This is a genomic window from Pseudomonas sp. P4_C4 (assembly GCF_056402055.1).
Genome location: NZ_JBFUID010000026.1, coordinates 1 through 56,256, shown reverse-complemented (window position 1 = coordinate 56,256; position 56,256 = coordinate 1). Strand labels below are relative to the sequence as shown.

Genomic DNA, 56,256 nt, shown 5'->3' with positions numbered 1-56,256 from the left:
CCCACCGGGCTCGCCGGAAGAAGACGGCGACCGCTACATCGAAATCTGGAACAACGTGTTCATGCAGTTCAACCGCACCGCCGATGGCGTGTTGCACCCGCTGCCAGCGCCGTCGGTCGACACCGGCATGGGCCTGGAGCGGATCAGTGCCGTGCTGCAGCACGTTCACTCGAACTATGAAATCGACCTGTTTCAGAGCTTGCTGACCGCTTCGGCCAAGGCCATTGGTTGCACCAATGACGCCCAGGCTTCGCTGAAAGTGGTGGCTGACCACATCCGTTCCTGCGGTTTCCTGATCGCCGACGGCGTGCTGCCGTCCAACGAAGGCCGCGGTTACGTGCTGCGCCGGATCATCCGTCGCGCCTGCCGTCACGGTAACAAATTGGGCGCCAAGGGCAGCTTCTTCTACCAGATCGTCGCAGCCCTGGTTGCCGAGATGGGCGAAGCTTTCCCGGAACTGAAATCCCAGCAGGCGCACATCGAACGCGTGCTGAAGGCCGAAGAAGAGCAATTCGCCAAGACCCTGGAGCAGGGCCTGAAGATCCTCGAGCAGGATCTGGCTGACCTCAAAGGCGACGTGGTGCCGGGCGACGTGGTGTTCAAACTCTACGACACCTACGGTTTCCCGATGGACCTGACCGGCGACATCGCTCGCGAGCGCAGCCTGACCATCGACGAAGAAGGTTTCGAGCGTGAAATGGAAGCCCAGCGCGTTCGTGCCCGTTCCGCCAGCTCCTTCGGCATGGACTACAACAGCCTGGTCAAGGTTGACGTGGCCACCGAGTTCACCGGTTACATCGCTCACAGCGGTTCCGCCAAAATCGTTGCGCTGTATAAAGATGGCCAGTCGGTCGACGTATTGAGCGAAGGCGATGAGGGCGTGATCGTTCTCGACAAGACGCCGTTCTACGCCGAGTCCGGTGGCCAGATCGGTGATTGCGGTTACCTGCAGGCGGGCAGCGCGCGTTTCGACGTGCGTGACACCACCAAGACCGGCGGTGCATTCCTGCACCACGGTATCCTGGATTCGGGTAGCCTGATCGTCGGTGCGCCGGTCGAGACCCACGTTGACGCCGAGGTGCGTCACGCCACGTCGTTGAACCACTCAGCGACTCACTTGCTGCACGCTGCATTGCGCCAGGTGCTGGGCGATCACGTTCAACAGAAAGGCTCGTTGGTCGACAGTCAGCGCCTGCGCTTCGACTTCAGTCACTTCGAAGCCATCAAGCCTGAGCAGATCAAGGCGCTGGAAGACATCGTCAACGCCGAGATTCGCAAGAACTCTGCCGTTGAAACCGAAGAGACCGATATCGAAACCGCCAAGCAAAAAGGCGCCATGGCGCTGTTCGGCGAGAAATACGGCGACAACGTGCGTGTACTGAGCATGGGCGATTTCTCCGTCGAGCTGTGCGGCGGTATCCACGCCAGCCGTACCGGCGACATCGGCCTGCTGAAAATCATCAGCGAAGGCGGTGTGGCATCGGGTGTGCGTCGTATCGAAGCCGTTACCGGTGCGCAAGCGCTGGCTTACTTGAACGCGGCGGAAGAACAACTCAAGGAAGCGGCCAGCCTGGTCAAGGGCAGCCGCGACAACCTGATCGACAAGCTGTCGGCTGTGCTGGAGCGCAACCGTCTGCTGGAGAAGCAACTCGAGCAGTTGCAGGCCAAGGCTGCCAGTGCCGCGGGCGACGATCTGTCGGCCCAGGCGCTGGACGTCAAGGACGTGAAAGTGCTGGCCGTGCGTCTGGACGGTCAGGATGGCAAGGCGCTGCTGGCGCTGGTCGATCAACTGAAAAACAAACTCGGCCGCGCAGTGATCCTGCTCGGCAGTGTCCATGAGGAAAAGGTCGTTCTGGTTGCAGGCGTAACCAAAGACCTGACTGGCCAACTCAAAGCCGGTGATTTGATGAAGCAAGCCGCTGCGGCAGTGGGCGGGAAGGGCGGTGGTCGTCCAGACATGGCGCAAGGCGGCGGTACCGACGCTGGCGCACTGGATGCGGCACTGGCCCTGACCGTTCCGTTTGTAGAGCAGGGTCTATAAGGCAGTACTTGCGGCCCGCAGTCTAGTGGTGGGCGGCAATACTGTTCGAGTGATTATTTGGGCGCCCTTCATGGGCAGAGGCGGCTTTGAAATGGCTTTGATCGTACAGAAATTTGGAGGCACCTCGGTCGGCACCGTCGAGAGAATCGAGCAGGTCGCCGACAAGGTTAAGAAATTCCGCGATGCCGGCGATGACCTGGTGGTTGTGCTGTCTGCAATGAGCGGCGAAACCAACCGTCTGATCGATCTGGCCAAGCAAATCAGTGGCGACGGCCAACCGGTTCCGCGCGAGCTGGACGTGATCGTTTCCACCGGTGAGCAGGTGACGATTGCCCTGTTGGCCATGGCGCTGATCAAGCGCGGCGTGCCGGCGGTGTCGTACACCGGCAACCAGGTGCGGATTCTGACGGATAGCGCACACAATAAAGCGCGTATCCTGCAGATCGATGACCAGAAGATTCGCGGTGACCTGAAGGCGGGTCGTGTGGTGGTTGTCGCCGGTTTCCAGGGCGTCGACGAGCACGGCAACATCACCACCCTCGGTCGTGGCGGTTCCGACACCACCGGCGTGGCGCTGGCGGCAGCCCTGAAGGCTGACGAATGCCAGATCTACACCGACGTCGACGGTGTCTACACCACCGACCCGCGTGTGGTGTCCGTGGCTCAGCGCCTGGACAAGATCACCTTCGAAGAGATGCTGGAAATGGCCAGCCTCGGTTCCAAGGTGTTGCAGATCCGCGCGGTCGAGTTCGCCGGCAAGTACAACGTTCCGCTGCGCGTACTGCACAGCTTCAAGGAGGGTCCGGGCACCCTCATTACTATTGATGAAGAGGAAACCATGGAACAGCCGATCATTTCCGGTATCGCTTTCAACCGCGATGAAGCCAAGCTGACCATCCGTGGCGTGCCAGACATCCCGGGCGTTGCCTTCAAGATTCTCGGCCCGATCAGTGCCGCGAACATTGAAGTCGACATGATCGTGCAGAACGTCGCGCACGATAACACCACCGACTTCACCTTCACCGTGCACCGTAACGACTACCAGGCGGCGCAGGCCGTGCTGGAAAAAACCGCTGGCGAGCTGGGTGCCCGTGAAGTCGTGGGCGACACCAAGATCGCCAAGGTGTCGATCGTCGGCGTTGGCATGCGTTCTCACGCAGGCGTGGCCAGCCGCATGTTCGAATCCCTGGCCAAGGAAAGCATCAACATCCAGATGATCTCGACCTCGGAAATCAAAGTTTCCGTAGTGATTGAAGAGAAGTACCTGGAACTGGCTGTGCGCGCTCTGCACACGGCTTTCGAACTGGACGCACCGGCCCGCCAGGGCGAGTGATGCGTTTGCCAAAAGGCGCGGTCTGACCGCGCCTTTTGTTTTTTTGAATGGCGTGACCCCCGAGCCTGTTCTTTTGCTCGCGCTAGTCAATACTCAGGCATGTAGGGCTGCGACCGCTCCGGTTGTGGGTCGAGTGCCTTTTTTTTGCAGACTGTTGTCCCTGAAATGTAATGCGTGAGGAGAAAGGTATGCTGATTCTGACTCGTCGGTGCGCAGAAAGCCTGATTATCGGTGATGGCGAAATCACCGTGACCGTGCTCGGCGTCAAAGGAAATCAAGTGCGCATCGGTGTTAATGCCCCCAAAGAGGTGGCTGTTCACCGGGAGGAAATTTACCTGCGTATCAAGAAAGAGAAGGACGAAGAACCAAGCCATTAATTTTTATCGTTTTTTATGTTTGCAAACGGGGAAGAAGCTGGTTAATATACGCCCCGTGTTGCGGAGAGCTGGCCGAGTGGCCGAAGGCGCTCCCCTGCTAAGGGAGTACACCTCAAAAGGGTGTCGGGGGTTCGAATCCCCCGTTCTCCGCCATTATTTGCGTAGTACGTTGTAATCTGGCTTTTTCGGTAAGTTGTTGAAATTACTAAAAAAAGTGTTTGACATAGAGATTAGACGGCCTATAATGCGCGGCAACAAATGCACTCGTAGCTCAGCTGGATAGAGTACTCGGCTACGAACCGAGCGGTCACAGGTTCGAATCCTGTCGAGTGCACCATTTAAGAGTTAGTTGCAGTAATGCAAGTAACTTGGTTTCAACCAGTTGTGGTCTGGTCTAAAAACACAAATTGCACTCGTAGCTCAGCTGGATAGAGTACTCGGCTACGAACCGAGCGGTCACAGGTTCGAATCCTGTCGAGTGCACCATACAACAGAAAGCCCGCATTTAATGCGGGCTTTTTGCCGTCCGGGATTTGGCTTTTCCTTTCGTGCATCCCCTCTCGTCGAACTCCACCTGTGCACTGCGACCTCGCAGGGTGTCGTAACGGTAGCTCGTAGCTGAATTGCGAATACTGATCTTGTCCGGCTTGCCGAGGGCGCTTTCGACGTCTTGCTGGCTCATGCCGGCGACCACTCGCTGATTGATGATTGCTTCACGGCGCTCCCTGGCACTGATCAGGTTTCCGCACTTGTCCTGCGCCTGACCGACCACGGTCGGGTCTTTCCTTTGGATTTTCATTCCTGATGTTTCACGGGGTTCGGCTGGTGGCATAAGCGCCATCGTGCTGCCGGGTGTAAAGGCACGTACGTCCTGAAGTGAAACGCTTTCTCCCGTGGCACAACCCAGTGTGGTGAAGGTAATGCGCCCATTGGCCGCCTCGCAGCGCTGAACGGTGGTGGCGAGCGCCAGGGGTAGGGGGCTGAGCAGGCCGAGCAGTAATAAGAATTGTGCAACTGATGGCATCAGGCATCCTCCATGACGTTCCTTTTCAAGGGTAGCGGCTACAATTTTCGAGGGGGGTGTGTTTTCTTTTCGGAATGCGTCGTCGCATTTTTGTGGATCAGGACGATGCTCAGGTTTGTTGTGCAAGCGCTTGTTTCAGCCAAGATTTTTTAACGTTTAAAGCCGTCAGGCGGTGTATCATTGCGCCCGTCAGCCCCGCCGGGGCTTGTGGAATACCTCCATGGACTTACCCAGTAGTTACTCAGTACCCCGTTTTACCAATCATGAATTGACTGATTGATCCTTCCGGCGTGCCCCGCTGCTGGGAGTGGAGTTCGCCTATGTCCGATGTTGAAGTAAAGAAAACGCAGGAAAGCTTGCAGGATCGCCTGGCTCAGGTGGTTGAGTTGCTGCAGCGCCAGCGAGTGGTAGAAGACCTGACTCACCGCCAGGAAGGCCCGCATCATGACCGGGTCGAGAACCTGGTCCACCGGCAGAACCTTGTCGAGTTGCAACGCAAGCTCGATGACCTGCACTCCGCCGACGTCGCCTATATCCTTGAAGCCTTGCCGCTGGACGATCGTCTGACGCTCTGGCAACTGGTCAAGGCCGATCGCGACGGCGACATCCTTCTTGAAGTATCCGATTCGGTCCGTGAATCGCTGATCGCCGACATGGACGATCACGAGCTCCTGGCGGCCGCCAAGGACATGGATGCCGACGAACTCGCTGACCTGGCCTCCGAGCTGCCGCGAGACGTCGTCCATGAGCTCATGGAGACCCTCGACCAGCAACAACGCGAGCGTGTGCGTTCGGCTCTGTCCTACGACGAGGAGCAGGTCGGTGCGCTGATGGACTTCGAGATGGTGACCATCCGCGAGGATGTCAGCCTCGAAGTGGTCTTGCGTTATCTGCGCCGTCTCAAGGAGTTGCCGGGCCATACCGACAAGCTGTTCGTGGTCGACTACGGCGGCGTCCTCAAGGGCGTGTTGCCGATCAAGCGTTTGCTGGTCAACGATCCGGACAAACAGGTTTCCGAGGTGATGGCCAGCGATCCGGTGAGCTTCCACCCGGACGAAGACGCCTACGATGCGGCCCAGGCCTTCGAGCGTTACGACTTGATCTCCGCGCCTGTGGTCGACAAGAACGGCAAGCTGATCGGCCGTCTGACCATCGATGAAATGGTCGACCTGATCCGTGAAGAGAGCGAAAGCGAAGTTCTCAACATGGCGGGTCTGCGTGAAGAAGAAGACATTTTTGCGTCGGTCTGGAAGTCCCTGCGTAACCGTTGGGCCTGGCTGGCGATCAACCTGATTACCGCGTTCGTGGCTTCTCGGGTCATCGGTTTGTTTGAAGGTTCGATCGAGAAGCTCGTGGCGCTTGCGGCTTTGATGCCGATCGTGGCGGGGATCGGTGGTAACTCGGGTAACCAGACCATCACCATGATTGTTCGGGCCATGGCGCTGGACCAGGTGAGCACCGGCAATACCTCGCGCCTGATGCGCAAGGAATTGGCCGTCGCGTTGATCAACGGCGTGATCTGGGGCGGGGTGATTGGTGTGGTTGCCTACCTGCTCTATGGCAGTTGGTCATTGGGCGTGGTGATGACCGCCGCGATGACGCTCAACCTGTTGCTGGCGGCGTTGATGGGGGTCTTGATTCCGATGACCCTGGCGAAGATGGGGCGTGATCCTGCAATGGGTGCCAGTGTGATGATTACTGCCGTGACCGACAGCGGCGGCTTTTTCATCTTCCTGGGGCTTGCGACAATCTTCCTGCTCTAAAGTCCGTTTCACTAAAACCCGCCGTCAGGCGGGTTTTTTGTGCCCGGATTTCAGGCAAAAAAAAGCCAGCGATCAGGCTGGCTTGAGCTTTCTGGCTGAATCAGGACGCGTCGGCGGCCATTTCAGCGTCATGAGCGATCAGCGAAACCAGGGCGTTCTGCTGTCGGTGGGAAAGTTGGCGGAAGCGCTGCAGCAGCTCGCGTTCGTGCAAGGAAAGCTCTGGGCTGTCCAGGCGCATGCTCAGCTCTTCTCCCAGTGCACCTTCCTGAATAAGACTTTGCTCGAGGCGCGCAATGATTTCGGAGTTCATGCTGCGATGATGATTGCGAGCCACCTCGGCAATGCGTTCACGCATTCCGTCTGGCAGACGTACGACGAACTTGTCAGCCGTACGGCTGGAATAAATTGCCTGTTTCAATGGGCGCATATATTTAACCGGTTAGTTCAGGGGAGCGGTTTCGGGATTGGCCGCAGGATGTCTGGTAGGACAAGCGCTCTGACCAAATGTTCAACCTGAATTGATAGAGGCGCGCATCATGCCCCAAACAAGCCAGATCCTTGGCGTCAATTCTGTGACAAATATTGAACTGTATAAAGGCTTTATGCCAGCACCAATTATCAGAAATGCTGACTGGTTTGAAAAGTTCGACCGGTTCGTATCGCTTAACACATTCTCCACCCGACGAAAGGTTTCTGACGGGCAGCAAAAGCGGACTCGATCCCTGTTCCTTGCCTTTTACAGAATAGTGGCAAATGGCCGATTTACTAGGGAGAGTCGTATGGAGGGGGGGGAATTCAGGATGGATGGCAGGCCTTTGCGCCGGATCTGCCATACCTGGATTAACGCAGGACCGGATCAAACTTGATCTTGCGTCCGGCAATCAGTGCGAGCACGAACAGAGCGCTGAATACACCACAGACAATCAGGGAGAGGGTGACGACCATGTCCTGGGTCAATGACAGATGAAAAATGCCGCTCAACAAGGCGAGGATGAAGAAACTCGCGGCTGGTTTGGACATGCTGTGCTCCTGGTGAGGGTCATTCAAAATACCAGGCGTTCGGCAGACGGAGCCGGTACCAGGATGGTTTCCTGGCTGACCTCCTGACTGACAAAGCCGTGCTGGCCGCTCATTACGGCCAACTGTGGCGCTTTCTGCGGTTGAAGGTAATGTGGCATTCGCTGGGCAACCTGCGTAGCACCGCTCTCGTGGGTAAAATGAAAACCCGGCAAACCGTCAGAGCGATTGAACTCGAGAGTAAAAGGGCGCTGTTCATGAGGCGGCCTCCGTTGATCTGTGAGAACAGTTGAAGTAGCTCGCATGCCAGAGTCTATCGACAATTAAATTCTTTAAAAACAATGGATTAAGATATTTTTGCGAAAGCCGGGTCTTGCATTTTGCAATGATGGCTTTTTGCAGTAATGCAATTTGTACGGTAAACAAGTCCGCGCCTGGCCGAGGCGTCTGCCTACACTTAAAAAGCCCAACGGACGACATGACAAAAGCCGGCCCGGCCGTTAACATGCACGCCGTCCATCGCGCTGCGTTTTCGTCGCGGCCGAATTGTGTCCCAGTAGCTCAATTGGATAGAGCATCCCCCTCCTAAGGGGAAGGTTGGCAGTTCGAACCTGCCCTGGGACACCATCATTTATCAGCACTTTGCTGTCCAGAAAAGCCCCGCCGGAAGATTGATTCCGGCGGGGCTTTTTTGTGCGCGATGTCTCGTTCTCAGTAACGCCTTCACCTATTCAGGGTGAGCGTTGGGGAAGGTTCTCAAGGGAACGCTGTTGCTGGCCGATAACCCGGGCTGTCAGGGACTTGTTCGTCTCTTCCGGTCGGCATGGGGGCTCATTGTCTATGCGAAGGTGTTTGATAGCCTAGTGCCACCCGTTATCATCTGCGCGCCAAAACAAGGGCTGCGAAGTTGAGTCCGTCCGTGTATTTGCCTTTGGGTTCTTCTTCTTAAATTGCCTGGAAATCTTCGATGCTGTCGTATCACCAAAAGCGTTTTCTGATCGTCGATGATTTCTCGGACTTCCGCAGTTCGGTCAGGTCGATGCTGCGCGAACTGGGCGTCAAGGAAGTGGACACTGCCGATACCGGCGAGCAGGCGCTGAAAATGTGCTCGCAGAAGCAATACGACTTCATCCTGCAGGACTTTCACCTGGGTGACGGCAAGAAAAACGGCCAACAGGTGCTCGAAGACCTGATGGAAGAAAAGCTGATCAGCCATGAAGCGGTGTTCGTCATGGTCACCGCCGAAACCAGCCAGGCCATGGTGCTCAGTGCGCTGGAGCACGAGCCCGATGCCTACCTGACCAAGCCGTTCAACCGTTCCAGCCTGGCCCAGCGCCTGGAGCGCCTGGAGCAGCGCAAGACCCTGCTCAAGCCGATCCTGCAGGCCCTTGATCGCGGCAAGCCGATGGAAGTGCTCAACGCCTGCATCGCCCTGTGCAAGCAAGACATCCGCTATTCGCCACTGTGCCTGCGCTATCGCGCCGATGCCCTGCGCGACCTCAATCAGAACGAAGCGCTGGAGCGCCTGTACGACGGCATCATCGCCGACCGCCCATTGCCATGGGCGTTTGCCGGGTTGGGCAAGTTGCTGTTCAAGCGCGGTCAGGTCGCGCAGGCCAAAGGCATTTACGAAAAAGCCCTGAAAGTCTTCCCGATGATGCCGTCGCTGTATGACGGCATGGCGGACGTGCTGGTCGCCGAGGGCGATACCAAGGGTGCACAGCGTGTTCTGGAGGAAGCGATTCGCCTGTCGCCGCTGGCGGTTCGCCGCCAGGCGTTGCTGGGCAAGCTGGCGATGACCAACGAGGATTTCGACACGGCGGCCAAGGCCTATCGCCAGGCTGTGAGCCAGGGTGCGCAGTCACGGTTCAAGGATGCCGAAAGCAATCTTGGCCTGGCCCACGCCTTGATCAGCAAGGGCAGCGAAAGGGGCCTGGACACGCGGACCCGTCTGGAAATCAACACCACGTTGAGCGCCGTGGCCAAGGAAAACCCTTCCGATCCGGGCCTGCAAATCCGCGCGCGCCTGATGAAGGCCACCAGCCTGTTGCTCAACGATGCCGAGACGGCTGACAAGCTCACCGAGCAAGCCTTGTTGCGTCTGGATGGCATGGAGCAATTCATGAGCGCCGAAGCGGCGTTGCTGGTGGCCAAGCAGCTGAAGATACTCGGGCAGACCGAGGCCGGTACCGCGATGCTGAAAAACTGCGTGGAAATCTACGGCGACGATCCTGTGGTCATGAAGGACATCGCCAAGCAGACCGACGACCCGAGCATCCTCAACTCCGGCAACGCCGCCGCTGAACTCAACCGTCAGGGCGTGCGCGTGTACAAGACCGGCAATCTGGTGGAGGCGCGAGCGGTGTTCCGCAAAGCCCTGGCGATGCAGCCGAAGAACATCAGTATCGCCCTGAACCTGGTGCAGTCGTTGTTGCACGGCACCGATACCGGCGTTCCTTCAGCGGAGCTGGAAGAATGCCGGACCTGCCTGAAAATGGTCGGCCTGATGCCCGACTCCGACGCGCGCTATCCGCGTTACCAGAAGCTGAAAAGCAAGGCGTTTGGTCAATGATCGACAATGAGCAGGCACTGGATTTCTCCACGGTGATCGCCTCTACCGTTCACGACATGAAGAACTCGCTGGCCATGCTGATGCAGGCCCACAGCCACTGGCTGGCGCGATTGCCGCAGGCGGCGCAACAGACGCCTGAGCAGGGCGTGATCGACTTCGAGTTCGCCCACCTCAACGGCATGCTGGTGCAGTTGCTGGGGCTGTACAAGCTCGGCGTCAACCAGATGCCGTTGCAGCCGGCCTACCATGAACTGGACGACTTCATCGAAGCGCAACTGGCTTGCCATCAGGAAGTGTTCGCCAGCCGCGGCATCATGGCCACCTATGAAGTGGACCCGCTGAGCCCGTTGGGTTTCTTCGACCGTGAGTTGATCGCGTCGGTATTGGCCAACTGCATCAACAATGCCATCCGCTTTGCACGGCATGCCGTTTTGATCAGCGTCAGCGACGAAGCCGGGCAACTGGTGTTGACCATCAATGACGATGGCCAGGGGTATCCGGCGCAGATGATCGAGCACCAGGCCGATTACGTGCAGGGCATCAATCAAAGCACCGGAAGCACCGGGCTTGGCCTGTACTTTGCCGGACGAATTGCCGCGCTGCATCAACGCAACGGCGTGGGTGGGCGTACCGAAATCAGCAATGGCGGGCCGTTGGGCGGTGGGGTGTTCCGCCTTTACCTGCCCTGACCGGCAGCATATTTATTAACGCTGCTTGAAATTCCGAACACGTGGAGCCTATTTTGTACGGTCGCCGTTCGCGGCCCGCACAATAACAAGGATAGCGTCATGACGACCGTTGGCCTGAGTTCACTCGCGCAGCGATTGACGGGTATTGATCAAGTTGAATGTGTCACGCCGGATTTGAATGGCGTTCCACGGGGCAAGGTGATGACCGCCGAGGGTTTTCTCGACGGTCGACGATTGCAGATGGCGCGGGGCGTGCTGTTGCAATGCATCATGGGCGGATATCCGCCAGCGCGGTTTTACGGCAGCGATGATGGCGACCTGGCGCTGATCCCGGACCCAGCACAAATCCACCGCTTGCCCTGGAGCCATCCACCGCGGGGCTTCGCCATTTGCGACGCGAATGAACTGGGCACCACCACCAGCTCCTGCCTGTCGACCCGTGGTCAGCTCAAGGCCGTGATTGCCCGTTACGCGGCCCGCGGCCTGGCGCCCGTGGTGGCGACCGAGCTTGAGTTCTTCGTTTTTGCGCCTAACACCGACCCGACTCAGTCGTTCCAGCCACCGCTGGGGCTGGATGGTCGTCGCGAGGATGGTCAGTCGGCGTTCAGCGTCAGCTCCAACAATGGGCTGCGCCCCTTCTTCAATGAAGTCTACGAATGTATGGCTGCGTTGGGGCTGCCCCGCGATACGTTCATGCACGAAATGGGCGTCAGCCAGTTCGAGATCAATCTGCTGCATGGCGATCCATTGCTGCTGGCCGACCAGACGTTGCTGTTCAAGCACTTGCTCAAGGAAGTTGCCCTCAAGCACGGCCTGAGCGTGGTGTGCATGGCCAAGCCGCTGGCGCATACGCCGGGCAGTTCGATGCATATTCACCAGAGTGTCGTCGAGATCGATTCGGGGCGAAACGTGTTCAGTGACAAGGCGGGGCGGGAGACGGCAACCTTCCGTCACTTCATTGCCGGACAGCAAGTGTGCATGGCCGACTTCACTGCGTTGTTTGCGCCGAACGTGAACTCCTATCAGCGCTTGTGCCACCCTTACGCCTCACCGAATAATGCCTGCTGGTCCTATGACAACCGGGCAGCCGGCTTGCGCATACCGGCCAGTTTGCCGGTGGCCCGCCGGGTCGAGAACCGCTTGCCGGGCGCTGATGCCAATCCGTATCTGGCGATTGCCGCAAGCCTGGCGGCGGGGTTGCATGGCATCGAGAACGCGTTAGAGCCGAGCGCGCCGATCCAGGGTGAGTTCGAAGTGCCAGACAATCTTTCGTTGCCCTGTACCTTGCATGCGGCACTGGAGCGTCTGAAACGTAGCCAGTTGGCCAAGGAACTGTTCGGCGTGGAATTCATCGAAGGCTACATCGCTTCGAAGACCCTGGAGCTGAGCAGTTTCCATAATGAAATTACTCCCTGGGAACGGCGTGTTTTAGCAGCCCAGGCCTGACGATCCGTCGACATCCGGCTATCGTTTAGCGATAGTCGATTATCACTGCAAGGAGCCGCTCGGAACGCCGATGCGCCAAATCTGGAAATCCTTTCGAGCACTGTATTTCGCCTCGCTGATGATGTTGATCGGTTCAGGCCTGTTGAGTACTTACCTGGGCCTGCGCCTGGCGGCCGACCATGTCGACAGCCTGTGGGTCGGTGCGTTGATGGCCGCCAACTACTTCGGCCTGGTGCTGGGGGGCAAGATCGGTCACCGGTTGATTGCCCGGGTCGGGCATATCCGGGCCTACTCGGCCTGTGCCGGAATCGTCGGCGCGGCGGTGTTGGGTCATGGCCTGATCGACTGGCTGCCGGCCTGGCTGTTCCTGCGGGTGATCGTCGGCCTCGGCATGATGTGCCAGTACATGGTGATCGAGAGCTGGCTGAACGAACAGGCCGAAGCCAAGCAGCGCGGGTTGGTGTTCAGCGGTTACATGATCGCCTCTTACCTGGGCCTGGTGATGGGGCAACTGATTCTGGTCATGCACCCGGCGCTGGGGCTGGAACTGCTGATGCTGGTCGCCCTGTGTTTCGCCCTGTGCCTGGTGCCCGTGGCGCTGACCCGGCGGATCCACCCTGCACCCTTGCATCCGGCGCCCATGGAGCCACGGTTCTTTATCAAGCGTGTGCCGCAATCATTGAGTACGGTGCTCGGGGCAGGGCTGATCGTCGGTTCGTTCTACGGTCTGGCGCCGCTGTATGCCTCGCAGCAAGGATTGTCCACGGAGCAGGTCGGCCTGTTCATGGGTAGCTGTATTTTTGCCGGGTTGCTGGTGCAGTGGCCGTTGGGCTGGTTGTCCGACCGCTACGATCGGGCCGTGTTGATCCGCAGTTTCGCATTCAGCCTGGCCCTGGCTGCACTGCCGCTGGCGATCATGCCGCAGGTGCCGTTGGAGGTTCTGTTTATCGCCGGTTTTGTCTGTTCGCTGGTGCAGTTCTGCCTGTATCCGTTGGCGGTGGCGTTCTCCAATGACCATGTCGAAGGCGATCGCCGGGTATCCCTGACGGCAATGTTGCTGGTGACCTACGGCGTTGGCGCGAGTATCGGGCCGCTGGTGGCAGGCGTGCTGATGAAGCTGTTCGGCAGCCAGATGCTCTATGCCTTCTTCAGTTTCTTTGCGTTGGTGCTGGTATGGCGGATTCGCCCGAAAGCTGTGACCAACCTGCATCAGGTGGAAGATGCGCCGCTGCATCACGTGGCCATGCCGGACAACATGACGAGTTCACCGCTGGTGGCCTGCCTCGACCCGCGTGTTGATGAGCAGGTGGTGCAGGATCAGATGCAAAATCCGGTGAGTACCGGGTCAGAGCCTGAATCAGAACCTGAGGCTGATGTAACCGAGGATGAAACCGATCAGCCACCGCAAGACCCTGATACAGGGCGAGACCCGAACTTCAGCGAGGCCAGGCCTTAAATCAGGGCATAAAAAAACGGGCAGTCACCGCAAGGGACTGCCCGTTTTTTGTTGAAGCGCTCTATCAGAGATCGTCTTTGTCGAAGCGACGCGCTTCGCGTTGCAACTGGTAGACGAAGYGTTCGACCTGACGCTGCACCAGCCCGCTCATGTTATGGAAGCGAACGCCGGCGAAGGTGGTGGAGATTTTTTCTTCGAAGTGCAGATAACGCAACTCGACCGGCGCGGTCATCTTGCCAAAGGGCAGTTCGGCGCTGAAGCGGTCGTAAACCTGACCCAGTTGCAGGCTGCCAGTGATGTCACCGTCGAAACGCAGTTTGCAGCCGGTAGCGGAAATATCCAGCAGCTTGCCGCTGATGGAGGCCTTGAGCTTTTCGCCGTCGAGGTTGACGTTGACCAGTTGTGCCAGCTTCAGTGCCGCACGGAACGCATTACGGCGCTGGTGGTACACCACTTCATCGGGCAGGGTGCCACGATAGCAGCGGCTGCCACCGGATTCGTCGATGTTCAATTGGCCGTTGCTTTCCCAGGCTATGCGTACGCCTTCGTGAAAGCCTTCGACCCTGAACGGCTCGCCCGCCAGCAGGTAGCGCTCGCCGTCACGGGGAATCATTTCGTCCAGGGCAATCATATTGCTGTCACGGTCCAGGTCCACCAGGTAGCTCTGGAAGCGCTGGCTGCGCTCGTGGAACGTAATGATCAGCGGGTCATGGCTTTCGAGCAGCTGGCGCAGGTTGCTGGAGATTTCCAAGGGCGTGGAGAGCACCTTGGGTGGCTGCGGAGCATCATCCACGGATAAGGCATTGGACACGGTTAATCAATCTCCAGACAAAATTTGACTACGGCAGGCTAGCAGTTTGCCAGTATGTTGCGCGTCTTGATAGAGCGGGGGCATTGACCGGTTCATGCCTGACTGAGCGGGCGCGGCTTGGCAAGCTTGGAGAATGTTCCGCTGGCATCGTAAAGCGCCGGGGTTTCACCGCCGGTGAGGATTTTCAGCTGGGTGGCCGTAGCGGCCTGCTGAGTGAGGATCGACTGGCCGTTGTTGGCGTTGATGGCCTGACACTGGGCCAGGAGATTGGTCAGCACGTCACTTTGCGCCAGCAACTGCTCGCCAATGCTCGACTGGCTGGCCAGTTGCTCCAGACCGCCACGGTTGGTCGGCAGGTTGAGGCTGGCGAGGACTTCACTGCGCTTGCGGCCATGCTGTTCGAGCAAAACGACCAATGCCTGTTTCTGCGCCAGGATGTCCTCGAGCAATGGCATGTCGCGGCCATGCAATGCGAGGGATTCGGTCTGCAGTAATTCCAGCAGGTGTTGCGCTGGAGCAAAGTCGTCGGTGATCAGTTGCAGTAAATGAGTGTCGTGCATGGCTGGCCTTGGGTTTTAAGCGTCCAAAAGCCTGGCGCTGGCGGTGGCCTAGCGCTGGGCTTCGAAGTTGAGCAGTTTGCTGGCTACACGGTTGCTGTCGACTTTATAGCTGCCATCGGCAATCGCTGCTTTCAACTCGGCCACGCGGGCGTTGTCGACGGCGGGTTGATCGCGCAGCTTGTCAGTGACCTTCTGCAACTGTTGAGCCTCATCGCTGAGATGTACCGATTCCCCGCTTTTGACGGTACCGGCCTGTTCGGCCGCGGACTCCAGCGGCAAGGATTTGCCGGCTTCGGCGCTTTCCTTGCTGGCGCTGGTACGTGTACTGCCCGTAAGGGACGAGGAGCTGTTCAAACGGCTGAAATCGATGACCATGATAAAAAACCTCTGGGAATTTGGACGCTTGCCATGGTTTCGGCCATTCCCTGGAAAACTTTAGGCCCATTTATCAATGAACCTTGCGCGCGCCAGCGCTTACCGTGCCTGGAACACAGTCTAGGGAACAGCCGCGGCAAGTGCCACATTCCGATGAACTGAGCGCCTTACATGGACACTTCCACCTGCCCCGGCGCCATGACCTGCGCCTTGATGACCCTTTGGGAATTGAGGTTCTTCACCCGAATCTGTTCGCTCAGGCTGCCGTTTGACAGGGCTTCGCCCGGCATGCGCACGCTGAGCGTGCCGCTGCGGGCGGTAATCACCACCTGATCACCCTTGCGGATGACCTCGGCCTGTTCGATATGCACCAGGGTAATCACCTGGTCGGCGACCATTGGTCGGGTCAGTCGCTGCCCGATCGCCTGATCGAGAGAGGTCAGGTAGCCCTGGCTGATGAGGCTGATATCGCGCTCGCGCAGGACCACATCCCCAGGTTCGACAATGGCTGCGCGGCGCAGTGGCCGGGCGCTGGTCACGACATCGCGAAACAGGCGGACTTGAGCGGGTACGAAGACTGTCCAGGGGGAAGCGCCCTCGCAGCGGACCTTGACCGTAACCCGTCCCAACGGCTTGGGACTCTCAAGGGTTGCTGTCAATTCCTTGTCGCACATGGGCATGTGCATACGCGGATCGAGCGGGTTGACCTGGATCTCGTAGCGACCTTCCGTTTGGCTGGTAGCCAGATAGTCTTCTACGGTGAATTCAAGAAAGCCCTGAGTGACGCCGATAAGCATGTCAGGCAAGGTAACCGCGTCAGCAAGGGCAGGGCTGCCAGCGTTGAACAGGCAAACAGCCGCCAGCACGCCGAGCAATTTTCGGCAGGGTGTGGCCAGGCGTCGGAAAAATGTCGGTTCTGTGTTCATAACGATTAAAAAAGCAAGCGCCGTGCCGTTTAGTGATGAAGGCGCGTCGCAACAACACTTGGCGTTGGTGTAGGAGTCTGGGCATGGCTGGTGTAATGGATTCGGTAAACCAGCGCACGCAACTGGTGGGGCAGAATCGCCTTGAGCTGTTGTTGTTCCGTCTCGACGGCCAGCAGCTGTACGGGATCAACGTGTTCAAGGTTCGGGAGGTGCTGCAATGCCCCAAACTGACGCTGATGCCCAAGTCCAGTCCTGTCGTGTGCGGCGTGGCGAACATCCGGGGGGCGACCATTCCGATTCTTGATCTGGCAATGGCGACTGGCTCCGGTGCGTTGAAGGACAAGAACAATCCCTTCGTGATCATCACGGAGTACAACACCAAGACCCAGGGTTTCCTGGTCCGCTCGGTGGAGCGCATCGTCAACATGAACTGGGAGGAGATCCATCCGCCGCCCAAGGGCACCGGGCGCGATCACTACCTGACGGCGGTGACGCGGGTCGACAATCAGTTGGTCGAAATCATCGACGTCGAGAAGGTGCTGGCGGAAGTGGCACCGACGCCGGAAGCGATTTCCGTGGGTGTGGTGGATGTCGAAACCCGGCACAAGGCGCTTTCGTTGCGAGTTCTGACGGTCGATGACTCGTCGGTGGCGCGCAAGCAGGTCACGCGTTGCCTGCAAACGGTCGGCGTCGAAGTGGTGGCGTTGAACGATGGTCGGCAAGCGCTGGATTACCTGCGCAAACTGGTCGACGAGGGCAAGAAACCGGAAGAAGAGTTCCTGATGATGATCTCCGACATCGAGATGCCGGAGATGGACGGGTACACCCTGACGGCGGAAATCCGCAACGACCCGCGCATGCAAAAGCTTCATATCATCCTGCATACTTCGTTGTCGGGGGTATTCAATCAGGCGATGGTCAAGAAGGTCGGTGCCGATGACTTCCTGGCCAAATTCCGTCCTGATGACCTGGCATCCCGGGTAGTCGACCGGATCAAAGCAGCAGATATCAGCTAGGGGTTCGCACCCCAGGCAGTCAACACGATTTAAGAGGCGGCATCATTGTCTACGGGTAATTTGGATTTCGAACAGTTCCGGGTATTCCTGGAAAAAGCCTGTGGCATTTTGCTCGGTGAAAACAAGCAGTACCTGGTCTCCAGCCGTCTCAACAAACTGATGGAACAGCAAGGCATCAAGTCTTTGGGTGAGCTGGTTCAGCGCATGCAGACGCAACCGCGCAGCGGTTTGCGCGAGCAGGTGGTGGATGCCATGACCACCAATGAAACCCTGTGGTTTCGAGACACCTACCCGTTTGAAGTCTTGAAGAACAAGGTCCTGCCCGAAGCGATCAAGGCCAGTCCCGGCCAGCGCCTGCGCATCTGGTCGGCGGCATGCTCGTCGGGCCAGGAACCCTATTCGCTGTCGATGTCCATCGACGAGTTCGAGCGGGTCAACATGGGCCAGTTGAGGATGGGTGTGCAGATCGTTGCCACCGACCTGTCCGGCACCATGCTGAACAACTGCAAGACCGGTGAGTACGACAGCCTGGCCATCGGCCGCGGTCTGTCGCCCGAGCGTCTGCAGCGTTATTTCGACCCGAAAGGACCGGGACGCTGGGTGATCAAGGCGCCGATCAAGAGCCGCGTGGAATTCCGTTCCTTCAACCTGCTGGACAGCTACGCGAGTCTGGGCAAGTTCGACATCGTGTTCTGCCGCAACGTGTTGATCTACTTCTCCGCCGAGGTGAAGAAGGACATCCTGTTGCGCATCCACAGCACGTTGAAGCGGGGCGGTTACCTGTTCCTCGGTGCTTCCGAAGCGCTGAACGGGTTGCCGGATCATTACCAGATGGTCCAGTGCAGCCCGGGGATCATTTACCAGGCGAAGTGATTTCGTTGGTGTTGTCAAAAAACGGGAGTCCTCTGGGGCTCCCGTTTTTTTATGCCTGCTGATTTCTTGCAAACGCTGCTGGCCCCTGTGGGAGCGAGCTTGCTCGCGATAGCGTCCTGACATTCGAGTTCAGCTTTACCTGACACACCGCAATCGCGAGCAAGCTCGCTCCCACAGGGTTCGGTGGTGCCCTGGAACGTGTGCCAGGCGGCAGAAAAGCGGCATGCGGCGGAAAACCGTTGCCGCTTTTCTGGCATTGCCGCGTTGCCATGGCCGGCAAAGCCCCGGTTTCCGGGCTTTTTTGAATTGGCATGGGGCTTGCTAAGTTGATCCTACGAAAAATCAGGTCACCCGAAGGTTTCCCGACATGAGCATCAGCTTCGATAAAGCGCTCGGTATCCACGAACAAGCCCTGGGCTTCCGCGCCCAGCGTGCCGAAGTCCTGGCCAACAACATCGCCAACGCCGATACCCCGAACTACAAGGCTCGGGACCTGGACTTCTCGAAAGTGCTCGCCGAGCAGAACGAGAAAACCAAAAGCGGCACCTTCGCCCTGAACATGACCAACAGCCGTCACATCGAGGCTGAAGGCCTGGGCAATGGCGACGAGTCGTTGCTGTATCGCACGCCGATGCAACCGTCGATCGACCAGAACACCGTGGACGCCCAGCTGGAACAGTCGAACTACGCGCAAAACGCGATCGGCTTCCAGGCCAGCTTCACCCTGCTCAACAGCAAATTCAAAGGGCTGGTATCAGCCCTGCGCGGAGAGTAAGCCATGTCTCTATCCAGTGTTTTCAACATTGCCGGTAGCGGCATGAGTGCGCAGACCACGCGTTTGAACACCGTCGCTTCGAACATCGCCAACGCCGAGACGGTTTCGTCGAGCATCGACCAGACCTACCGCGCGCGTCATCCAGTGTTCGCCACCATGTTCCAGGGCGGCCAGAGCGGCGGCAGCGACTCGCTGTTCCAGAACCAGGATGCCGCCGGTCAGGGCGTGCAGGTGCTGGGTGTGGTCGAAGACCAGAGCAACCTCGAGGCGCGCTACGAGCCGAACCATCCGGCGGCCGATGCCAAGGGCTACGTCTACTACCCGAACGTCAACGTGGTTGAAGAAATGGCCGACATGATTTCTGCGAGCCGTTCGTTCCAGACCAACGCCGAAATGATGAACACCGCCAAGACCATGATGCAGAAGGTCCTGACCCTCGGTCAGTGATAAGGGACGACTCAGATGAGTGTTACCGATTCCACCAGCGGTTTGAGCCTCAACGATATCCTGGCCAATTCCTCGATCAAGACCAACGCCACGACTGACGGCCTCGCGTCGGCAACCGGCAGCGCCACGGGCAACAAGGCCCTGGGCAAGGATGCGTTCCTGCAGTTGCTGGTGACCCAGCTGAAAAACCAGAACCCGCTGGAGCCCCAGGACAATGGCGCGTTCGTGGCCCAGTTGGCGCAGTTCAGCAGCCTGGAAGGCATCACCACGCTCAACAACACCGTGAGCGGCCTGGCCAGCAACTACAACTCGTCCCAGGCCTTGCAGGCGTCGTCGCTGGTGGGCCGTTCGGTCATCGCGCCGGGCGACAAGGCTGTGGTCGATACCACCAAGAGCCTCAGTGGCACGGTGGTGGTTCCGTCTTCGGTGGTGTCCGCCACCCTGAAGATCACCGACGCCGATGGTAAGACCGTGCGCACCATCGACCTCGGTTCGCAGAAGGCCGGCAACGCCAGCTTCATCTGGGACGGCAAGAACGATGCGGGTGAGACGGTACCTGCGGGCACCTACACCTTCGGCGCCACGAGCACGATCGATGGCCAGTCCGTCGCGTTGATCACCAACCTGCCGGCGACCGTCAACAGCGTGACCATCAGCCAGACCGGCGGTGAGTTGATGCTCAATCTGGCCGGGCTGGGCAGCGTTGCCCTGTCCAAAGTACAAACCATTGGTATGTAGAGCCGACTAACACGGCACAAAGGAGTGGATGATGTCTTTCAATATCGGCCTTAGCGGTCTCTATGCAGCCAACAAACAACTGGACGTGACCGGCAACAACATCGCCAACGTCGCGACCACCGGTTTCAAATCGTCCCGTGCAGAATTCGAAGACGTGTACTCGGCGACCCGCCTGGGCACCGGCAGCAAGACCGTCGGCAACGGCGTGCGCCTGGCCAACGTTTCCCAGCAGTTCGGCCAGGGTGACGTAAGCAACACGGGTAACGTGCTCGACATGGGTATCCAGGGCAACGGTTTCTTTGTCCTGAGCAACAACGGTTCGCTGACCTACACCCGTGCCGGTACATTCAAGACCGACAAGGAAGGCTACGTCACCAACAGCGACGGTACGGCCCGCCTGCAAGGTTACGGTGTGGATGCCAACGGCAAGATCGTCAATGGCGTGCTGACCGACCTGCGCATCGACACCTCCAACCTGGCACCGAAATCCACCAGCACCGTGTCGTCGACGATCAACCTGAACTCCACCTCGGCGGTGATCGACCAGACGGTTGCGGCGAACAAGTTCGACCCGTCCAAGACCGAGACCTTTACCAAGTCGTTCAGTACCCCGATCTTCGATACTCAGGGTAACCAGCACACCATGGATCAATACATGGTCAAGACTGCAGCGAACACATGGGACACCTACACGCTGATCGATGGTCGCAACCCGGATGGCAGTGATCCTACCGTTACCGCGCCGGTTGCTTCGACCATGTCGTTCGATTCCACCGGCAAACTGACCTCGGTCAGCACGCCGGTGACGCCGCCAACCACGCCACCGACTTCGGTGATCAGCAGTGACCTGAAAATCACCAATTGGACCCCGGGCAGTGTCACCAATGGCGTCTGGACAGCCAACGGCGCCGCAGCCGATCCGGCTGGATTGACCATCGCCATGGCCAACACCACCCAGTTCAACGCCGACACCGCGCGTTCGATTCCGGCGCAGAACGGTTACGCCACTGGCCAGATCACCAACCTGACCATCGACGGCAGCGGTGTGTTGCTGGCCAACTTCAGCAACAACCAGACCAAGCCGATCGGCCAGATCTCCCTGGCCAGCTTCACCAACGAACAAGGCCTGCAGCCGGTCGGCGGCACCAGCTGGAAGGAAACCTACGCGTCGGGCATCCCGGGCTACGATGCGCCGGAGACTGGCACCCTGGGTTCGATCGTTTCCAACTCCCTGGAAGAGTCCAACGTCAACCTGACCAACGAACTGGTCGACCTGATCAAGGCGCAGAGCAACTACCAGGCGAACGCCAAGACCATCTCCACCCAGAGCACCATCATGCAGACCATCATTCAGATGGCTTGATGCTGGAAAGTGCTGTGCAGGGAGCCCCTCGAAAGAGGGGCTTTTTTGTGGCCTGAGGTTTTGTGTCGGAGGTGATGGCCTCATCGCGAGCAAGCTCGCTCCCACAGTTGWTGGTGTTTATCTGGAAAGACTCGGTCCCCTGTGGGAGCGAGCTTGCTCGCGATGAGGCCAGTCCAGCCACTAATTTCTTACAGGCAAAAGAAAACCCCCGACCCGCCAGAGGCTGATCGGGGGTTTCGAGTAAGCGCCTTGCGACGCTTACCAGCTCAGCTTATTGGCAAGCTTCGCAATCCGGCTCGTCGATGGCGCAAGCCTTCGGCACTGGAGCAGGACCGGCAGGCGCTGCCAGGACCGAGTCGTCACCGTGGTTGCCGCCGCTGGAAACAGCGTTCAGCTTACCGGTGTTGATGGTCGACTTCTCGGTGCTGGTCGCGGCCAGGGCACGGAGGTAGTAGGTGGTTTTCAGACCACGGTACCAGGCCATGCGGTAGGTCACGTCCAGCTTCTTGCCCGAAGCGCCAGCGATGTACAGGTTCAGCGACTGAGCCTGGTCGATCCACTTCTGACGACGGCTTGCCGCGTCGACGATCCACTTGGTGTCCACTTCGAAGGCAGTCGCGTAGAGCTCTTTGAGTTCTTGCGGGATGCGCTCGATCTGCTGCACCGAACCGTCGTAGTACTTCAGGTCGTTGATCATGACCGAATCCCACAGGCCGCGAGCCTTCAGGTCGCGAACCAGGTACGGGTTGATCACGGTGAATTCGCCCGACAGGTTCGATTTCACATACAGGTTCTGGTAGGTCGGTTCGATCGACTGCGAAACGCCAGTGATGTTGGCGATGGTCGCGGTCGGTGCGATGGCCATGATGTTGGAGTTACGAATGCCTTTCTGTACACGGGCGCGAACCGGTGCCCAGTCCAGGGATTCGTTCAGGTCGACATCGATGTACTTCTGGCCACGGGCTTCGATCAGGATCTGTTGCGAATCCAGCGGCAGGATGCCTTTGGACCACAGCGAACCGTTGAAGGTCTCGTACGAGCCACGCTCATCGGCCAGGTCGCAGGACGCCTGGATCGCGTAGTAGCTGACCGCTTCCATCGACTTGTCGGCGAACTCGACGGCAGCATCGGAACCGTAAGGGATGTGCTGCAGGTACAGCGCGTCCTGGAAGCCCATGATGCCCAGGCCGACCGGACGGTGCTTGAAGTTGGAGTTCTGCGCTTGCGGCACCGAGTAGTAGTTGATGTCGATCACGTTATCGAGCATGCGCACGGCGGTGTTCACGGTGCGTTGCAGCTTGGCGGTGTCCAGCTTGCCGCCCACGACGTGGTTCGGCAGGTTGATCGAGCCCAGGTTGCAAACGGCGATCTCGTCCTTGTTGGTGTTCAAGGTGATCTCGGTGCACAGGTTCGAGCTGTGGACCACGCCGACGTGCTGCTGCGGGCTGCGCAGGTTGCACGGGTCCTTGAAGGTCAGCCACGGGTGGCCGGTTTCGAACAGCATGGACAGCATCTTGCGCCACAGGTCTTTGGCCTGGATGGTCTTGAACAGCTTGACCTTGCCCGGGTACTCGGTCAGGGCTTCGTAGTACTCGTAGCGCTCTTCGAAGGCCTTGCCGGTCAGGTCGTGCAGGTCCGGTACTTCGGACGGCGAGAACAGGGTCCACTTGCCGTCATCGAAGACGCGCTTCATGAACAGGTCCGGGATCCAGTTGGCGGTGTTCATGTCGTGGGTACGACGACGGTCATCACCGGTGTTCTTGCGCAGCTCGATGAACTCTTCGATGTCCATGTGCCAGGTTTCCAGGTAGGCACATACAGCGCCTTTGCGCTTGCCGCCCTGGTTAACCGCTACGGCGGTGTCGTTCACTACTTTCAGGAACGGCACGACGCCCTGGGACTTGCCGTTGGTGCCCTTGATGTACGAACCCAGCGCACGCACCGGTGTCCAGTCGTTGCCCAGGCCGCCAGCGAATTTCGACAGCATGGCGTTGTCGTGGATCGCGTGGTAGATGCCCGACAGGTCATCCGGCACGGTGGTCAGGTAGCAGCTCGACAGCTGTGGACGCAGGGTACCGGCGTTGAACAGGGTCGGAGTCGAAGCCATGTAGTCGAAGGACGACAGCAGGTTGTAGAACTCGATCGCGCGGTCTTCTTTGTGCTTCTCTTCGATTGCCAGGCCCATGGCCACACGCATGAAGAAGATCTGCGGCAGTTCGAAACGCACGCCATCCTTGTGGATGAAGTAACGGTCGTACAGGGTCTGCAGGCCCAGGTAGGTGAATTGCTGGTCGCGCTCGTGGTTGATCGCCTTGCCCAGTTTTTCCAGGTCGAAGGTGGCCAGCACAGGGTTCAGCAGTTCGAACTCGATACCTTTGGCGATGTAGGCCGGCAGCGCCTTGGCGTACAGGTCGACCATTTCGTGGTGGGTGGCGCTTTCGGCGACGCCGAGGAAACCCAGGCCTTCGCCGCGCAGGGTGTCCATCAGCAGGCGCGCGGTCACGAACGAGTAGTTCGGCTCGCGTTCAACCAGGGTACGGGCGGTCATCACCAGGGCGGTGTTGACATCGTTCAGGGCCACGCCGTCGTACAGGTTCTTCAGGGTTTCGCGCTGGATCAGGTCGCCGTCGACTTCTTCCAGGCCTTCGCACGCTTCGGTGACGATGGTGTTCAGGCGGCCCATGTCCAGTGGCGCCAGGCTGCCGTCGGCACGGGTGATGCGGATCGACGGGTGAGCGTTGACCGCTTCCTCGGCCGGTGCGTGGGCAGCGCGTTCTTTCGAACGACCGTCACGGTAGATCACGTAGTCGCGAGCGACTTTCTGCTCGCCGGCACGCATCAGGGCCAGTTCGACCTGGTCCTGGATTTCTTCGATGTGGATGGTGCCGCCCGATGGCATGCGACGCTTGAAGGTCGCGGTGACCTGTTCGGTCAGGCGGGCAACAGTGTCGTGGATTCGCGACGAGGCAGCAGCGGTGCCGCCTTCAACTGCGAGGAACGCTTTGGTGATGGCGACGGTGATTTTGTCATCGGTGTAGGGAACGACAGTGCCGTTACGCTTGATCACGCGCAGTTGGCCAGGCGCGGTGGCGGACAGATCCGAATTCGAATCAGCGGCCTGCGGCAAGGTGCCCTGCGGGTTCTCGCGAGTTGTGTCGGTTTGCATGGGGGAGTGTCTCCACATTCTCTATGTTTGTTTGGGCACCATCACGGTGCCCACCGTTCCGTCCTGAAGCACTACAACCGGCGAGCGCCGGGCATAACGACTTCGGGACAGTAGGAAGGGGGCTTTATCGAGCGCCGCTTCCATGCCGAAGTCTTTGGTCTCACGCCTTGGGCCTGAAACCTTGGTCCTTTGCAGGTGACAGTTGGGACTGCAACACCCGTACCGTTTTCACCACTCTGGGCCGAAATACAGTAGCCATCCGCATGCGCGGTTTGGTCTTTCGAAAATACGTTTGGTTCAACCGGACAGAGGCAGTAAAAGCGCTTGAAATTGGTGTCTGGTTTGTGTTTGGTTTTTCGCGCAAAACCCTATATCTAGGGTTTTTTTAGCGCCGGGCTACAAGATAATGCGTTTTAGGGGGGGATTGCAACGTACTACCTGTGGATAAACCTGTGCGTAAATTGTGTGTGAAAGAGGGAACCGGCGTGTAGGCCGCGACACTGCTGGACCGGACCTTTTTTCAGGGATTTTCTACGATCGAAAACGCTCGATCGGATTTTTAAGGGCGCGAACCCTATCACAAAAAACCGCTTCGTCCGAACGCATTTACCTGCTTGTGTTCTCGACGGGCGGCGTTTATACAATCGGCCCAGCGTGTATACATATTTGTCCCCCCGAATCATTACAAAAAAGACGGGCGGATCCTTCCTTATTGGTGTTTTTGGCAAGCAGAGGTCACCCGTGGAGCAAGAAGCCTGGCAGGTATTGATTGTGGAGGACGACCAGCGACTGGCTGAACTGACCCGCGATTACCTGGAAGCCAATGGCCTGCGTGTATCGATCGAAGGCGATGGTGCACTCGCTGCGAACCGCATCATCAAGGAACAACCGGACCTGGTGATCCTCGACCTGATGCTCCCCGGCGAAGATGGCCTGAGCATTTGCCGCAAGGTCCGCGCCCGCTATGACGGCCCGATCCTGATGCTCACCGCCCGCACCGATGACACTGACCAGATTCTTGGCCTGGACCTCGGCGCTGACGACTACGTCTGCAAGCCGGTACGCCCGCGTCTGTTGCTGGCGCGCATCCAGGCCTTGCTGCGTCGCAGTGAAGCACCCGAAGCCGCCCCGGAAAAACAGCGGCGTCTACAGTTCGGCCCGCTGATCGTCGACAACGCCTTGCGCGAAGCCTGGTTGCAGGGCAACGGCATCGAGCTGACGAGCGCCGAATTCGACTTGCTCTGGCTGTTGGTGGCCAATGCCGGGCGCATCCTCTCCCGGGAGGAGATCTTCACTGCGCTGCGGGGCATCGGCTATGACGGTCAGGACCGCTCCATCGATGTGCGCATCTCGCGCATCCGCCCGAAGATCGGCGATGACCCGGAGCATCCGCGGCTGATCAAGACCGTGCGCAGCAAAGGCTATCTGTTCGTTCCCGAGGCTTGCGTAGACCAGACCCTGTGAACTCGATCTTCCTGCGTATCTATGGCGGCATGTGCGCCGCGCTGATTCTGGTGGCGGTGCTCGGTGTGCTGGCGTTGCACCTGCTCAATCAGGTGCGCAGCGAGCAATACCGCGAGCGTCTGGCCCACGGCACATTCACGCTGATGGCCGACAACCTGCAACCGATGAACCAGACCGAGCGCCACCGGGCCTTGCTGGTGTGGGAGCGGCTGCTGGGGATTCCGCTGGCGCTGAAAACCTTTGCCGGGACCGACCTCGACCTGGCCCAGCGCACCCGTGTGTTGCGTGGCCAGGCATTGGTGGAACAGACCGGGCCGCACGCGGCGAAGGTATACAAGCTGGTGAGCGACAAGGAACAGTTGATGCTCACCGGGGAAGTGCAGCAGATCAGCGAGCAACTGGCCCGGGCGACCATCTACCTGTTGACCGATGAACTGGTGCGCACCCCGGTAGCCGACCAGCCCTTGCGCCTGGCGCAATTAAAGGAAAGCAAGGGCTTCGGCTTCGACCTGCGCCTGGTCACGGTTGACGAGGCGGACATGGACGAAGACCAGCGCCGCCGGGTGTCCGAGGGCGACACTGTGATGGCGTTGGGCAAGGGCGGCGATTCGATCCGGGTATTTGCTGGCATGGTCGGCACGCCGTGGGTCCTGGAAATCGGCCCGTTGTATCAGATGAATCCTTATCCGCCGGAATGGCTGGTGCTGATCGCCGCGCTGGGCCTGACGCTGATCGGCTTGATCGTTTATCTGCTGGTGCGTCAGCTGGAGCGCCGCTTGCGTGGCCTCGAGGCCGCCGCCACGCGCATCGCCAAGGGCAGTCTGGAAACCCGCGTGCCTGCGCGCGGCGCGGATTCTGTGGGGCGGTTGGCGTCGGCGTTCAACGGTATGGCCGAGCACTTGCAGCAGTTGCTGGCGATCCAGCGCGAACTGGTGCGCGCGGTGTCCCACGAATTGCGCACTCCGGTGGCCCGCCTGCGCTTTGGCCTGGAGATGATCGGTTCGGCCACCACGCCGCAAGCCCTGGAAAAATACTGCCAGGGCATGGACCACGACATCGAGGATCTCGACCGGTTGGTGGACGAGATGCTGACCTACGCGCGGCTCGAACAGGGTTCGCCGGCGCTGAACTTTCAGCGGATCGATCTGGATGCCTTGGTCAATCAGGTGATCGAAGAGCTGGCGCCATTGCGTGCCGATGTCACGGTGCAGCGGGGGTTGTGCCTGTCGGCGGCCGATAACGACGACGCCTGGGTCGAGGCCGAACCGCGTTATCTGCACCGGGCGATCCAGAACCTGGTGAGCAACGCTATGCGTCATGCGCAATCACGGGTGACTATCAGTTATCAGGTGGGGCAGCAGCGATGCCGGGTGGATATCGAGGATGACGGGCCGGGTGTGCCGGAGTCGGCGTGGGAGAAGATCTTCACGCCGTTCCTGCGACTCRACGACAGCCGCACCCGGGCGTCAGGCGGGCATGGATTGGGGTTGTCGATCGTGCGGCGAATCATCCATTGGCATGGCGGGCGGGCATTGATTGGCAAGAGCAAGAGCCTGGGCGGGGCGTGCTTCAGTCTGAGTTGGCCGCGCAATCAGGAGAAGCGTTGAGCCTTGTGTTGTCTGATAGGACCCCATCGCGAGCAGGCTCGCTCCCACACTGGATCTATGTCACGCCACAAATCCCTGTGGGAGCGAGCTTGCTCGCGATGGGGCCCGAATGGGCGCCAATAAACCTCAGGCCTTGATGCTGACCACGCTCAACAACTGCCCATCCTTGACCCCGAACTGCGCATCCAGCTCGGTGCCGTTGCGCCATTCGCTGGACAAATCAGTAAGCAATCGCAACCGCACCTCACCCGACTCACGCCATTCCAGCACTTCGGCGTGTTCGAAGTAAAAACGTTGCTGAACGATCGGATAGAGCGCCTTGAACAGGCTTTCCTTGACCGAGAACGTCAGGGTGACCAGCAACGCCCGTTGATCGTGATCACCGGCCGCCATGCGCTGTAGCTCCGGCGGGTTGAGGATTTCCCCGGCCAGGCGTTCGGCCCGTTCGGCATTGAGCAGGTTTTCCAGATCCATGCCCAGGCCGCGCCAATGGCTTTTGTTCGCCACGATCGCCGCGGCCCGGCCAGTGCTGTGGGTGATCGAGCCAGTGATATGAGCAGGCCAGACCGGTGCCCGGTCTTCACCGATGGCCGGAATGAAGCTCAAACCTTCGAGCCGCTGTAACGCAGCCCGGGCACACACCCGCCCGGCGAGAAACTCTGCCTGTCGTTTGGCGACCGAGCGCTGGATGCTCGCCGGCGCTTCGACAGCGCTGCGCTGAAAGTCATCGCTGGCCAGTCGGGCGCTATCGAAGTGAGTGCTCAACAGGACCGTATCGGGCAGCACAAACGGCAGCGGCCAATGGTCATCGAGGGGCGTGCAGCAGACGGGCAGGGCGGGGGCTGAATTCATGGGGGGCATTTTGCCGGGTTGCCTTGGGACTGGGTAGTGCAAAGCTTCAGATCGGGTTTGCTGCCTTCGCGAGCAGGCTCGCACACAGTGGATTTGTGTCGCTGCACAATTCCTGTGGGAGCGAGCCTGCTCGCGAAGCGGTCTACCGGCTCAGCTGAAGATCTTCTTGAAAAACGCCTGCATGTCCGCCCAGGATTTTTCATCCGCGGCCTTGTTGTAGCCGATGTCCGGCCCGCCATGATCGCCATGGCTTAGCCGGTCGGCATCCGGGTTGGTGAAGCCGTGCCTGGCGCCGTCGAGGCTGACGAATTTGTAGTCGGCGCCGGCCTTGTCCATCTCGTTCTTGAAAGCCGTGATGTTTTCCGGGGTGACGATGCTGTCCAGCGACCCGTGTTCCACAAGGATCTTCGCCTTGACGCTGCCTGGCGTTGCCGGCGTGTTGGTCGCCAAGGCGCCATGGAAACTCACCACGCCTGCCAATGGCACGCCCTGTCTTGCGGCGTTGAGCACCACGCCACCACCGAAGCAGTAGCCGATGGCGGCGATTTTATGCGGATCGGTTTGCGGTTGTTTTTTCAGCAGGTCGAGCCCGGCCTGAAACCTCGCGCTCGACACGGCACTGTCTTTTGCCACGGCTTGCATGAACGCCATGGCGTCTTTGGGGTGCTCGGTATTTTTGCCATCACCGTACATGTCAATGGCCAGGGCGCTGTAGCCCAGGCTGGCGAGATCCCGGGCGCGGCGCTTGGCGTACTCGTTCAGGCCCCAGAACTCATGCACCACCACGACCCCGGCGCGCGGGCCCTTGATCGCATCGTCATAGGCGTAATAGCCGATCATTTTCGTGCCGTCGGCACTTTGGTAGGGGATTTCCCGGGTCTGGATGGCGGCCTGGCTGAGCCCGCACAAGGCCAGTAGGAGGACGGCGAAGAACATGCGCATGGTCGAAACTCCTGTTGAAACGTGTCGAAACATTCGGGAAAGGGCGGTTCAGCCCAGGTTCAGAGTGCGTTCAGGGGGAGTTCAGGACCCGCTGCGTAACCTTGCCCCGTACCCAAAAAACAAACGGCACATGAGGTAACTCCCCAATGACTGCATTCAAAAAACTGCTTCTGGCAATCACGGTTCTGGGCGCAAGCTCCGCAGCCTTCGCGTCCGACGACAACTTCGCCAGCCTTACTCTTGGACAGACCAGCGACAAGGTCAAAAAGTCCCACGCCCTGAACGACAACCTCAATCACCCGAACGCCGATGGCGTGATCGGCAAGGACACTACCTGGGGTGTTCGTCTGGGCCAGCAAAATACCAAGGGCCGCTACTACGCCACATACGACAATGTATCGGGCTCGCACAACGGCATTAAACTGCGTCAGGAAAACCTCCTGGGCAGCTACGATCTGTTTTACCCGGTGGGCGGCAGCACCAGGCTGTTCGGTGGTGCCACGGCCGGCCTGACCAAAATGACTCAGGAATCGCCGGGCTTCAGCCGCGACAGCAATATTGGCTACGCCATCGGTGGTCAGGCGGGTGTGTTGCAACAGGTTTCGCAGAACACCTCGGTTGAACTGGGTTACCGTTACCTGCGTAGCAACGCCAGCACTGAGATGAGCGAGCGCGGTGGCAACAAGCAGGGTTCGCTGGACCTGACCAGCAGCGCCCAGACTTACCTGTCCGCCAACTACGCTTTCTAACAAGGGCATGCGCCAACGCGAAACCTGTAGGAGCGAGCTCGCTCCGGGCGGCGATCCGACGAAAGCGGTGTGTCAGGCAACATCAATGTTGACTGTGCCGCCGTCTTCGTCGGATCGCCGCCCGGAGCRAGCTCGCTCCTACAGTGACCGTTGCCATGTTAGCTATTGAGGTGAGACGTTGTGCTTTTGGAGATGTTGATTTGCCCGGGAGAGCGTTATGAAACTGCTGGTCGTCGAAGATGAAGCGCTGCTGCGTCATCACCTGAAAACCCGCCTGACGGAAAGCGGCCACGTGGTCGAGTCGGTGGCTAACGCCGAGGAGGCGCTGTACCAGACCGCGCAGTTCAACTTTGACCTGGCGGTGATCGACCTCGGACTGCCGGGCATGAGCGGGCTCGACCTGATCCGCCAGTTGCGCTCAAGCGGCAAAACCTTCCCGATACTGATCCTCACCGCGCGCGGCAACTGGCAGGACAAGGTCGAAGGCCTGGCCGCCGGCGCCGACGATTACGTGGTCAAGCCGTTTCAGTTCGAAGAACTGGAGGCCCGCCTGAATGCCTTGTTGCGCCGCTCCAGCGGATTTACCCAGTCGACCATCGTTGCTGGCCCGTTGCTGCTGGACCTGAACCGTAAGCAGGCGTCCCTCGACGAACAGCCGCTGGCACTGACCGCGTATGAGTACCGCATCCTCGAATACCTGATGCGCCATCACCAGCAAGTGGTGCCCAAGGACCGCTTGATGGAACAGCTCTACCCGGATGACGACGAGCGCGATCCGAATGTGATCGAGGTGCTGGTCGGCCGTCTGCGCCGCAAACTGGAGGGGCCGGGCGGGTTCAAACCGATCGACACCGTGCGCGGCCTGGGCTACCTGTTCAATGAGCGTTGCACTTGATCCGTTCGCTGCGCATTCGCTTGATGCTCGCTGCCACGCTGTTGGCGGTGTTGTTCATGCTGGCGCTGCTGCCGGCGATGCAAGGTGCCTTCAGCCTGGCGTTGCAGGACTCCATCGAGCAGCGTCTGGCTTCGGACGTGACCACGCTGATCTCTGCCGCACGGGTGGAGAACAACAGTCTGCAGATGCCGGCGCAATTGCCTGACGAACGCTTCAACCTCACCGACAGCCGACTGCTTGGCTACATCTATGACCGTGAAGGGCATCTGGTCTGGCGTTCGAAGGCGACCCAGGAAGAACGCATCAATTACAAGCCGCGCTACGACGGGCGTGGCAACGAGTTTGCGCGGATCCGCGAAGCCAATGGCCAGGAGTTCTTCGTCTACGACGTCGAGGTCAAGTTGCTCGGCGGTAAAAGTGCAGCCTTCAGCATCGTGGCGCTGCAGCCGGTTCGCGAGTACGAACTGACCCTCGAAGGCTTGCGGGAAAATCTTTATCTGGGTTTTGGCGCGGCACTGCTGGTGCTGCTGGCGTTGCTGTGGATCGGACTGACCTGGGGCTTGCAGGCATTGCGGCGCTTGAGCCAGGAACTGGACCAGATCGAAGGTGGCACCCGCGAAAGCCTCAGTGAGGAACATCCCCGTGAATTGTTGCGCCTGACCGGTTCTCTCAACCGTTTGCTGCACAGTGAACGTGAGCAGCGCAGTCGCTACCGTGATTCCCTCGATGACCTGGCACATAGCCTGAAAACGCCGCTGGCGGTGTTGCAAGGCGTCAGTGAAGACCTGGCCCAGCGTCCTGAGGATCGCGATCAGGCCTGGGTGTTGCAAACCCAGATCGAACGCATGAGCCAGCAGATCAGCTACCAATTGCAGCGCGCCAGCCTGCGCAAAAGCGGTCTGGTACGTCATCAGGTGCGCTTGCACCCGGTACTGAAAAGCCTGTGCGACACACTGGACAAGGTCTATCGCGACAAGCGCGTGCACGTCGCGTTCGATTTGCCCGACCCGTGTTACGTACCGATCGAGCAAGGCGCTCTATTGGAGATGATGGGCAATTTGCTGGAAAACGCCTATCGCCTGTGCCTGGGCGAAATACGCATCAGTGTGCGTGAAACTCTCAGCGGCACCGAGTTGTGTGTCGAGGACGACGGCCCCGGCGTACCACAAAATCAGCGCGCACGGATTCTCGAGCGCGGAGAGCGTCTGGATCGCCAGCACCCGGGGCAGGGCATCGGCCTGGCGGTGGTCAAGGACATCATCGAGAGCTACAGCGCCAAGCTGACCTTGGGTGATTCACCGATGGGCGGTGCGGCGTTCCGGATTCTTTTTCCGGTGGTTTGACCTGAGGTTTGATAGTGTTCTTTCGAGCCTCTTCGCGGGCTTGCCCGCGAAGAGGCCAGTGAAGACACCAAAAAATTCAGCCTTGAACCTCAGTGTTCCTGCGCCCGATAAGCCCCCGGTGTCAGCCCCGTCCACTTCTTGAACGCCCGGTGAAACGCCGACGGTTCGGAAAACCCCAGCTGCTCGGCGATCTGTTGCAACGACAGGTCAGCGCGGCTCAGGTGATAAATCGCGATGTCCCGGCGCAACTGGTCCTTCAATTCCTGAAAGCTCGAACCCTCTTCCCGCAAATGCCGGCGCAAGGTCTGCGGACTGATGTGCAGGTGGGCGGCCACGGCTTCCAGGTCGGGCCAGCGTGAACTGTCGCGACTGAGCAAGCGCCGCAGGCGGCTGCTCAAACTGTCGCCGTCATCCGGACGCGAGAGCAGGTCGGCGGGGGAGCGCTCGAGGAAATGCTTGAGGGTGCGTTCGTCCTGCAACAGCGGCATGGCCAGGTAGCGGCTGTGAAACAACAGGCTGCTCTGGGGCCTTGAAAACTCAAGCGGACAGGAAAACAACAGGTCGTACTCGGCGCCGTGTTCGGGCCGGGGGTAGCTGAACGAGGCCTGTTCCAGGCGAATACGCTGGCCGATCAGCCAGCTGCCGAAACGGTGCCAGATCACCAGCAGGCTTTCGCTGAGGAAATGGTCCGGGTCCCAGAGTTGCGAATCGTCCAGGCTCAGGCGCACCCATTCATCTTCTCGGCTCAGGGTCAAACGCGGAGCCCCGGGGAATAGGCTATAAAACAATAAGCCGCGATTGAGTGCCTTATCCAGGTTGCGACAGTGAATCACGGCATGGCACATCATCGCGAAGCTGCCCGGCCTGCTTGGGGCTTGCCCGAACCCCAGGTACTCGTCGTCCAGCGCCAGCCATAACGCCTGGATCAGTTGGGTGAATTGCTCAGGCGCGATGCGTGCCCGGGGCTCGTCCAGTAACTCGGGGCTGATCCCCAGTTGTTGTAGCACGCCGCAATAGTCGTAGCCGTGCCGACGCGCACCACCAAGGGCAGCGCGGGCGAAATGACTGGCGATGGTGCGTTCGCGCATGGCAGCAGATCTGACCGTTGATCGACGGATGTTAGCTGCGCACCGTGGGCATGAACAGGGCGGATATCCGCCAAATAGCAGGACGACTTTTAATTGAAGGGCGGAAATCCGCCACATGTTTGTAACCGTTCGGTGACAGGGATTCGCTGCAACCCCAGAGATCAACAGGCTTGCAGGGATTTTACGGAAGGTGGCACGGGCCTTGCGATACAACGTGCAGATGCCTGCCGTTGCGCAGCTCGAAAAAACAAATCCCTCCAGTGCAGGAGGGTTCGCAATTGCGGTGTTGCGGGCAACAGATGGATGTTGTCACCGGGCACCCTTGAGGAACTTTGCAATGACGACTCGTCAGCCACTGTACAAATCCCTGTATTTCCAGGTGATCGTTGCAATTGTCATCGGTATTTTGCTCGGTCACTTCTATCCGCAGCTCGGTGTGGCGGTAAAGCCGCTGGGTGACGGGTTCATCAAACTGATCAAAATGATCATCGCCCCGATCATCTTCTGCACCGTCGTCAGCGGTATCGCCGGCATGCAGGACATGAAAGCGGTCGGCAAGACTGGCGGTTACGCACTCCTTTACTTTGAAATCGTTTCGACCATCGCTTTGCTGGTGGGTCTGGTCGTGGTCAACGTCGTGCAGCCAGGTGCTGGCATGCACATCGACGTAAGCACCCTGGATGCCTCCAAAGTCGCTACCTACGTAGCGGCTGGTGCTGATCAAAGTGTCATCGGCTTCCTCCTCAACGTGATCCCGGCCACCATCGTTGGCGCATTCGCCACGGGCGACATCCTGCAAGTGCTGATGTTCTCGGTGATCTTCGGTTTCGCCCTGCATCGCCTGGGTGCCTACGGCAAGCCGCTGCTGGACTTCATCGATCGCTTCGCCCATGTGATGTTCAACATCATCAACATGATCATGAAGCTCGCGCCGATCGGTGCCTTCGGTGCCATGGCGTTCACCATCGGTGCCTACGGTGTCGGCTCGCTGGTGCAACTGGGTCAACTGATGGCGTGCTTCTACATCACTTGCCTGCTGTTCATTCTGATCGTGCTGGGCTCCATCGCTCGCATGCATGGCTTCAGCGTGCTGAAGATGATCCGCTACATCCGTGAAGAACTGCTGATCGTGCTCGGTACTTCTTCTTCGGAATCGGTGCTGCCACGCATGCTGGTCAAGATGGAGCGTCTGGGCGCGAAGAAATCCGTGGTAGGCCTGGTGATCCCGACCGGCTACTCGTTCAACCTCGACGGTACCGCGATCTACCTGACCATGGCGGCCGTGTTCATTGCCCAGGCAACTGACACCCACATGGACATCACGCACCAGATCACCCTGCTGGTGGTGTTGTTGCTGTCCTCCAAAGGCGCCGCCGGTGTGACCGGTTCGGGTTTCATCGTACTGGCTGCGACCCTGTCCGCCGTGGGCCACCTGCCGGTTGCCGGCCTGGCGCTGATCCTCGGCATCGACCGCTTCATGTCCGAAGCCCGTGCCCTGACCAACCTGGTCGGTAACGCCGTTGCCACTATCGTCGTGGCCAAGTGGGTCAAGGAACTGGACACCGACGTGCTGCAAGCCGAGCTGGCTTCGGGCGGTCGCGGCATTGCCGACGAGCCTAAAGACGATGTTCTGGGCCACGTCGAAGGGGCAACCCCGACGAACGCCAAGTAAGCCTTGTTGTAATGAAAAACCCGCTTCGGCGGGTTTTTTCATGCCCGGCGATTGAGCGTAACGGTCACTGCGCGTGGCGTATAAGGTGATTGCTGCAAAGCAATCGGCTGCCTAGGCTGTGGGCATCGTTAAGGGAGAACGCTCATGCTCGGTCCACTGGCATCACTCAAGGTTCTGGATTTCTCGACACTGCTGCCGGGGCCGTTCGCCTCGTTGCTGCTGGCGGACATGGGCGCCGAGGTGCTGCGCATCGAATCACCGACGCGCATGGATCTGCTGCGAGTGTTGCCACCCCATGATCAAGGCGTGTCAGCCAGTCATGCCTACCTCAACCGCAACAAACGCAGCCTCGCCCTGGACCTCAAACAGCCTGAGGCCCTTGAGGTGATCAGGTCGTTGCTACAGGGCTACGACATTGTGCTCGAGCAGTTTCGCCCGGGTGTCATGGAGCGTCTGGGCCTGGGCTACGAAGCCCTGAAGGCGATCAATCCCAAATTGATTTATGTGTCGATCACCGGCTACGGCCAGACCGGCCCCTACAAGGACCGCGCCGGCCATGACATCAACTACCTGGCCCTGTCCGGGCTGGCGAGTTACACAGGTCGTGCCGACAGTGGGCCGCTGCCGTTGGGCATGCAGGTGGCGGATGTTGCCGGTGGTTCGCTGCACGGGGTGATTGGCTTGCTGGCGGCGGTCATTGCCCGACAGCAAACCGGTCAGGGCCAGCACCTGGATGTCAGCATGACCGACTGCTCGTTCAGCCTGAATGCGCTGGCAGGTGCCGGGTATCTGGCCTGTGGCGTCGAGCCGGGGCCGGAAGACCAGGTGCTCAATGGCGGCAGCTTTTACGATTACTACCGATCCCGGGATGGGCGCTGGCTGTCGGTGGGCAGCCTGGAACCGGCATTCATGAAACAGTTGTGCGCGGTGTTGGGGCTTGAGGAACTGGCCGGCCTCGGCCTGTCTGCGGCGCACCAGCAACAGCTTAAAGCCGCGCTGAAGGTCGAATTCGAAAAGTATGACTTTGCCGAGTTGTGCGCGCTTTTCGCGGAGCTGGATGCTTGTGTCGAGCCGGTGTTGAGCCTGGGGGAGGCGCTGAGTCATCCGCAGTTGCAGGCGCGGGAGTTGGTGACCGATGTGCCCCGTGGCGATGGCTCGACCCAGTCACAGATGGCTTGTCCGCTGAAGTTTTCGCAAGGTTTGCCTGAGCCCCGGCATATTGGCGCGGCGTTGGGGCAGCATACGGATCAGGTGTTGGGGGAGTTGGGGTTTAGCATTGAGCGGATCGAACAGTTGCGGCGATCCAAGGTGATTCTCTAGTGCCTGTCAGGCCGCCATCGCGAGCAGGCTCGCTCCCACATTGGGTTTGTGTCACGCCAAAGATCCCCTGTGGGAGCGAGCCTGCTCGCGATAGCGGCGTCACAAACACTGAAAATCCAACTACTCGACCCGCATCTCCCCACTGAACACCAGGGTATTGCGACACCGCCGGCACAAATACCGCCGACCTTGCCGAACCAGGCTGTGGCGCTGGGCGGAAAACGGGAAGTCGCTGTCGGCGCACGGGCATTTGTAGATGTAGCGGGTCACGCGGCGGCGTTTGACGTCATAGGTGTGGCAGCGGTTGGGCGGCAGTTCGTACACGCCGCGCATGATCAATTGCCACTCTTCGCCATGGGGCTGAATGCGGTCGCCGAACAACTGATGGGCGATCAGGTGCGCGACCTCATGGGCCACGGTCTGCTTGAGGAAGTCTTCGGTGTTTTCCTGGTACAACTGCGGATTGAAGCGCAGCAGGTTTTCGTGCAGATGCGCGACACCGGCTTTTTGCCCGCGCAGCTTGAGGCTCACCACGGGTCGCTTGAAGGGTCGTTTGAAAAAGGATTCGGCTTGTTGGAAACAGTCTTCGACGCGGGTATTGAGTTGCTCGGGCATGCTTGATGGATCTCCAGAGACGTCGAGTATGCCGCAACCCTCGGGCCTTGCGAATCGCCAAGGTGCCGAATGGTTGTGTGTCTGCTCGTTGCTGAAGAATGAAAAGGCCGCCTTGCGGCGGCCTGTGTCGGTCGTTTCTGATTATCAGTGATGAGCGGCTAACTGGTATAGACCGGCCCCACGCCGAGTCCCCAGACAATCACGGTGAACGCCATGATGGCGACCAGCACCACCAGGCCTACGGCGAGCACCGAACTTGAAAACAGGAAGCCCTCGTCAGATGGAATGTTCATGAATGTCGGCAAGCCCACGTACAGCAAGTACACCGTGTAGCAGATGGCGGCGGTGCCGACGATCATCCCCAGCCACAAGTGCGGGTACAAGGCGGCGAGGCCGCCGATGAACAGCGGTGTAGCGGTGTAGGTTGCAAACGCAATGCAGCGGGCCAGGCTTGGGTTGGCGTCATAGGTGCGGGCCATCCAGTGAATGAATGCGCCCATTACCGCGACACCGCCGAGCATCGCCAGGTACGACATGATCGTCATCCATATCGCGCTTTCTACGGTCAGCATTACGGGAGGTCGATTGCCGATGACCCAGCCGACCTGTGTGGTGCCAATAAAGGCAGACACGGCGGGGATCGCCGCCAGGATCAGCGTATGGGTCAGGTACATGTGGCTGATGCTTTCCTCCTGATCGCCACGGATTTCTTTCCATTCTTGGTCAGGGTGGGTGAAGAGCCCCACTACGTGATGGATCATGCCAGTCACTCCTCTTGTTTTACCGTCGCCCCCCAGTGGAGCGCCTACGGGCCAATGCGGCCAAGCAAGTCATAGGTCTGAATTTGTATGTGACCTTATGTCGCAGTATAGGGATGAGTTTCCCTAGAGGAAGTAGGGGCTTTAGAGCAAATCGCGCTGTAAACCCCAGGCCTAATCGCGGTTGCGTCTGTAGGAGCTGCCGAAGGCTCGGTCCGCCCTCGGGCGATCTTTTGATCTTTGGCCATTTCAGCGCCACCGAAGATCAAAATCAAAAGATCGCAGCCTTCGGCAGCTCCTACAGGTCGATTTTTTGCGTAAAATGCCGGCCTTTCGTCACACCTCACGGATTTCGCGTCATGGGCACTCTCACGGTCAACCAGAACAAACTGCAAAAGCGCCTTCGCCGACAGGCCGGTGAGGCGGTTGCCGATTTCAACATGATTGAAGACGGCGACAAGGTCATGGTCTGCCTGTCCGGTGGCAAGGACAGCTACACCATGCTCGACGTGCTGATGCACTTGCAGAAGGTCGCGCCGATCAAGTTCGAGATCGTGGCCGTGAACATGGACCAGAAGCAGCCGGGCTTCCCGGAGCACGTGCTGCCGGCCTACCTCAAAGAACTGGGTATCGAGTACCACATCGTCGAGAAAGACACTTACTCGGTGGTCAAGCAGCTCATCCCGGAAGGCAAGACCACCTGCTCGCTGTGCTCGCGTCTGCGTCGCGGAACGCTCTACACCTTCGCCGACGAAATCGGCGCGACCAAGATGGCCCTCGGTCACCACCGCGACGACATCGTCGAAACGTTCTTCCTGAACATGTTCTTCAACGGTTCGCTCAAGGCCATGCCACCGAAGTTGCGCGCCGACGATGGCCGTAACGTGGTGATCCGCCCGCTGGCCTACTGCAACGAAAAAGACATCCAGGCCTACTCGGACTTCAAGCAATTCCCGATCATCCCGTGCAACCTCTGTGGCTCCCAGGAAAACCTGCAGCGTCAGGTGGTCAAGGAAATGCTGCTGGACTGGGAGCGCAAGACCCCGGGCCGTACCGAGAGCATTTTCCGCAGCCTGCAGAACGTGATCCCGTCACAACTGGCGGACCGCAACCTGTTCGACTTCACCAGCCTCAAGATCGACGAAAGCGCGGCTTCGCGATTCGTCAATGTGGTCAATCTCTAGTCAAAAACTGTAGGAGTGAGCCTGCTCGCGATCGCGCAGTGTCAGTCGACATCAATGTTGAATGACTAACCGCGATCGCGAGCAGGCTCACTCCTACATTTGTTTATTGTTTCAACCTCCAGGAGAGGGCATGCGCGACTACAAGTGGCTGAACGAGTACTGCTTGAACCGTTTCGGTTCAGCGGCTGAACTGGAAGCCCACCTGCCCGTTCCCAAGACTCCCGCGCAACTGCGCAAGATCAGCGACGATCGCTACCTCTCGATGATGGCGCTACGGGTATTCCGCGCCGGGCTAAAGCACAGCCTGGTGGATGCCAAGTGGCCGGCCTTCGAAGAAGTGTTCTTCAAGTTCGACCCGGAGAAAGTCGTGCTGATGAGCGCCGAACACCTGGAGCGGCTGATGCAGGACACGCGGATCATCCGTCACCTGGGCAAGCTCAAGAGTGTGCCGCGCAATGCGCAGTTCATACTGGACGTGGCCCATGAAAAGGGCAGCTTCGGCGCGCTGATCGCCGATTGGCCGGTGACCGATATCGTCGGGCTCTGGACCTTTCTGAAAAAACGCGGACATCAGTTGGGCGGTCTGTCTGCCCCGCGCTTCTTGCGGATGATCGGCAAGGACACCTTTGTACCGAGCTATGACGTGGTGGCGGCGCTGAATGCGCAGGACATCATCGACAAGGTGCCGAGCAGCCTGCGCGACCTGGCGTTGGTGCAGGACGTGTTCAACCAGTGGCATGAAGAAAGTGGCGGGCGGCCGATGAGCCAGATTTCGATGATGCTGGCTTATACCGTCAATCATTGAGGGTTTGGGTGGCCCCAAAAGATCGCAGCCTTCGGCAGCTCCTACAGGGGAATGTGTAAGCCTGTAGGAGCTGCCGAAGGCTGCGATCTTTTCTGTCAGGCGACGGAAACTTCGTCCTCGCCAGCCAACTTGCGATTCAACTGATACCGCCAGCGCACATACAACAACGCTGAACAGAACACCGCCAGGCTCGCACCCATCTCCAGCAAACCGAAGATTTGCCGGTTCGGGTCATAGGCAGCCAACGCGCCCTTGATGAAATACAGGTTCACCACAAAGCACATCCACGAATGCCCGCGAGGGCTGCCGACGATCATCCCCGGTGCCAGAATCAGCAGTGGCACCAGTTCGATCAACAGGATCACCCAGGGGCGTGCCCCGTGCAGATCGGCAATCGCCAGGTAGTAAACACACAGCAGTCCCACCAGGCCGAAAAAGCACAGCAGACTGATGACACGCATCGCCTTGACGCGTGGCTCGAGCCATTCGAGGGCGGGAAGAATCTTCGGCTTTTTTGCCACCTCAGCTCTCCAGTTTCTGTGCAGTCTTCGCCAGGCGCATGCCCAGCGCGCGGCACAGCGCCACTTCATGGGTATCCAGACCGCTTTTGCCGTCGGCACCGGCGTGGTGGCTGGCGCCGTAAGGCGTGCCGCCGCCCTGGGTTTCCAGCAGTGCCGACTCGCTGTACGGCAGGCCGGTGATCAGCATGCCGTGGTGCAGCAACGGCAGCATCATCGACAGCAGGGTGGTTTCCTGGCCACCGTGCAGGCTCGCCGTGGAGGTGAATACACCCGCCGGTTTGCCCACCAGCGCACCGGTCAGCCACAGGTTGCTGGTGCCGTCGAGAAAGTACTTGAGCGGCGCCGCCATGTTACCGAAGCGGGTCGGGCTGCCGAGTGCCAGGCCGGCGCAGTTCTTCAGGTCGTCGAGGCTGGCGTACAGCGCACCTTCGTCGGGAATCTCCGGCGAAACGGCTTCGCACTCGCTGGAAATCGCCGGCACCGTGCGCAGGCGCGCTTCAAGCCCGGCCTGTTCGACACCACGGGCGATCTGCCGGGCCATTTCGTTGGTCGAACCGCTGCGGCTGTAGTACAGAACCAGAATGTACGGTGCACTCATGGCAACAGTTCCAGGATCTGCTCCGGTGGGCGGCCGATGATGGCTTTGTCGCCGACTTCGAGAATCGGTCGCTCCATCAGTTTCGGGTGGGCGGCGATAGCGGCGATCAATTGCGCTTCGCTCAGGCTGTTGTCGGCCAGGTCGAGGGTTTTGTACTCGTCCTCGCCGGTGCGCAGCAAATGCCGGGCGCTGATCCCGAGTTTGCCCAGCAGGCTCTGGATTTGCGCGGCGTCCAGCGGAGTGTCCAGGTAACGGACCACGGTAGGCGTCAGGCCACGGGCTTCAAGCAGTTCGAGCGCACCGCGGGATTTCGAGCAGCGCGGGTTGTGATAAAGCGTCAGATCGGTCATGAGCGGGTCGCATCTTGCGTAAGGTGGCGGCTATTCTAACTGTGCAGCGCGCAATCCAGAACCGTGAGAGGCGATGGGTCGCAGGCGCATTCAATTTTTGACAAGGAACACGACATGACAAGGCGACTGGCAGCGGCATTGGCGATCATCGGGGCGTTGATGCTGGGGGGCTGCGGGAATGACTATGGCATCGACCAGGACGGCCACAAGATCGCCGCCGACCGACTGGACGGCAAATGGCTGGTACTTAACTACTGGGCAGAATGGTGCGGGCCTTGCCGTACCGAGATCCCGGAGTTGAATGCCTTGGCCGAGCAGCTCAAGGACAAGAAAATTGGTGTGTTCGGGGTCAACTTCGACAACGTCCAGGGGCAAGAGCTGAAGGGCGCGAGCGAGAAGCTGGGAATCAGGTTCACCGTGCTGGCGCTGGACCCTACCGAGCTGTTCGAGCTGCCGCGCAGCGAGGTGTTGCCGGTGACGTACATTATCGATAACAAGGGCAAGGTGCGTGAGCAGTTGATGGGGGAACAGACGGCGGCGGGGGTGATGGCGAAGCTTGAGGCATTGCAGGCGAAGAATTGAGTTGTTCTTGAGAGAAAAGATCGCAGCCTGCGGCAGCTCCTACAGGGTGTACGACAATCCATGTAGGAGCTGCCGCAGGCTGCGATCTTTTAGGGGATCAACCCTCCTCAAGCCACCAACGCAGCGGCTTGCCTTCGGCTGGCCAGAAGCGCATCTGCTCGATCGGGGAGACGTCCCAGCGCTGGACGTTTTCCAGGGCCTGGAGGAAGCGTTTTTCCTGTTCCATCAGCGCCGGCGCGCACAGTTTGCGGGTGCTGCCGATTTTGCCGAAGGTCAGTTTGTCGCCATCGAGGGTGTACGGCGCGAACCAGTGATTGCAGCCACCATTGCCGTAAGCCCGGCCGTCTTCAGCGAGGGTGATGGTCAGGTGGCTGTAGTCCATCAACGGCCGTTCGCCGATCCATTCCAGAATGTAGCTGCGGTTTTGTTGCAACTGCACCGGCTCGGCGGCGCAGCCCAGCAGGCTGGCACCGGCCATCGCGCTCAGAGCGAGGCGTTTCATCACGCAGGCTCCTGGCATTTCGGGCACAGGTGTTTCTCGCCAACGGTGGTCCAGCCCAGCTCGGCAATCCGCGCAGTGGCGGCAGGCTTTTCGGCCTTGTTGCCCAGCTTGGCATCGACGGCGAACTCGAAGCTCAGCTCTTTGGCGCAGCTGTCACAGTTCACTTGCCAGGTATGAATCGCCAGTTCGCCGAATACCGGGCCACTGGCCACCGCGACCCATTGACCGGGCGGGTTGATCAGGTGGCGAACCGTTTCGACGGTCAGGCGCATGGACAAGTCCTTGGCACCCTTGAGGGTCACGACCAGCACGTCGTTGTTGCGAATCGAGCCACCGTTGCCGGTGACCTGATAGCGCCCTGGCACCAGGGCGCGGCATTCGGTGAGGGTGTGTTGCGGGTTCATCAGGCTGTAGCGGAAATCGTGTTCGACCATGGGTCCTCCAAATATGCGCGATATGCTATCACGGGCTTGCACACCGCATCGCGCAGGCAGATGACCTTCGATCCGTTTCAGTCTCCCGTCACCTGGTTTTCCGGGGTGCCCGCCGTCCAGGCTGCAATGTTGCGCAACGTGGTGGCGGCTATCGCGTCCAGCGCTTCGCGGGTCAGAAAGGCCTGGTGTGCGGTGACGATCACGTTAGGGAAGGTCAGCAACCGGGCCAGTACATCGTCTTGCAGCGGCAGGTCGGAGCGGTCCTCGAAGAACAACTGCGCCTCTTCCTCATACACATCCAGCCCCAGGTAACCCAGGCGACCGTCTTTCAGGGCATCGATCAGCGCCGGGGTGTCCACCAGGCCGCCACGTCCGGTATTGATCAGCATTGCGCCCGGTTGCATGTGCGCCAGGGATTGGCGGTTGATCAAGTGCTTGCTCTGCTCGTTGAGCGGGCAGTGCAGGCTGATGATCTGCGATTCGGCCAGCAGCTGCGGCAGGCTCAGGTAGCGCGCGCCAAGGGCTTCGACCTGCGGGTTGGGGTAGGGGTCACAGGCCAGTAACTGGCAGCCAAATCCGCTCATGATTTTGGCGAAGGTGGCACCGATCTGACCGGTGCCGACCACGCCGACGGTCTTGCCTACCAGGTCGAAACCCGTCAGCCCCTGCAGTCTGAAATCCCCTTCGCGAGTGCGGTTGTAGGCGCGGGGCAAGCGGCGGTTGAGTGCGAGGATCAGCGCCACTGCATGTTCGGCCACCGCGTGGGGCGAATAGGCCGGGACGCGCACGATGGCCAGTCCCAGACGTTTTGCCGTCGGCAAGTCGACATGGTTGTAACCGGCCGAGCGCAGGGCGATCAGGCGAGTGCCACCGGCGGCCAGGCGTTCGAGTACCGCCGCGCCGAGGTCATCATTGATGAACGCACAGACCGCTTCATACCCCTGGGCCAGCGCCACTGTGTCGAGGCTCAGGCGCGCAGGCTGAAATTGCAGCTCGATGCCGACCGGTTGTTCGGCAGCTAGAAAACTGTCGCGGTCGTAGTTCTGGCTGCTGAAAAAAATCGTACGCATGATGTCCTCTCTGTCCCGTTTCTGTAGGAGCTGCGGTGCGGCGATCCGACTTGCCTGCGAAGAGGATCTCAAACCCTGTGCTGTCTCTGAGGCCGCCTTCGCTGGCAAGCCAGCTCCTACAGGGTTTGCGCTGAGCTTATGCTGATGTTTGATTGACGCAGTTGCGCTGCATCAAGCATTCATGCGCGCCTGGGCCGCCAGGCGATTGATCGCCCGGTCGAGTTCCTCCAGTGCCACGCCGGCATTCGGGTCCTGTTGCTTGAGCAGGGTTTCGCTGCGTTGGCAGGCCGCACGCAATTGCGGTACGCCGCAGTAACGCGTCGCGCCATGCAGGCGATGGACCCGTTCGATCAGGGCGTTGTGGTCGTTGCTTTGCTTTGCTGTGCGAGGCGGATGGCTTCGCGGTCAGCCTCCAGGGACGCCAGCAGCATCGCCAGCATGTCCGCCGCCAGATCAGCCTTGCCGGCGGCCAGGCGCAATCCTTCGTCGTGGTCGAGTACCAACAGGTCGTGGGCGCCAGCATGCCCATCGCCGGAGCGCTCCGGGCTGTGATTGCGCAGCGCCAGGCCGCTCCATTTCAGCACCACCTGTGCCAATTGCCGTTCGCTGATCGGTTTGGTCAGGTAGTCGTCCATGCCGCTTTGCAGCATCGCGCGTTTTTCGTTGGCCATGGCGTGGGCGGTGAGGGCCACGATCGGCAGCGGCGTGCAATGGCGTTCGCTTTCCCATTGGCGGATCGCCTCGGTGCTCTGGCGGCCGTCCATGCCGGGCATCTGCACGTCCATCAACACCAGATCGAATGTCTCGTTCTGCACCGCCTTGATGGCGGCAAAACCGCTTTCCACCGCGAGCACATTGGCGCCCATGTCTTCGAGCAGGGTCTGCACCAGCATCAGGTTGGCCGGATTGTCGTCGACGCAAAGCACCTTCGGTGCACGGCTGGACAACGGTTCGCCCGGCTCGCGGCGCATCGGGCGCGGGTTGACCAGATCAGACAGGGAGCGTCGCAACTTGCGGGTACAGGCCGGTTTCGCCTGGAGCTGGCTGTGGGGGTTGGGCACGGAAAGATGGAACAGCGTCTGTTCCGTGGTCGGGCACAGCACCAGCACTTTGCAGCCAAGATGCTCGAGGTCCCAGATGTGCTGGTTGAGGCGTTCCGGCGGCATGTCGTTGCTGGTGATGCCGAGCACTGCAAGTTCGATCGCCTGATCGGTCTGGTGGGCGGCGGTGACGCCATTGGTCAGGCTTTCCAGGGTGTTGAACGGTGTGGTGTTGAGGCCGCAGTCTTCCAGTTGATGCTGCAAGGCCTGCCGGGCCAGTTCGTGGTTTTCCAGCACCGCCACCCGGCGCCCGAGCAGCGGCGCGGCGGGCAGGTCTTCGGCATCGTCACGGGTTTTCGGCAGGCTCAGGCTGATCCAGAATTCCGACCCTTCCCCCGGCGTGCTGTCGACGCCGATCTCGCCGCCCATCTGTTCGATCAGGCGTTTGGAAATCACCAGGCCCAGGCCAGTGCCGCCCGGTTGCCGCGATAGCGAGTTGTCAGCCTGACTGAAGGCCTGGAACAGGGCGCGTACGTCCTGGCTCGACAGGCCGATGCCGGTGTCCTGAATGCTGATGCGCAGCTGCACGGTGTCTTCGTGTTCTTCTTCGAGCATGGCGCGGGCGACGACGGTGCCTTCGCGGGTGAACTTGATCGCATTGCTCACCAGGTTCGTCAGGATCTGCTTGAGCCGCAACGGGTCGCCTACCAGTGACAGCGGCGTGTCCCGATACACCAGGCTCACCAGTTCCAGCTGCTTGGCGTGGGCGGCCGGGGCGAGGATGGTCAAGGTGTCCTGGAGCAGGTCGCGCAGGTTGAACGGAATATGGTCGAGCACCAGCTTGCCAGCTTCGATTTTCGAGAAGTCGAGAATCTCGTTGATGATGCCCAGCAGGCTGTCGGCGGATTTTTCGATGGTGCCCAGGTAGTCGAGCTGGCGTGGGGTGAGCTCGCTTTTTTGCAACAGGTGGGTGAAGCCGAGAATGCCATTGAGCGGCGTACGGATTTCATGGCTCATGTTGGCCAGGAATTCGGATTTGATCCGGCTCGCTTCCAGGGCCTCCTTGCGCGCCAGATCCAGCTCGATGTTCTGGATCTCGATGGTTTCCAGGTTCTGGCGCACGTCTTCGGTGGCCTGGTCGATGCTGTGCTGCAATTCTTCCTGGGCATTTTGCAGGGTGCCGGCCATGCGGTTGATGCCGGAAGCCAGTTCATCCAGTTCCTGGCTGCCGAGGGGCGGCAAGCGGGTCTCCAGGTGGCCGTCCTTGAGTTGGGCCACGGCCTGCTTGATCTGGCTCAACGGCCGATTGATCGTGCGGCCCATGCGCAGGGCCAGCAGCGCCGCACCGATCAGTCCCGTAGCGATCAACATCAAGCTGGCGAACAGGCTGCGGTAACCGCGCAACAGCATGTTGTTATGGGACAGTTCGAGCTCGACCCAGCCAAGCAGGCGGTCTGCTTCTTCGGGAATCACGTCTCCGGCCAGATTGCGGTGTTTGCCGAATACCGGCAGCAGATAGCGGGTCGCATCGCTGCCGCTGTGGCGCAGCATTTGCGTGCCACTGCCAGAGGGCGTCTGATTGAGCATGGTCGGGCCGGCGTGGGCCAGCAACGTGCGGTCGGGAGCCAGGAAGGTCACTGCCCGTACGTCGGTTTGCTCCAGGGCCTGGGTGGCGATGCGTTCGAGCAGTTCGTTGTCCTGATGGCCCATGGCTGGCGCCGTCAGTGGAGCCAACTGCTCGGCGATCATTTCGCCGCGCTGCATGAGTTGGGTTTGCAGGTCAGCCTGTTGCATCCAGGTAAAATACCCCCCCAGCACCAACGCCATCAGACTGGTTGGCAACAGGGTCAGCAACAGCACGCGGCCTTTGATTCCCAGTTTCTTGAGCACGCATCTCTCCTGCATCCCGCTATTTATAGACCCGTACATGCATCCGCCATGCACCACTTGCGCAGTGTAGCGATTTGCTCGCGGGCAATCTTCGTAAAAATGGTGCAGTCATTCGTCCGCCCGGGCGACTCTTTGGCGATACGGACAAACCGTGGGTTGCCCCTGGCGAGGCAATCTTGAATAATCGCTCAACTGAGAATTGTTTGCAGATAGTCATGACTCCCATCACTGCTGGCCTCCCCCGAATCCTGTCCATCGAAGACGACCTTGTGCTCGGCGCCTACGTTCACGAGCACCTGGACCGCAGCGGCTTCCAGGTGACCTGGTGCCAGAACGGCCAGGAAGGCCTGGACATTGCCCGCCGGCAGCCTTTCGACGTGGTGTTGATGGATATCCTGCTGCCGGGCATGGACGGCCTGGCGGTACTGACTCAATTGCGCCAGAGTCATTCCACCCCGGTGTTGCTGATGTCGGCCCTCGGTGCCGAGGCCGATCGCATCAGCGGTTTTCGCCTGGGGGCCGACGATTACCTGCCAAAGCCCTTCAGCATGGTGGAGTTGCGGGTGCGCATCGAAGCCATTCTGCGGCGGGTGGCACTCGACCGCCGGCCCGCACCCGCAGTGCCAGCCCCGTCGATGGACAGCCTGCGTTTCGACGATGAAAGCTTCGAGGTGTTTTATGGCGAACAGGCTGGCGGCCTGACCCGCAGCGAGTATCGGCTGCTGGAGACGCTGCACCGCAGCGTCGACGAAGTATTGAGCAAAGCCTTCCTCTATCAACAGGTGCTGCAACGCGGTTATGCGGCCCATGACCGCAGCCTGGACATGCACATCAGCCAGATCCGCCGCAAGCTCAAGGCCATTGGCTACACCGAGCGCGAAGTGCGTACGGTATGGGGCAAGGGTTACATCCTGAGCGCCGCCGATGAAATGTAACGTGCCGGGCAGGCACTCGCTGTTCTGGAAACTGGCTTGTCTATTGGTCGCGTTCTGTCTGCTGATGATCTGGTTGAGTTGGTCATGGGGGCGTTACATGGAGGAGCGAAACCAGTTCCTATCCGATGAGGCCCGCGGCACCCTGTCCGGTTATGCCGCCGAAGCCGAGCAGGCGTGGAAGCAGCGCCAGAGCGCCGGTGTCGATGACTGGCTGCAAGGCATGGGTCAGCGGGAAAAAGGCTGGGTCGGTGTCATCGGTGGTGATTTGCAGTCCTTGAGCAACCAATCGCTGACGGACAAGGAAGTCGAACGCCTGACTTTTTTGCGCGGCCTCGATTGGCCCATTCACAAGAAAGGCCGGCCGTGGATACGCATACCGTTTCCCGGCGACCCGTCCACTGGCAGCCTGGTGATCGAACTGCCCGAACGCTTTCTGCCTGGGCAATACCGGGTGTTCTGGCGGGTGATCACCAACGGCGTGATTCCGGGGTTGTTCACTTTGCTGCTGTGCGTCGGGCTCTACCGTTTGCTGGTAGTGCCGCTCAATCACTTGCGTGAGCAGGCCAATGCCTGGCGTGCCGACCAACTGAATGTGCGCCTATCGAGCCGCACCACCAATCGTTCCGATGAATTGGGTGAGCTGGGGCGGGCGTTCGATCACATGTCCGAGCGCCTGCAAAGCACTGTGGCCTTGCAGCAGCAACTGTTGCGCGACCTGTCCCACGAATTGCGCACGCCTTTGAGCCGCCTGCGGGTGGCCAGTGAAAGCGAGCAGGGGCTGGAGCCATTGCGCGAACGTATCGGTCGTGAGGTCGATAGCATGCAGCGCCTGGTGGAAGACACGCTGCAACTGGCATGGCTGGACACCGAGCGCACCCGGTTGCCCGACGAGGCGATTCAGATCCAGGCCCTGTGGGAAATGCTCACGGAAAACGCCTGCTATGAAAGTGGCTGGCCCGATACGCAGTTGCAATGCACGGTGGATGCATCCTGCTGGGTTCGCGGTCATCTCAATACCCTGGCCCAAGCGTTGGAAAACATTCTGCGCAATGCCATTCGTCATTCGCCGACGGGAGGCATCGTCCAATTGGGCGGACGGCGTGATGGCGATTTCTGGCACCTGTGGCTGGAGGATCAGGGCGGTGGAGTGGCGCAAGCGGATCTGGAGCGGATCTTCCTGCCGTTCACCCGGCTCGACGGTTCGCGGCCGGGGGATGGTGGGTTTGGGTTGGGGTTGAGCATCGCCCGGAATGCGGTGCAGCGTCAGGGTGGACAGCTGTGGGCGCAGAACACCGGGACCGGGTTGCGCTTGAATATGCGTCTGTTGGCGGATGATGGTGGTGCCCGTGACGACGCCATCGCGAGCAGGCTCGCTCCCACATTGACTGTGTTTCAACCGAAAAATATGTGATCACCTCAGTCCCCTGTAGGAGCGGGCTTGCCCGCGATGAGGCCCTCATGTTCACCGCAAAATATCTGCTTATTCCCATAAACCATAAGCACCACACTTTGCGTGATATGGCCTGCGAACGTTTGCCGGTATGATAGTCGCCCCCGCAGTCTGGATTGCGAATACGCCATGACCTTGCAGTACCCAACCATCGCCGATTGCGTCGGCAACACTCCGCTGGTCCGTTTGCAGCGCCTGCCCGGCGCCACCAGCAATACCCTATTGCTCAAGCTCGAAGGGAACAACCCGGCGGGTTCGGTCAAGGACCGTCCGGCGCTGTCGATGATCACCCGCGCCGAACTGCGCGGGCAGATCCACGCCGGCGATACACTGATCGAAGCGACCTCGGGCAACACCGGGATCGCCCTGGCCATGGCCGCTGCGATCAAGGGTTACAAGATGATCCTGATCATGCCGGACAACTCCAGCGCCGAACGCAAGGCAGCCATGACCGCCTATGGCGCCGAGCTGATCCTGGTCAGCCAGGAGGAGGGCATGGAAGGTGCCCGCGACCTCGCCCAGCGCATGGAAGCCGAAGGTCGCGGCAAGGTACTGGATCAGTTCGCCAACGGTGATAACCCCGAGGCGCACTACACCACCACTGGCCCGGAAATCTGGCGCCAGACCCAGGGCACCATCACCCATTTCGTCAGCTCCATGGGCACCACCGGGACCATCATGGGCGTGTCGCGCTACTTGAAAGAGCAGAACGACAACGTGCAGATCATCGGCCTGCAACCAATGGAAGGTTCGGCGATCCCGGGTATCCGTCGCTGGCCTCAGGAATACCTGCCGAAGATCTATCAGGCTGATCGCGTGGACCGGATCGTCGACATGGCCCAAGTCGAAGCCGAAGACGTGACCCGTCGCCTGGCCCGTGAAGAAGGCATTTTCTGTGGCGTGTCCTCGGGCGGCGCCGTGGCGGCAATGCTGCGCCTGTCCAGAGAAGTTGAAAATGCGGTGATCGTCGCGATCATTTGCGACCGCGGCGACCGTTACTTGTCGACCGGCATTTTCGACGCGCCCAACTGATGGCCAAACATGAAAGAGGCCTGCGCTTCCAGCCCACCGGCGGCAGCAAGGCCCCGCAAATCCCGACCGGCAAAAAACAGCGCCTGACCATCGAGCGCCTGGCCAATGACGGTCGCGGCATCGCGTTTTTCGAAGGCCGTACCTGGTTCGTCATCGGTGCGTTGGCCGGCGAAGAAATCGAGGCTCGCGTACTCGGTGCCCACGGCAAAGTGGTCGAGGCGCGGACCGAGCGGGTGTTCAACGCCAGCGAGTTGCGCCGCCCGGCACCGTGCGCCCATGCCGGCCGTTGCGGCGGCTGCAGCGTGCAGCATCTGCCCCACAACGAACAACTCGCCCTGAAACAGCGCATGCTCGCCGAGCAATTGTCCAAGGTCGCCGGTGTCGCGCCCGAGGAGTGGGCCGAACCATTGACCGGTCCGGAATTCGGCTACCGTCGTCGCGCCCGTGTGGCGGTGCGCTGGGACATGAAGGCGAAGAAACTCGAAGTCGGGTTCCGCGCCGCCGGCAGCCAGGACATCGTTGGCATCGATGATTGCCCGGTGCTGGTACAGCCCTTGCAACCAATCATGACCCGCCTGCCCCAGATGCTGCGACGCTTGAGCAAACCTCAGGCACTCGGGCATGTGGAGTTGTTCAGCGGCTCGACGTTGGCGATTTTGCTGCGGCACATGGCGCCGTTGTCCGACGCCGACCTGACGATCCTCAAGGATTTCTGCGCGTTCCACGAAGCCCAGTTGTGGCTGCATGGCGACGGTGAACCGCAGCCGGTCGAGGCCGATCAGTCGTTGGGTTATCGTCTTGAACAGTGGGGTCTGGAGCTGGCATACCGTCCCGGGGATTTCATCCAGGTCAACGCCGCAGTCAACGAAGCGATGGTCGCCCAGGCGCTGGACTGGTTGAAGCCGACAGCGGATGAGCGCGTACTCGATCTGTTCTGTGGTCTGGGCAACTTTGCCTTGCCACTGGCCAAGGCCGCTCGCGAAGTGGTGGCGGTCGAAGGTGTGCAGGTGATGGTCGATCGGGCAGCGGCGAATGCGGCTAGCAATAATCTGCATAACGCGAAGTTTTTTCAGGCCGATTTATCCCAGCCTTTGACGGACGCCGAATGGGCCGCCGAAGGCTTTTGTGCGGTACTCTTGGACCCACCGCGTGACGGTGCTTTCGAGGTTGTTCGCAAGCTCAAGACCCTGGGCGCCGAACGGTTGGTGTACGTGTCGTGCAACCCGGCCACTCTGGCGCGTGACACGGTCGAATTGATCAAGCAGGGCTACCGGTTAAAACGTGCCGGGATTCTCGATATGTTTCCTCAAACGGCACATGTCGAGGCCATGGCGTTATTTGAAGCGAGCTAGGATGCTCGTCTGGTCCGACTGGCCCGCCCGTGCAGCCGCGCACCCAGCCCGATGTGGGCGCACGGGCAACGAAGGTCAGCGATTTGACGCATTGAATCTGCGTCGTAGGGAAGGTAAGCAAGATGGTACAGGTGAGAGCACACCAGCCGATCAACACCGACGGCAGTATCAATCTCGAGGCTTGGCTCGATCACGCGGTGAGTGTCGATCTGGCACTGGATCGCGAAGCCTTGAAAGAGGCCTGCGAGTACGCTCGCGAGGCCGAACAACAAGCCAATGCGGCACAGAATCTGTGGTCGGAAGGGAACTCCACGTTCCGTACCGGCCTTGAGATCGCCGAGATTCTCGCCGATCTCAAACTCGATCAGGACTCACTGGTCGCCGCGGTCCTGTACCGGGGCGTGCGCGAAGCCCAGATCCCGTTGCCGGCAGTCAGCCAGCGCTTCGGCCCGGTGGTGGCCAAACTCATCGACGGCGTGCAACGCATGGCGGCGATCAGCGACAGCCTGAGTCCGCGCAAATCCATGGTGATGGGCACCCAGGGCCAGGTGGAAAACCTGCGCAAGATGCTGGTGGCCATGGTCGACGACGTTCGCGTCGCCCTGATCAAACTGGCCGAGCGTACATGCGCCATCCGTGCGGTGAAGACCGCCGACGACGAAAAACGCAACCGCGTCGCCCGTGAAGTCTTCGACATCTACGCGCCACTGGCCCATCGCCTGGGTATCGGTCACATCAAGTGGGAACTGGAGGACTTGTCCTTCCGTTACCTGGAGCCGGACCAGTACAAGCAGATCGCCAAGTTGCTCCACGAGCGGCGACTCGATCGCGAGCGCTTTATCAGCGACGTGATGAGCCAGCTGAAAAACGAATTGCAGGCCACCGGCGTCGATGCCGACATCAGCGGCCGGGCCAAACACATCTATTCGATCTGGCGCAAAATGCAGCGCAAGGGTCTGGAGTTCAGCCAGATCTACGACGTTCGAGCCGTTCGCGTGCTGGTGCCGGAAATGCGCGATTGCTACACCGCGCTCGGCATCGTCCATACCCTTTGGCGGCACATTCCGAAAGAGTTCGACGACTACATCGCCAACCCCAAGGAAAACGGCTATCGCTCGCTGCACACAGCGGTGATCGGGCCCGAGGGCAAGGTGCTGGAAGTGCAGATCCGCACCCATGCGATGCACGAAGAAGCCGAACTTGGTGTGTGCGCGCACTGGCGCTACAAGGGCACCGACGTCAAGTCCGGCTCCAATCACTACGAAGAGAAAATCTCCTGGCTGCGCCAGGTACTCGAATGGCACGAAGAGCTGGGCGACATCGGTGGCCTGGCGGAACAGCTGCGGGTCGATATCGAGCCCGACCGGGTTTACATCTTTACCCCGGACGGTCACGCCATCGATTTGCCGAAGGGTGCGACGCCGCTGGACTTCGCCTACCGTGTACACACCGAAATCGGTCACAACTGCCGTGGCGCCAAGATCAACGGGCGCATCGTGCCGCTCAATTACAGCCTGCAAACCGGTGAACAGGTCGAGATCATCACCAGCAAGCACGGCACCCCGAGCCGCGACTGGCTGAACCCGAACCTGGGTTACGTCACCACATCGCGGGCGCGGGCGAAGATCGTTCACTGGTTCAAGTTGCAGGCCCGTGACCAGAACGTCGCGGCCGGTAAAACGCTGCTTGAGCGCGAGCTCAATCGCCTCGGTCTGCCCGCGGTGGATTTCGACAAGCTGGCCGACAAGGCCAACATGAAAACCGCCGAAGACCTGTTCGCCGCCCTCGGCGCCGGGGATCTGCGCCTGGCGCAACTGGTCAACCTGGCGCAGCAACTGGTCGAGCCGGAGCGTGGCAACGAGCAGCTGGAACTGATTCCACGCAAGGCCACCGGCTACAAGCCGGGCAAGCGCGGCGATATCCAGATCCAGGGTGTCGGCAACCTGATGACCCAGATGGCCGGCTGCTGCCAGCCGTTGCCGGGCGATGCAATCGTCGGTTACATCACCGTGGGTCGCGGCGTGAGCATTCACCGCCAGGACTGCGCCTCGGTGCTGCAGCTGGCCGGGCGCGAGCCCGAGCGAATTATCCAGGTCAGCTGGGGGCCGGTGCCGGTGCTCACCTATCCGGTGGACATCGTCATCCGCGCCTACGACCGTTCCGGTCTGCTGCGTGACGTCTCGCAGGTGCTGCTCAATGAGCGGATCAACGTGCTGGCGGTCAACACCCGCTCGAACAAGGAGGACAACACCGCGTTGATGTCCCTGACCATCGAGATTCCGGGGCTGGACGCATTGGGGCGGTTGCTGGGGCGGATTTCCCAGTTGCCGAACATCATCGAAACCCGGCGTAACCGTACGCCGTAAGACATGTAGGAGCGAGCTTGCTCGCGAAGAACCTGAGGGCGACGCGTTCATTCAGACAGCATGCGTCATCGTTAACGTCCATCGCGAGCAAGCTCGCTCCTACAAAGAGCGGGCAGAGATTGAAAGATGTATTCACTTGAAGATTTATTGCACCTGATGAACCGCCTGCGCGACCCGCAGTACGGTTGCCCGTGGGACATCAAGCAAACCTGGGCCACCATCGTCCCGCACACCCTCGAAGAAGCCTACGAAGTCGCCGATGCCATCGAGCGCGGCGACTTCGATCACTTGCAGGGTGAGCTGGGTGATCTGTTGTTCCAGGTGGTTTATTACAGTCAGTTGGCTCGGGAAGAGGGGCGCTTCGAGTTCGCCGGCGTGGTCGACGGCATCACCCGCAAGCTGATCCGTCGTCATCCCCACGTGTTCCCCACCGGTGACCTGTATGCGCCGCTGGATGTCCCGCGTTTGAGTGAAGAGCAGGTCAAGCAGCGTTGGGAAGAGATCAAGGCCGAGGAGCGCGCGGAGAAATCTTCAGCGCCCGAACAGCTATCGTTGCTCGATGATGTTCCCGCCGCACTGCCAGCGTTGTCCCGTTCGGCAAAATTGCAGAAGCGCGCGGGGCAGGTCGGGTTCGACTGGCCAGATGCCTTGCCGGTGCTCGATAAAGTGCGTGAGGAGCTCGATGAAGTCCTCGAAGCGATGTCGGAAAACGATCCCGAAGCCGTGGCCGACGAGATCGGCGATCTGCTGTTTTCCGTGGTCAATCTGGCGCGGCATCTCAAGGTCGATCCGGAAGCCGCACTGCGTGGCGCCAACGGCAAGTTTGAACGACGCTTTCGTTTTATCGAACAGGCATTGCGCGACACCCGCCGTCCCATGGAAGATTGCACCCTCGAAGAGTTGGACGCCTTGTGGGGCGAAGCCAAACGTCAGGAAAAGAATTTGCCCAGCTGCGGTTGAGCAGTGGCCTAAGTGAGTAATAAGCACCATGAGCATTTCCCTTCGCGACCAGTTGCTCAAAGCAGGGCTGGTCAACCAGAAGCAGGCCAAGCAGGTCAGCAAAGACAAGCAGAAACAACAACGCCTGGCCCACAAAGGCCAGATCGAGCTGGATGACTCCCAGCAGCGCGCGGCGCAGGAAGCCATGGCCGAGAAGGTCAAGCGCGACCAGGAACTCAACCGCCAGCAGCAGGAGAAGGCCGAGGCCAAGGCCCGTGCCGCGCAGGTCAAGCAATTGATCGAAGTCTCGCGCCTGCCGAAATTGACGACCGAGGATTACTACAACTTCGTCGACGACAAGAAGGTCAAGCGCATCAGCGTCAACACCCTGATGCGCAACAAGCTCAGCAGCGGTTCGCTGGCCATCGTGCATCACGCTGGCGGCTACGAAGTGATTCCGCGCGAGGCGGCACTGAAGATTCAGGAACGCGACCCACAGCGCATCGTGCAATTGAATGTGCAGACCGAAGAGGTCGCTGCCGAGGACGATCCGTACGCCGCCTATAAGATCCCTGATGACCTGATGTGGTAACACTTGTAGGAGCGAGCTCGCTCCTACAAGTTTTCTCAGGCGGACTGTAACTCGCGTTGCTGTTCCAGGGTTTCCAGTTCGGCCTTGTAGTTTTGCGCATCGGTCTCGGAATGGAACATCCCGACCAGCAGGTCTTGTTGATGCACATCCCAGATCCGGATACCGGCGGCTACCCCCTCGTGGGATTTATGTGAATCGTCGCGTTCAGTTACTTTTACAGTCATCTGCTAGCTCCAATCTCTGTTATCTGCAGCAAGGCGTGTGCAGGCCTCTGTTATAGAGTTTGGTAGCTTGCTAAGTAAACGACTGGGTTTGGTAACGGTTTTTTGCAAAAACGGAAACAGTGCTGCAGCCCGCGGAATCCGCGACATTCAGTCGCAGGGCGTTAAGTTTCATGACAAAAGCTTCATGTTCAGAAACCTCACGCACACCCTGTAGGAGCTGCCGAAGGCTGCGATCTTTTGATCTTGATCTTCCGGGCATCGCCGAAAAACAAGATCAAAAGATCGCAGCCTTCGGCAAAGATCGCAGCCTTCGGCAG

51 protein-coding genes, 4 tRNA genes and 2 pseudogenes (1 of these 57 only partly in view) are annotated in these 56,256 nt (G+C 59.8%); 35 read left to right on the top strand and 22 right to left on the bottom strand.

Going from position 1 to position 56,256, the window contains the following annotated elements; translation table 11 throughout:
* From alaS to AC1DXW_RS15400, 6 genes are all read left to right on the top strand, one after another.
* Positions 1-2,041: the 3' portion of an alanine--tRNA ligase gene (alaS, locus tag AC1DXW_RS15425; protein WP_477760164.1), read on the top strand. It extends 581 nt beyond the left edge of the window; 2,041 of the gene's 2,622 nt are visible here — the last part of the coding sequence; its start codon lies beyond the left edge, outside the window; it ends in the stop codon at positions 2,039-2,041.
* Between the two features lie 91 nt (positions 2,042-2,132).
* Positions 2,133-3,374: an aspartate kinase gene (locus AC1DXW_RS15420; RefSeq protein WP_007971040.1), complete on the top strand. Its 1,242-nt coding sequence runs from the start codon at positions 2,133-2,135 to the stop codon at positions 3,372-3,374.
* Positions 3,375-3,562: 188 nt separating this feature from the next.
* Positions 3,563-3,751, top strand: a complete 189-nt coding sequence (csrA, locus tag AC1DXW_RS15415; RefSeq protein ID WP_002554426.1) for a carbon storage regulator CsrA — start codon at positions 3,563-3,565, stop codon at positions 3,749-3,751.
* A gap of 62 nt (positions 3,752-3,813) precedes the next feature.
* Positions 3,814-3,904: transfer RNA gene (locus tag AC1DXW_RS15410), tRNA-Ser, on the top strand.
* A 107-nt stretch (positions 3,905-4,011) separates the two neighbouring features.
* Positions 4,012-4,088: transfer RNA gene (locus AC1DXW_RS15405), tRNA-Arg, on the top strand.
* Positions 4,089-4,160: 72 nt separating this feature from the next.
* Positions 4,161-4,237 (top strand) — tRNA-Arg (locus AC1DXW_RS15400).
* 19 nt (positions 4,238-4,256) lie between these two features.
* Here the strand turns inward: AC1DXW_RS15400 and AC1DXW_RS15395 are convergent.
* The gene (locus tag AC1DXW_RS15395; protein WP_477752856.1) at positions 4,257-4,775 is read right to left on the bottom strand and encodes a cell envelope protein SmpA; all 519 of its coding nucleotides are present in this window, start codon (positions 4,773-4,775) and stop codon (positions 4,257-4,259) included.
* Between the two features lie 320 nt (positions 4,776-5,095).
* On the opposite strand from AC1DXW_RS15395, the gene mgtE reads away from it, so the two are divergent.
* Positions 5,096-6,538, top strand: a complete 1,443-nt coding sequence (gene mgtE, locus AC1DXW_RS15390) for a magnesium transporter (protein WP_477752848.1) — start codon at positions 5,096-5,098, stop codon at positions 6,536-6,538.
* A 100-nt stretch (positions 6,539-6,638) separates the two neighbouring features.
* Here the strand turns inward: mgtE and AC1DXW_RS15385 are convergent, their stop codons facing one another.
* From AC1DXW_RS15385 to AC1DXW_RS15375, 3 genes and pseudogenes are all read right to left on the bottom strand, one after another.
* Entirely contained in the window at positions 6,639-6,965 is a 327-nt protein-coding gene (locus tag AC1DXW_RS15385) for an Arc family DNA-binding protein (protein WP_003178899.1), read from the bottom strand.
* Between the two features lie 413 nt (positions 6,966-7,378).
* Positions 7,379-7,558, bottom strand: coding sequence for a PA3371 family protein (locus AC1DXW_RS15380; RefSeq protein WP_477752847.1), 180 nt, complete (start codon positions 7,556-7,558; stop codon positions 7,379-7,381).
* 23 nt (positions 7,559-7,581) lie between these two features.
* A pseudogene (locus AC1DXW_RS15375) lies at positions 7,582-7,814 on the bottom strand (hypothetical protein).
* 291 nt (positions 7,815-8,105) lie between these two features.
* Between AC1DXW_RS15375 and AC1DXW_RS15370 the strand changes: the two are divergent.
* The 5 genes from AC1DXW_RS15370 to AC1DXW_RS15350 all read left to right on the top strand — a co-directional run bounded on the left by AC1DXW_RS15370 (position 8,106) and on the right by AC1DXW_RS15350 (position 13,718).
* Positions 8,106-8,182 (top strand) — tRNA-Arg (locus AC1DXW_RS15370).
* Between the two features lie 340 nt (positions 8,183-8,522).
* Positions 8,523-10,127, top strand: a complete 1,605-nt coding sequence (locus tag AC1DXW_RS15365) for a response regulator (RefSeq protein WP_477752846.1) — start codon at positions 8,523-8,525, stop codon at positions 10,125-10,127.
* On the top strand, positions 10,124-10,816 hold the full coding sequence (locus tag AC1DXW_RS15360; protein ID WP_477752845.1) for a sensor histidine kinase: 693 nt from the start codon (positions 10,124-10,126) through the stop codon (positions 10,814-10,816). Before AC1DXW_RS15365 ends, AC1DXW_RS15360 begins: the two co-directional genes overlap by 4 nt.
* A gap of 201 nt (positions 10,817-11,017) precedes the next feature.
* Positions 11,018-12,262: a glutamine synthetase family protein gene (locus AC1DXW_RS15355; RefSeq protein WP_477752855.1), complete on the top strand. Its 1,245-nt coding sequence runs from the start codon at positions 11,018-11,020 to the stop codon at positions 12,260-12,262.
* Positions 12,263-12,332: 70 nt separating this feature from the next.
* Positions 12,333-13,718: an MFS transporter gene (locus AC1DXW_RS15350; RefSeq protein WP_477752844.1), complete on the top strand. Its 1,386-nt coding sequence runs from the start codon at positions 12,333-12,335 to the stop codon at positions 13,716-13,718.
* A 64-nt stretch (positions 13,719-13,782) separates the two neighbouring features.
* On the opposite strand, the gene AC1DXW_RS15345 is transcribed toward AC1DXW_RS15350, so the two are convergent.
* From AC1DXW_RS15345 to flgA, 4 genes are all read right to left on the bottom strand, one after another.
* The gene (locus tag AC1DXW_RS15345; protein WP_477760163.1) at positions 13,783-14,529 is read right to left on the bottom strand and encodes a flagellar brake protein; all 747 of its coding nucleotides are present in this window, start codon (positions 14,527-14,529) and stop codon (positions 13,783-13,785) included.
* A 92-nt stretch (positions 14,530-14,621) separates the two neighbouring features.
* Positions 14,622-15,089, bottom strand: coding sequence for a flagella synthesis protein FlgN (locus AC1DXW_RS15340; protein WP_477752842.1), 468 nt, complete (start codon positions 15,087-15,089; stop codon positions 14,622-14,624).
* A 48-nt stretch (positions 15,090-15,137) separates the two neighbouring features.
* Positions 15,138-15,464, bottom strand: a complete 327-nt coding sequence (gene flgM / locus AC1DXW_RS15335) for a flagellar biosynthesis anti-sigma factor FlgM (RefSeq protein WP_477752841.1) — start codon at positions 15,462-15,464, stop codon at positions 15,138-15,140.
* A gap of 167 nt (positions 15,465-15,631) precedes the next feature.
* Positions 15,632-16,390 carry a flagellar basal body P-ring formation chaperone FlgA gene (gene flgA, locus AC1DXW_RS15330; RefSeq protein WP_477752840.1) on the bottom strand — a complete coding sequence of 253 codons (759 nt, stop codon included), beginning with the start codon at positions 16,388-16,390 and terminating at the stop codon, positions 15,632-15,634.
* A gap of 83 nt (positions 16,391-16,473) precedes the next feature.
* Between flgA and AC1DXW_RS15325 the strand changes: the two genes are divergently transcribed.
* The 6 genes from AC1DXW_RS15325 to flgE all read left to right on the top strand — a co-directional run bounded on the left by AC1DXW_RS15325 (position 16,474) and on the right by flgE (position 21,602).
* Positions 16,474-17,406 (top strand): chemotaxis protein CheV, encoded by a 933-nt coding sequence (locus AC1DXW_RS15325; protein WP_477752839.1) that lies wholly within the window; start codon positions 16,474-16,476, stop codon positions 17,404-17,406.
* 45 nt (positions 17,407-17,451) lie between these two features.
* Complete coding sequence (gene cheR, locus AC1DXW_RS15320; protein WP_414875210.1) at positions 17,452-18,279, top strand: protein-glutamate O-methyltransferase CheR; 828 nt, start codon at positions 17,452-17,454, stop codon at positions 18,277-18,279.
* A gap of 367 nt (positions 18,280-18,646) precedes the next feature.
* Entirely contained in the window at positions 18,647-19,054 is a 408-nt protein-coding gene (gene flgB / locus AC1DXW_RS15315) for a flagellar basal body rod protein FlgB (RefSeq protein WP_103397733.1), read from the top strand.
* Positions 19,055-19,057: 3 nt separating this feature from the next.
* Positions 19,058-19,501 carry a flagellar basal body rod protein FlgC gene (gene flgC, locus AC1DXW_RS15310; RefSeq protein WP_007937507.1) on the top strand — a complete coding sequence of 148 codons (444 nt, stop codon included), beginning with the start codon at positions 19,058-19,060 and terminating at the stop codon, positions 19,499-19,501.
* A gap of 15 nt (positions 19,502-19,516) precedes the next feature.
* Positions 19,517-20,239 (top strand): flagellar hook assembly protein FlgD, encoded by a 723-nt coding sequence (gene flgD, locus AC1DXW_RS15305; protein WP_477752838.1) that lies wholly within the window; start codon positions 19,517-19,519, stop codon positions 20,237-20,239.
* Between the two features lie 31 nt (positions 20,240-20,270).
* Positions 20,271-21,602 carry a flagellar hook protein FlgE gene (flgE, locus tag AC1DXW_RS15300; protein WP_477752837.1) on the top strand — a complete coding sequence of 444 codons (1,332 nt, stop codon included), beginning with the start codon at positions 20,271-20,273 and terminating at the stop codon, positions 21,600-21,602.
* 271 nt (positions 21,603-21,873) lie between these two features.
* Here the strand turns inward: flgE and AC1DXW_RS15295 are convergent, their stop codons facing one another.
* Complete coding sequence (locus AC1DXW_RS15295) at positions 21,874-24,768, bottom strand: ribonucleoside-diphosphate reductase subunit alpha (RefSeq protein WP_477752836.1); 2,895 nt, start codon at positions 24,766-24,768, stop codon at positions 21,874-21,876.
* 741 nt (positions 24,769-25,509) lie between these two features.
* Between AC1DXW_RS15295 and AC1DXW_RS15290 the strand changes: the two genes are divergently transcribed.
* Both AC1DXW_RS15290 and AC1DXW_RS15285 read left to right on the top strand, forming a co-directional pair.
* On the top strand, positions 25,510-26,232 hold the full coding sequence (locus AC1DXW_RS15290) for a response regulator (RefSeq protein ID WP_477752835.1): 723 nt from the start codon (positions 25,510-25,512) through the stop codon (positions 26,230-26,232).
* The gene (locus AC1DXW_RS15285; protein WP_477760162.1) at positions 26,229-27,839 is read left to right on the top strand and encodes an ATP-binding protein; all 1,611 of its coding nucleotides are present in this window, start codon (positions 26,229-26,231) and stop codon (positions 27,837-27,839) included. Before AC1DXW_RS15290 ends, AC1DXW_RS15285 begins: the two co-directional genes overlap by 4 nt.
* A gap of 126 nt (positions 27,840-27,965) precedes the next feature.
* On the opposite strand, the gene AC1DXW_RS15280 is transcribed toward AC1DXW_RS15285, so the two are convergent.
* Positions 27,966-28,691 (bottom strand): 4'-phosphopantetheinyl transferase family protein, encoded by a 726-nt coding sequence (locus AC1DXW_RS15280; protein WP_477752833.1) that lies wholly within the window; start codon positions 28,689-28,691, stop codon positions 27,966-27,968.
* A gap of 150 nt (positions 28,692-28,841) precedes the next feature.
* The gene (locus AC1DXW_RS15275; RefSeq protein ID WP_477752832.1) at positions 28,842-29,633 is read right to left on the bottom strand and encodes a dienelactone hydrolase family protein; all 792 of its coding nucleotides are present in this window, start codon (positions 29,631-29,633) and stop codon (positions 28,842-28,844) included.
* Positions 29,634-29,779: 146 nt separating this feature from the next.
* Between AC1DXW_RS15275 and AC1DXW_RS15270 the strand changes: the two genes are divergently transcribed.
* From AC1DXW_RS15270 to AC1DXW_RS15260, 3 genes are all read left to right on the top strand, one after another.
* On the top strand, positions 29,780-30,382 hold the full coding sequence (locus AC1DXW_RS15270; protein ID WP_477752831.1) for a hypothetical protein: 603 nt from the start codon (positions 29,780-29,782) through the stop codon (positions 30,380-30,382).
* A gap of 217 nt (positions 30,383-30,599) precedes the next feature.
* Positions 30,600-31,277 carry a response regulator transcription factor gene (locus tag AC1DXW_RS15265; RefSeq protein ID WP_108215270.1) on the top strand — a complete coding sequence of 226 codons (678 nt, stop codon included), beginning with the start codon at positions 30,600-30,602 and terminating at the stop codon, positions 31,275-31,277.
* Complete coding sequence (locus AC1DXW_RS15260) at positions 31,274-32,620, top strand: ATP-binding protein (RefSeq protein WP_477752830.1); 1,347 nt, start codon at positions 31,274-31,276, stop codon at positions 32,618-32,620. Before AC1DXW_RS15265 ends, AC1DXW_RS15260 begins: the two co-directional genes overlap by 4 nt.
* An 89-nt stretch (positions 32,621-32,709) precedes the next feature.
* Here AC1DXW_RS15260 and AC1DXW_RS15255 read toward each other — a convergent pair whose 3' ends face one another.
* On the bottom strand, positions 32,710-33,708 hold the full coding sequence (locus AC1DXW_RS15255; protein ID WP_477752829.1) for an AraC family transcriptional regulator: 999 nt from the start codon (positions 33,706-33,708) through the stop codon (positions 32,710-32,712).
* Between the two features lie 337 nt (positions 33,709-34,045).
* Here AC1DXW_RS15255 and AC1DXW_RS15250 point away from each other — a divergent pair, with 337 nt between their 5' ends.
* Both AC1DXW_RS15250 and AC1DXW_RS15245 read left to right on the top strand, forming a co-directional pair.
* Positions 34,046-35,380, top strand: a complete 1,335-nt coding sequence (locus AC1DXW_RS15250) for a dicarboxylate/amino acid:cation symporter (protein ID WP_477752828.1) — start codon at positions 34,046-34,048, stop codon at positions 35,378-35,380.
* A 144-nt stretch (positions 35,381-35,524) separates the two neighbouring features.
* Entirely contained in the window at positions 35,525-36,700 is a 1,176-nt protein-coding gene (locus AC1DXW_RS15245) for a CaiB/BaiF CoA transferase family protein (protein WP_477752827.1), read from the top strand.
* 120 nt (positions 36,701-36,820) lie between these two features.
* Here AC1DXW_RS15245 and AC1DXW_RS15240 read toward each other — a convergent pair whose 3' ends face one another.
* On the bottom strand, positions 36,821-37,315 hold the full coding sequence (locus tag AC1DXW_RS15240) for a SprT family zinc-dependent metalloprotease (protein ID WP_477752826.1): 495 nt from the start codon (positions 37,313-37,315) through the stop codon (positions 36,821-36,823).
* A gap of 158 nt (positions 37,316-37,473) precedes the next feature.
* Positions 37,474-38,076 carry a Yip1 family protein gene (locus AC1DXW_RS15235; RefSeq protein ID WP_008051494.1) on the bottom strand — a complete coding sequence of 201 codons (603 nt, stop codon included), beginning with the start codon at positions 38,074-38,076 and terminating at the stop codon, positions 37,474-37,476.
* A 356-nt stretch (positions 38,077-38,432) separates the two neighbouring features.
* On the opposite strand from AC1DXW_RS15235, the gene ttcA reads away from it, so the two are divergent.
* Entirely contained in the window at positions 38,433-39,257 is an 825-nt protein-coding gene (gene ttcA / locus AC1DXW_RS15230; protein ID WP_477760161.1) for a tRNA 2-thiocytidine(32) synthetase TtcA, read from the top strand.
* Positions 39,258-39,387: 130 nt separating this feature from the next.
* The gene (locus tag AC1DXW_RS15225) at positions 39,388-40,062 is read left to right on the top strand and encodes a DNA-3-methyladenine glycosylase I (RefSeq protein WP_223456102.1); all 675 of its coding nucleotides are present in this window, start codon (positions 39,388-39,390) and stop codon (positions 40,060-40,062) included.
* 95 nt (positions 40,063-40,157) lie between these two features.
* Here the strand turns inward: AC1DXW_RS15225 and AC1DXW_RS15220 are convergent, their stop codons facing one another.
* From AC1DXW_RS15220 to arsC, 3 genes are read right to left on the bottom strand one after another with little or no spacing between them, the layout of a single operon-like run.
* Positions 40,158-40,583 (bottom strand): DUF2069 domain-containing protein, encoded by a 426-nt coding sequence (locus AC1DXW_RS15220; RefSeq protein ID WP_477754808.1) that lies wholly within the window; start codon positions 40,581-40,583, stop codon positions 40,158-40,160.
* A gap of 1 nt (position 40,584) precedes the next feature.
* Positions 40,585-41,181, bottom strand: a complete 597-nt coding sequence (wrbA, locus tag AC1DXW_RS15215; protein WP_477754809.1) for an NAD(P)H:quinone oxidoreductase — start codon at positions 41,179-41,181, stop codon at positions 40,585-40,587.
* Positions 41,178-41,531, bottom strand: coding sequence for an arsenate reductase (glutaredoxin) (arsC, locus tag AC1DXW_RS15210; RefSeq protein WP_477754810.1), 354 nt, complete (start codon positions 41,529-41,531; stop codon positions 41,178-41,180). The genes wrbA and arsC overlap by 4 nt, the downstream gene beginning before the upstream one ends.
* A gap of 114 nt (positions 41,532-41,645) precedes the next feature.
* Here arsC and AC1DXW_RS15205 point away from each other — a divergent pair, with 114 nt between their 5' ends.
* Entirely contained in the window at positions 41,646-42,113 is a 468-nt protein-coding gene (locus AC1DXW_RS15205) for a TlpA disulfide reductase family protein (RefSeq protein ID WP_477754811.1), read from the top strand.
* Positions 42,114-42,210: 97 nt separating this feature from the next.
* Here AC1DXW_RS15205 and AC1DXW_RS15200 read toward each other — a convergent pair whose 3' ends face one another.
* The 4 genes and pseudogenes from AC1DXW_RS15200 to AC1DXW_RS15185 form a co-directional block, all read right to left on the bottom strand.
* Complete coding sequence (locus AC1DXW_RS15200) at positions 42,211-42,615, bottom strand: META domain-containing protein (RefSeq protein ID WP_477754812.1); 405 nt, start codon at positions 42,613-42,615, stop codon at positions 42,211-42,213.
* On the bottom strand, positions 42,615-43,049 hold the full coding sequence (locus AC1DXW_RS15195; protein WP_007988765.1) for a hypothetical protein: 435 nt from the start codon (positions 43,047-43,049) through the stop codon (positions 42,615-42,617). Before AC1DXW_RS15195 ends, AC1DXW_RS15200 begins: the two co-directional genes overlap by 1 nt.
* Before the next feature lie 77 nt (positions 43,050-43,126).
* On the bottom strand, positions 43,127-44,119 hold the full coding sequence (locus tag AC1DXW_RS15190; protein ID WP_477754813.1) for a 2-hydroxyacid dehydrogenase: 993 nt from the start codon (positions 44,117-44,119) through the stop codon (positions 43,127-43,129).
* A 171-nt stretch (positions 44,120-44,290) separates the two neighbouring features.
* Positions 44,291-47,049, bottom strand: a pseudogene (locus AC1DXW_RS15185) (response regulator).
* A gap of 215 nt (positions 47,050-47,264) precedes the next feature.
* Between AC1DXW_RS15185 and AC1DXW_RS15180 the strand changes: the two are divergent.
* The 7 genes from AC1DXW_RS15180 (at position 47,265) to AC1DXW_RS15150 (ending at position 55,715) form a co-directional block, all read left to right on the top strand.
* Positions 47,265-47,984: a response regulator transcription factor gene (locus AC1DXW_RS15180; RefSeq protein ID WP_477754815.1), complete on the top strand. Its 720-nt coding sequence runs from the start codon at positions 47,265-47,267 to the stop codon at positions 47,982-47,984.
* Entirely contained in the window at positions 47,974-49,395 is a 1,422-nt protein-coding gene (locus AC1DXW_RS15175) for a histidine kinase sensor domain-containing protein (protein WP_477754816.1), read from the top strand. Before AC1DXW_RS15180 ends, AC1DXW_RS15175 begins: the two co-directional genes overlap by 11 nt.
* Before the next feature lie 168 nt (positions 49,396-49,563).
* Positions 49,564-50,466, top strand: coding sequence for a cysteine synthase CysM (gene cysM, locus AC1DXW_RS15170; RefSeq protein ID WP_477754817.1), 903 nt, complete (start codon positions 49,564-49,566; stop codon positions 50,464-50,466).
* Entirely contained in the window at positions 50,466-51,818 is a 1,353-nt protein-coding gene (gene rlmD, locus AC1DXW_RS15165; protein WP_477754818.1) for a 23S rRNA (uracil(1939)-C(5))-methyltransferase RlmD, read from the top strand. The genes cysM and rlmD overlap by 1 nt, the downstream gene beginning before the upstream one ends.
* Positions 51,819-51,940: 122 nt before the next feature.
* On the top strand, positions 51,941-54,184 hold the full coding sequence (relA, locus tag AC1DXW_RS15160; RefSeq protein ID WP_477760160.1) for a GTP diphosphokinase: 2,244 nt from the start codon (positions 51,941-51,943) through the stop codon (positions 54,182-54,184).
* 126 nt (positions 54,185-54,310) lie between these two features.
* Complete coding sequence (mazG, locus tag AC1DXW_RS15155; RefSeq protein WP_477754820.1) at positions 54,311-55,144, top strand: nucleoside triphosphate pyrophosphohydrolase; 834 nt, start codon at positions 54,311-54,313, stop codon at positions 55,142-55,144.
* Positions 55,145-55,172: 28 nt separating this feature from the next.
* Complete coding sequence (locus tag AC1DXW_RS15150) at positions 55,173-55,715, top strand: DUF2058 domain-containing protein (protein ID WP_477754821.1); 543 nt, start codon at positions 55,173-55,175, stop codon at positions 55,713-55,715.
* A 35-nt stretch (positions 55,716-55,750) separates the two neighbouring features.
* Here AC1DXW_RS15150 and AC1DXW_RS15145 read toward each other — a convergent pair whose 3' ends face one another.
* Entirely contained in the window at positions 55,751-55,939 is a 189-nt protein-coding gene (locus AC1DXW_RS15145; RefSeq protein ID WP_218427367.1) for a hypothetical protein, read from the bottom strand.
* Positions 55,940-56,256: the final 317 nt, after the last annotated feature.

Bases quoted from the DNA above. Each gene is read 5' to 3' on its own strand.
- AC1DXW_RS15420 (WP_007971040.1), top strand. From the start codon at position 2,133: ATGGCTTTGATCGTACAGAAATTTGGAGGCACCTCGGTCGGCACCGTC.
- csrA (WP_002554426.1), top strand. From the start codon at position 3,563: ATGCTGATTCTGACTCGTCGGTGCGCAGAAAGCCTGATTATCGGTGAT.
- AC1DXW_RS15395 (WP_477752856.1), bottom strand. From the start codon at position 4,775: ATGCCATCAGTTGCACAATTCTTATTACTGCTCGGCCTGCTCAGCCCC.
- mgtE (WP_477752848.1), top strand. From the start codon at position 5,096: ATGTCCGATGTTGAAGTAAAGAAAACGCAGGAAAGCTTGCAGGATCGC.
- AC1DXW_RS15385 (WP_003178899.1), bottom strand. From the start codon at position 6,965: ATGCGCCCATTGAAACAGGCAATTTATTCCAGCCGTACGGCTGACAAG.
- AC1DXW_RS15380 (WP_477752847.1), bottom strand. From the start codon at position 7,558: ATGTCCAAACCAGCCGCGAGTTTCTTCATCCTCGCCTTGTTGAGCGGC.
- AC1DXW_RS15365 (WP_477752846.1), top strand. From the start codon at position 8,523: ATGCTGTCGTATCACCAAAAGCGTTTTCTGATCGTCGATGATTTCTCG.
- AC1DXW_RS15360 (WP_477752845.1), top strand. From the start codon at position 10,124: ATGATCGACAATGAGCAGGCACTGGATTTCTCCACGGTGATCGCCTCT.
- AC1DXW_RS15355 (WP_477752855.1), top strand. From the start codon at position 11,018: ATGACCGCCGAGGGTTTTCTCGACGGTCGACGATTGCAGATGGCGCGG.
- AC1DXW_RS15350 (WP_477752844.1), top strand. From the start codon at position 12,333: ATGCGCCAAATCTGGAAATCCTTTCGAGCACTGTATTTCGCCTCGCTG.
- AC1DXW_RS15340 (WP_477752842.1), bottom strand. From the start codon at position 15,089: ATGCACGACACTCATTTACTGCAACTGATCACCGACGACTTTGCTCCA.
- flgM (WP_477752841.1), bottom strand. From the start codon at position 15,464: ATGGTCATCGATTTCAGCCGTTTGAACAGCTCCTCGTCCCTTACGGGC.
- flgA (WP_477752840.1), bottom strand. From the start codon at position 16,390: ATGAACACAGAACCGACATTTTTCCGACGCCTGGCCACACCCTGCCGA.
- AC1DXW_RS15325 (WP_477752839.1), top strand. From the start codon at position 16,474: ATGGCTGGTGTAATGGATTCGGTAAACCAGCGCACGCAACTGGTGGGG.
- flgB (WP_103397733.1), top strand. From the start codon at position 18,647: ATGAGCATCAGCTTCGATAAAGCGCTCGGTATCCACGAACAAGCCCTG.
- flgC (WP_007937507.1), top strand. From the start codon at position 19,058: ATGTCTCTATCCAGTGTTTTCAACATTGCCGGTAGCGGCATGAGTGCG.
- flgD (WP_477752838.1), top strand. From the start codon at position 19,517: ATGAGTGTTACCGATTCCACCAGCGGTTTGAGCCTCAACGATATCCTG.
- flgE (WP_477752837.1), top strand. From the start codon at position 20,271: ATGTCTTTCAATATCGGCCTTAGCGGTCTCTATGCAGCCAACAAACAA.
- AC1DXW_RS15295 (WP_477752836.1), bottom strand. From the start codon at position 24,768: ATGCAAACCGACACAACTCGCGAGAACCCGCAGGGCACCTTGCCGCAG.
- AC1DXW_RS15280 (WP_477752833.1), bottom strand. From the start codon at position 28,691: ATGAATTCAGCCCCCGCCCTGCCCGTCTGCTGCACGCCCCTCGATGAC.
- AC1DXW_RS15275 (WP_477752832.1), bottom strand. From the start codon at position 29,633: ATGCGCATGTTCTTCGCCGTCCTCCTACTGGCCTTGTGCGGGCTCAGC.
- AC1DXW_RS15270 (WP_477752831.1), top strand. From the start codon at position 29,780: ATGACTGCATTCAAAAAACTGCTTCTGGCAATCACGGTTCTGGGCGCA.
- AC1DXW_RS15265 (WP_108215270.1), top strand. From the start codon at position 30,600: ATGAAACTGCTGGTCGTCGAAGATGAAGCGCTGCTGCGTCATCACCTG.
- AC1DXW_RS15255 (WP_477752829.1), bottom strand. From the start codon at position 33,708: ATGCGCGAACGCACCATCGCCAGTCATTTCGCCCGCGCTGCCCTTGGT.
- AC1DXW_RS15250 (WP_477752828.1), top strand. From the start codon at position 34,046: ATGACGACTCGTCAGCCACTGTACAAATCCCTGTATTTCCAGGTGATC.
- AC1DXW_RS15245 (WP_477752827.1), top strand. From the start codon at position 35,525: ATGCTCGGTCCACTGGCATCACTCAAGGTTCTGGATTTCTCGACACTG.
- AC1DXW_RS15240 (WP_477752826.1), bottom strand. From the start codon at position 37,315: ATGCCCGAGCAACTCAATACCCGCGTCGAAGACTGTTTCCAACAAGCC.
- AC1DXW_RS15235 (WP_008051494.1), bottom strand. From the start codon at position 38,076: ATGATCCATCACGTAGTGGGGCTCTTCACCCACCCTGACCAAGAATGG.
- ttcA (WP_477760161.1), top strand. From the start codon at position 38,433: ATGGGCACTCTCACGGTCAACCAGAACAAACTGCAAAAGCGCCTTCGC.
- AC1DXW_RS15225 (WP_223456102.1), top strand. From the start codon at position 39,388: ATGCGCGACTACAAGTGGCTGAACGAGTACTGCTTGAACCGTTTCGGT.
- wrbA (WP_477754809.1), bottom strand. From the start codon at position 41,181: ATGAGTGCACCGTACATTCTGGTTCTGTACTACAGCCGCAGCGGTTCG.
- arsC (WP_477754810.1), bottom strand. From the start codon at position 41,531: ATGACCGATCTGACGCTTTATCACAACCCGCGCTGCTCGAAATCCCGC.
- AC1DXW_RS15205 (WP_477754811.1), top strand. From the start codon at position 41,646: ATGACAAGGCGACTGGCAGCGGCATTGGCGATCATCGGGGCGTTGATG.
- AC1DXW_RS15200 (WP_477754812.1), bottom strand. From the start codon at position 42,615: ATGAAACGCCTCGCTCTGAGCGCGATGGCCGGTGCCAGCCTGCTGGGC.
- AC1DXW_RS15195 (WP_007988765.1), bottom strand. From the start codon at position 43,049: ATGGTCGAACACGATTTCCGCTACAGCCTGATGAACCCGCAACACACC.
- AC1DXW_RS15190 (WP_477754813.1), bottom strand. From the start codon at position 44,119: ATGCGTACGATTTTTTTCAGCAGCCAGAACTACGACCGCGACAGTTTT.
- AC1DXW_RS15180 (WP_477754815.1), top strand. From the start codon at position 47,265: ATGACTCCCATCACTGCTGGCCTCCCCCGAATCCTGTCCATCGAAGAC.
- AC1DXW_RS15175 (WP_477754816.1), top strand. From the start codon at position 47,974: ATGAAATGTAACGTGCCGGGCAGGCACTCGCTGTTCTGGAAACTGGCT.
- cysM (WP_477754817.1), top strand. From the start codon at position 49,564: ATGACCTTGCAGTACCCAACCATCGCCGATTGCGTCGGCAACACTCCG.
- rlmD (WP_477754818.1), top strand. From the start codon at position 50,466: ATGGCCAAACATGAAAGAGGCCTGCGCTTCCAGCCCACCGGCGGCAGC.
- relA (WP_477760160.1), top strand. From the start codon at position 51,941: ATGGTACAGGTGAGAGCACACCAGCCGATCAACACCGACGGCAGTATC.
- mazG (WP_477754820.1), top strand. From the start codon at position 54,311: ATGTATTCACTTGAAGATTTATTGCACCTGATGAACCGCCTGCGCGAC.
- AC1DXW_RS15150 (WP_477754821.1), top strand. From the start codon at position 55,173: ATGAGCATTTCCCTTCGCGACCAGTTGCTCAAAGCAGGGCTGGTCAAC.
- AC1DXW_RS15145 (WP_218427367.1), bottom strand. From the start codon at position 55,939: ATGACTGTAAAAGTAACTGAACGCGACGATTCACATAAATCCCACGAG.